At 72.7% G+C, this 55,802-nt stretch carries 52 protein-coding genes and 2 pseudogenes (2 of these 54 cut by a window edge); 24 read left to right on the forward strand and 30 right to left on the reverse strand.

The window, feature by feature from the left end:
• A protein-coding gene (locus ACRWND_RS05095; protein WP_431946336.1) for an alpha/beta hydrolase crosses the window boundary here: on the forward strand, nt 1-520 show its final stretch. Its footprint begins 767 nt before the window's first position; only the last 520 of its 1,287 coding nucleotides appear in the window; the start codon falls outside the window, past its left edge; the stop codon is at nt 518-520.
• 322 nt (nt 521-842) lie between these two features.
• On the opposite strand, the gene ACRWND_RS05100 is transcribed toward ACRWND_RS05095, so the two are convergent.
• Complete coding sequence (locus tag ACRWND_RS05100; protein WP_431946338.1) at nt 843-2,816, reverse strand: hypothetical protein; 1,974 nt, start codon at nt 2,814-2,816, stop codon at nt 843-845.
• 141 nt (nt 2,817-2,957) lie between these two features.
• Nucleotides 2,958-3,977 carry a glutamine synthetase gene (gene glnII / locus ACRWND_RS05105; protein ID WP_431946340.1) on the reverse strand — a complete coding sequence of 340 codons (1,020 nt, stop codon included), beginning with the start codon at nt 3,975-3,977 and terminating at the stop codon, nt 2,958-2,960.
• A 299-nt stretch (nt 3,978-4,276) separates the two neighbouring features.
• Between glnII and ACRWND_RS05110 the strand changes: the two genes are divergently transcribed.
• A complete protein-coding gene (locus ACRWND_RS05110) occupies nt 4,277-4,651 on the forward strand; it encodes a 5-carboxymethyl-2-hydroxymuconate Delta-isomerase (RefSeq protein ID WP_431946342.1) in 375 nt (124 codons plus the stop codon).
• Between the two features lie 2 nt (nt 4,652-4,653).
• Nucleotides 4,654-5,523: a Gfo/Idh/MocA family protein gene (locus tag ACRWND_RS05115; RefSeq protein WP_431946344.1), complete on the forward strand. Its 870-nt coding sequence runs from the start codon at nt 4,654-4,656 to the stop codon at nt 5,521-5,523.
• Between the two features lie 447 nt (nt 5,524-5,970).
• On the opposite strand, the pseudogene tnpA reads toward ACRWND_RS05115, so the two are convergent.
• Together tnpA and ACRWND_RS05125 are read right to left on the reverse strand one after the other, a co-directional pair.
• Nucleotides 5,971-6,196 (reverse strand): annotated as a pseudogene (tnpA, locus tag ACRWND_RS05120) (IS200/IS605 family transposase); the annotation flags it as partial.
• A gap of 129 nt (nt 6,197-6,325) precedes the next feature.
• Nucleotides 6,326-7,162 (reverse strand): undecaprenyl-diphosphate phosphatase, encoded by an 837-nt coding sequence (locus ACRWND_RS05125; protein ID WP_431946346.1) that lies wholly within the window; start codon nt 7,160-7,162, stop codon nt 6,326-6,328.
• Between the two features lie 405 nt (nt 7,163-7,567).
• Between ACRWND_RS05125 and ACRWND_RS05130 the strand changes: the two genes are divergently transcribed.
• From ACRWND_RS05130 to ACRWND_RS05140, 3 genes are all read left to right on the forward strand, one after another.
• Complete coding sequence (locus ACRWND_RS05130) at nt 7,568-8,656, forward strand: magnesium and cobalt transport protein CorA (RefSeq protein WP_431946348.1); 1,089 nt, start codon at nt 7,568-7,570, stop codon at nt 8,654-8,656.
• A gap of 104 nt (nt 8,657-8,760) precedes the next feature.
• On the forward strand, nt 8,761-9,462 hold the full coding sequence (locus ACRWND_RS05135; RefSeq protein WP_431946350.1) for a (2Fe-2S)-binding protein: 702 nt from the start codon (nt 8,761-8,763) through the stop codon (nt 9,460-9,462).
• Between the two features lie 138 nt (nt 9,463-9,600).
• Nucleotides 9,601-10,392 carry an SAM-dependent methyltransferase gene (locus ACRWND_RS05140; RefSeq protein WP_431946463.1) on the forward strand — a complete coding sequence of 264 codons (792 nt, stop codon included), beginning with the start codon at nt 9,601-9,603 and terminating at the stop codon, nt 10,390-10,392.
• A 13-nt stretch (nt 10,393-10,405) separates the two neighbouring features.
• On the opposite strand, the gene ACRWND_RS05145 is transcribed toward ACRWND_RS05140, so the two are convergent.
• Nucleotides 10,406-10,864: an SRPBCC family protein gene (locus ACRWND_RS05145; RefSeq protein WP_431946352.1), complete on the reverse strand. Its 459-nt coding sequence runs from the start codon at nt 10,862-10,864 to the stop codon at nt 10,406-10,408.
• Between the two features lie 210 nt (nt 10,865-11,074).
• Entirely contained in the window at nt 11,075-12,487 is a 1,413-nt protein-coding gene (gene glnA, locus ACRWND_RS05150; protein WP_431946354.1) for a type I glutamate--ammonia ligase, read from the reverse strand.
• 199 nt (nt 12,488-12,686) lie between these two features.
• On the opposite strand from glnA, the gene ACRWND_RS05155 reads away from it, so the two are divergent.
• Nucleotides 12,687-13,154 (forward strand): RDD family protein, encoded by a 468-nt coding sequence (locus ACRWND_RS05155; RefSeq protein ID WP_431946356.1) that lies wholly within the window; start codon nt 12,687-12,689, stop codon nt 13,152-13,154.
• 105 nt (nt 13,155-13,259) lie between these two features.
• Here ACRWND_RS05155 and ACRWND_RS05160 read toward each other — a convergent pair whose 3' ends face one another.
• The 4 genes from ACRWND_RS05160 to lipB form a co-directional block, all read right to left on the reverse strand.
• Nucleotides 13,260-13,940, reverse strand: a complete 681-nt coding sequence (locus ACRWND_RS05160) for a DUF4191 domain-containing protein (RefSeq protein WP_431946358.1) — start codon at nt 13,938-13,940, stop codon at nt 13,260-13,262.
• A 124-nt stretch (nt 13,941-14,064) separates the two neighbouring features.
• On the reverse strand, nt 14,065-14,289 hold the full coding sequence (locus ACRWND_RS05165) for an SCO2195 family GlnR-regulated protein (protein WP_431946360.1): 225 nt from the start codon (nt 14,287-14,289) through the stop codon (nt 14,065-14,067).
• A gap of 237 nt (nt 14,290-14,526) precedes the next feature.
• Nucleotides 14,527-15,501 carry a lipoyl synthase gene (gene lipA, locus ACRWND_RS05170; protein ID WP_431946362.1) on the reverse strand — a complete coding sequence of 325 codons (975 nt, stop codon included), beginning with the start codon at nt 15,499-15,501 and terminating at the stop codon, nt 14,527-14,529.
• Between the two features lie 39 nt (nt 15,502-15,540).
• Nucleotides 15,541-16,347: a lipoyl(octanoyl) transferase LipB gene (lipB, locus tag ACRWND_RS05175; protein ID WP_431946364.1), complete on the reverse strand. Its 807-nt coding sequence runs from the start codon at nt 16,345-16,347 to the stop codon at nt 15,541-15,543.
• A 341-nt stretch (nt 16,348-16,688) separates the two neighbouring features.
• Here lipB and ACRWND_RS05180 point away from each other — a divergent pair, with 341 nt between their 5' ends.
• A complete protein-coding gene (locus ACRWND_RS05180) occupies nt 16,689-18,224 on the forward strand; it encodes a regulator (RefSeq protein WP_431946366.1) in 1,536 nt (511 codons plus the stop codon).
• A 380-nt stretch (nt 18,225-18,604) separates the two neighbouring features.
• Here the strand turns inward: ACRWND_RS05180 and ACRWND_RS05185 are convergent, their stop codons facing one another.
• Together ACRWND_RS05185 and ACRWND_RS05190 are read right to left on the reverse strand one after the other, a co-directional pair.
• Nucleotides 18,605-19,846, reverse strand: a complete 1,242-nt coding sequence (locus ACRWND_RS05185) for an NAD(P)/FAD-dependent oxidoreductase (RefSeq protein WP_431946368.1) — start codon at nt 19,844-19,846, stop codon at nt 18,605-18,607.
• Nucleotides 19,847-20,000: 154 nt separating this feature from the next.
• Nucleotides 20,001-20,903, reverse strand: a complete 903-nt coding sequence (locus ACRWND_RS05190) for a TIGR01777 family oxidoreductase (RefSeq protein ID WP_431946370.1) — start codon at nt 20,901-20,903, stop codon at nt 20,001-20,003.
• Nucleotides 20,904-20,953: 50 nt separating this feature from the next.
• On the opposite strand from ACRWND_RS05190, the gene ACRWND_RS05195 reads away from it, so the two are divergent.
• Nucleotides 20,954-21,439 (forward strand): N-acetyltransferase family protein, encoded by a 486-nt coding sequence (locus ACRWND_RS05195; protein ID WP_431946372.1) that lies wholly within the window; start codon nt 20,954-20,956, stop codon nt 21,437-21,439.
• A 72-nt stretch (nt 21,440-21,511) separates the two neighbouring features.
• Here the strand turns inward: ACRWND_RS05195 and ACRWND_RS05200 are convergent, their stop codons facing one another.
• The 6 genes from ACRWND_RS05200 to ACRWND_RS05225 form a co-directional block, all read right to left on the reverse strand.
• The gene (locus ACRWND_RS05200) at nt 21,512-22,027 is read right to left on the reverse strand and encodes a DUF4240 domain-containing protein (RefSeq protein WP_431946374.1); all 516 of its coding nucleotides are present in this window, start codon (nt 22,025-22,027) and stop codon (nt 21,512-21,514) included.
• 61 nt (nt 22,028-22,088) lie between these two features.
• Entirely contained in the window at nt 22,089-23,054 is a 966-nt protein-coding gene (locus ACRWND_RS05205; protein ID WP_431946376.1) for a helix-turn-helix transcriptional regulator, read from the reverse strand.
• 136 nt (nt 23,055-23,190) lie between these two features.
• Nucleotides 23,191-24,924 carry a 2-oxoglutarate dehydrogenase, E2 component, dihydrolipoamide succinyltransferase gene (sucB, locus tag ACRWND_RS05210; protein ID WP_431946378.1) on the reverse strand — a complete coding sequence of 578 codons (1,734 nt, stop codon included), beginning with the start codon at nt 24,922-24,924 and terminating at the stop codon, nt 23,191-23,193.
• 51 nt (nt 24,925-24,975) lie between these two features.
• Nucleotides 24,976-26,364 (reverse strand): dihydrolipoyl dehydrogenase, encoded by a 1,389-nt coding sequence (gene lpdA, locus ACRWND_RS05215; protein WP_431946380.1) that lies wholly within the window; start codon nt 26,362-26,364, stop codon nt 24,976-24,978.
• 301 nt (nt 26,365-26,665) lie between these two features.
• On the reverse strand, nt 26,666-28,177 hold the full coding sequence (locus ACRWND_RS05220) for a leucyl aminopeptidase (protein WP_431946382.1): 1,512 nt from the start codon (nt 28,175-28,177) through the stop codon (nt 26,666-26,668).
• Nucleotides 28,178-28,463: 286 nt separating this feature from the next.
• Nucleotides 28,464-29,327: an adenosylcobinamide-GDP ribazoletransferase gene (locus ACRWND_RS05225; protein ID WP_431946384.1), complete on the reverse strand. Its 864-nt coding sequence runs from the start codon at nt 29,325-29,327 to the stop codon at nt 28,464-28,466.
• A 69-nt stretch (nt 29,328-29,396) separates the two neighbouring features.
• Between ACRWND_RS05225 and ACRWND_RS05230 the strand changes: the two genes are divergently transcribed.
• Complete coding sequence (locus ACRWND_RS05230; protein ID WP_431946386.1) at nt 29,397-30,134, forward strand: hypothetical protein; 738 nt, start codon at nt 29,397-29,399, stop codon at nt 30,132-30,134.
• A gap of 45 nt (nt 30,135-30,179) precedes the next feature.
• Here ACRWND_RS05230 and cobT read toward each other — a convergent pair whose 3' ends face one another.
• Nucleotides 30,180-31,223 (reverse strand): nicotinate-nucleotide--dimethylbenzimidazole phosphoribosyltransferase, encoded by a 1,044-nt coding sequence (gene cobT / locus ACRWND_RS05235; protein ID WP_431946388.1) that lies wholly within the window; start codon nt 31,221-31,223, stop codon nt 30,180-30,182.
• Between the two features lie 159 nt (nt 31,224-31,382).
• Nucleotides 31,383-32,585 carry a bifunctional adenosylcobinamide kinase/adenosylcobinamide-phosphate guanylyltransferase gene (locus ACRWND_RS05240; protein WP_431946390.1) on the reverse strand — a complete coding sequence of 401 codons (1,203 nt, stop codon included), beginning with the start codon at nt 32,583-32,585 and terminating at the stop codon, nt 31,383-31,385.
• Between the two features lie 69 nt (nt 32,586-32,654).
• On the opposite strand from ACRWND_RS05240, the gene ACRWND_RS05245 reads away from it, so the two are divergent.
• Complete coding sequence (locus ACRWND_RS05245) at nt 32,655-32,861, forward strand: hypothetical protein (protein ID WP_431946392.1); 207 nt, start codon at nt 32,655-32,657, stop codon at nt 32,859-32,861.
• 112 nt (nt 32,862-32,973) lie between these two features.
• Here the strand turns inward: ACRWND_RS05245 and ACRWND_RS05250 are convergent, their stop codons facing one another.
• The 3 genes from ACRWND_RS05250 to ACRWND_RS05260 form a co-directional block, all read right to left on the reverse strand.
• Entirely contained in the window at nt 32,974-34,068 is a 1,095-nt protein-coding gene (locus ACRWND_RS05250; protein ID WP_431946394.1) for a S1C family serine protease, read from the reverse strand.
• Nucleotides 34,069-34,117: 49 nt separating this feature from the next.
• Nucleotides 34,118-34,831: a class I SAM-dependent methyltransferase gene (locus ACRWND_RS05255; RefSeq protein WP_431946396.1), complete on the reverse strand. Its 714-nt coding sequence runs from the start codon at nt 34,829-34,831 to the stop codon at nt 34,118-34,120.
• Nucleotides 34,832-34,899: 68 nt separating this feature from the next.
• The gene (locus ACRWND_RS05260; protein WP_431946398.1) at nt 34,900-35,535 is read right to left on the reverse strand and encodes a DUF3043 domain-containing protein; all 636 of its coding nucleotides are present in this window, start codon (nt 35,533-35,535) and stop codon (nt 34,900-34,902) included.
• 150 nt (nt 35,536-35,685) lie between these two features.
• On the opposite strand from ACRWND_RS05260, the gene ACRWND_RS05265 reads away from it, so the two are divergent.
• From ACRWND_RS05265 to ACRWND_RS05285, 5 genes are all read left to right on the forward strand, one after another.
• Nucleotides 35,686-36,474 carry a PspA/IM30 family protein gene (locus ACRWND_RS05265; protein ID WP_361801667.1) on the forward strand — a complete coding sequence of 263 codons (789 nt, stop codon included), beginning with the start codon at nt 35,686-35,688 and terminating at the stop codon, nt 36,472-36,474.
• A gap of 20 nt (nt 36,475-36,494) precedes the next feature.
• The gene (gene pspAA / locus ACRWND_RS05270; RefSeq protein WP_431946400.1) at nt 36,495-36,800 is read left to right on the forward strand and encodes a PspA-associated protein PspAA; all 306 of its coding nucleotides are present in this window, start codon (nt 36,495-36,497) and stop codon (nt 36,798-36,800) included.
• Between the two features lie 293 nt (nt 36,801-37,093).
• Nucleotides 37,094-38,314 (forward strand): sensor histidine kinase, encoded by a 1,221-nt coding sequence (locus tag ACRWND_RS05275; RefSeq protein WP_431946465.1) that lies wholly within the window; start codon nt 37,094-37,096, stop codon nt 38,312-38,314.
• Nucleotides 38,311-39,099, forward strand: coding sequence for a response regulator transcription factor (locus ACRWND_RS05280; protein WP_431946402.1), 789 nt, complete (start codon nt 38,311-38,313; stop codon nt 39,097-39,099). The genes ACRWND_RS05275 and ACRWND_RS05280 overlap by 4 nt, the downstream gene beginning before the upstream one ends.
• 228 nt (nt 39,100-39,327) lie before the next feature.
• Nucleotides 39,328-42,471: an efflux RND transporter permease subunit gene (locus ACRWND_RS05285; protein ID WP_431946404.1), complete on the forward strand. Its 3,144-nt coding sequence runs from the start codon at nt 39,328-39,330 to the stop codon at nt 42,469-42,471.
• Between the two features lie 37 nt (nt 42,472-42,508).
• Here ACRWND_RS05285 and ACRWND_RS05290 read toward each other — a convergent pair whose 3' ends face one another.
• The 3 genes from ACRWND_RS05290 to nadA form a co-directional block, all read right to left on the reverse strand.
• Entirely contained in the window at nt 42,509-42,667 is a 159-nt protein-coding gene (locus ACRWND_RS05290) for a hypothetical protein (protein WP_431946406.1), read from the reverse strand.
• Nucleotides 42,664-42,987 carry a hypothetical protein gene (locus ACRWND_RS05295; RefSeq protein ID WP_431946408.1) on the reverse strand — a complete coding sequence of 108 codons (324 nt, stop codon included), beginning with the start codon at nt 42,985-42,987 and terminating at the stop codon, nt 42,664-42,666. The genes ACRWND_RS05290 and ACRWND_RS05295 overlap by 4 nt, the downstream gene beginning before the upstream one ends.
• A 348-nt stretch (nt 42,988-43,335) precedes the next feature.
• Nucleotides 43,336-44,511, reverse strand: coding sequence for a quinolinate synthase NadA (gene nadA / locus ACRWND_RS05300; RefSeq protein ID WP_431946410.1), 1,176 nt, complete (start codon nt 44,509-44,511; stop codon nt 43,336-43,338).
• Between the two features lie 242 nt (nt 44,512-44,753).
• On the opposite strand from nadA, the gene ACRWND_RS05305 reads away from it, so the two are divergent.
• Nucleotides 44,754-45,107 carry a HesB/IscA family protein gene (locus ACRWND_RS05305; protein ID WP_431946412.1) on the forward strand — a complete coding sequence of 118 codons (354 nt, stop codon included), beginning with the start codon at nt 44,754-44,756 and terminating at the stop codon, nt 45,105-45,107.
• Between the two features lie 75 nt (nt 45,108-45,182).
• Here the strand turns inward: ACRWND_RS05305 and ACRWND_RS05310 are convergent, their stop codons facing one another.
• Nucleotides 45,183-46,538, reverse strand: a complete 1,356-nt coding sequence (locus ACRWND_RS05310) for a hypothetical protein (RefSeq protein WP_431946414.1) — start codon at nt 46,536-46,538, stop codon at nt 45,183-45,185.
• Between the two features lie 102 nt (nt 46,539-46,640).
• Complete coding sequence (locus ACRWND_RS05315) at nt 46,641-46,847, reverse strand: hypothetical protein (RefSeq protein ID WP_431946416.1); 207 nt, start codon at nt 46,845-46,847, stop codon at nt 46,641-46,643.
• A gap of 137 nt (nt 46,848-46,984) precedes the next feature.
• Here ACRWND_RS05315 and ACRWND_RS05320 point away from each other — a divergent pair, with 137 nt between their 5' ends.
• Nucleotides 46,985-47,959: a carbohydrate kinase family protein gene (locus ACRWND_RS05320; RefSeq protein WP_431946417.1), complete on the forward strand. Its 975-nt coding sequence runs from the start codon at nt 46,985-46,987 to the stop codon at nt 47,957-47,959.
• A 367-nt stretch (nt 47,960-48,326) separates the two neighbouring features.
• Here ACRWND_RS05320 and ACRWND_RS05325 read toward each other — a convergent pair.
• Nucleotides 48,327-49,706: pseudogene (locus ACRWND_RS05325) on the reverse strand (cysteine desulfurase/sulfurtransferase TusA family protein); the annotation flags it as partial.
• 268 nt (nt 49,707-49,974) lie between these two features.
• On the opposite strand from ACRWND_RS05325, the gene ctaC reads away from it, so the two are divergent.
• The 4 genes from ctaC (at nt 49,975) to ACRWND_RS05345 (ending at nt 54,459) form a co-directional block, all read left to right on the forward strand.
• On the forward strand, nt 49,975-50,940 hold the full coding sequence (gene ctaC, locus ACRWND_RS05330; protein WP_431946419.1) for an aa3-type cytochrome oxidase subunit II: 966 nt from the start codon (nt 49,975-49,977) through the stop codon (nt 50,938-50,940).
• On the forward strand, nt 50,937-52,679 hold the full coding sequence (gene ctaD, locus ACRWND_RS05335; RefSeq protein WP_431946421.1) for an aa3-type cytochrome oxidase subunit I: 1,743 nt from the start codon (nt 50,937-50,939) through the stop codon (nt 52,677-52,679). Before ctaC ends, ctaD begins: the two co-directional genes overlap by 4 nt.
• Nucleotides 52,676-53,074, forward strand: a complete 399-nt coding sequence (locus tag ACRWND_RS05340) for a cytochrome c oxidase subunit 4 (protein ID WP_431946423.1) — start codon at nt 52,676-52,678, stop codon at nt 53,072-53,074. Before ctaD ends, ACRWND_RS05340 begins: the two co-directional genes overlap by 4 nt.
• Nucleotides 53,075-53,193: 119 nt before the next feature.
• The gene (locus tag ACRWND_RS05345) at nt 53,194-54,459 is read left to right on the forward strand and encodes an Ig-like domain-containing protein (protein WP_431946425.1); all 1,266 of its coding nucleotides are present in this window, start codon (nt 53,194-53,196) and stop codon (nt 54,457-54,459) included.
• Between the two features lie 2 nt (nt 54,460-54,461).
• Here ACRWND_RS05345 and ACRWND_RS05350 read toward each other — a convergent pair whose 3' ends face one another.
• Nucleotides 54,462-54,863 (reverse strand): hypothetical protein, encoded by a 402-nt coding sequence (locus ACRWND_RS05350; protein ID WP_431946427.1) that lies wholly within the window; start codon nt 54,861-54,863, stop codon nt 54,462-54,464.
• Nucleotides 54,864-55,032: 169 nt separating this feature from the next.
• Here ACRWND_RS05350 and ctaE point away from each other — a divergent pair, with 169 nt between their 5' ends.
• On the forward strand, nt 55,033-55,653 hold the full coding sequence (ctaE, locus tag ACRWND_RS05355) for an aa3-type cytochrome oxidase subunit III (protein WP_431946429.1): 621 nt from the start codon (nt 55,033-55,035) through the stop codon (nt 55,651-55,653).
• Nucleotides 55,654-55,733: 80 nt separating this feature from the next.
• Nucleotides 55,734-55,802 carry the 5' end (the start) of a cytochrome bc1 complex diheme cytochrome c subunit gene (qcrC, locus tag ACRWND_RS05360; protein WP_431946431.1) on the forward strand. Its footprint extends 741 nt past the window's final position, so 69 of the gene's 810 nt are visible here — the first part of the coding sequence; its start codon is at nt 55,734-55,736; its stop codon lies off the right edge, out of view.

The raw sequence follows: 55,802 nt of genomic DNA on the forward strand, positions 1-55,802 counted from the left end.
GATCGACGACAGCAACCGGGCGTCCTGGCCGCAGGGCGTCTCCATCCGCGCGGCGTTCGCCCTGGCCCCGGCACAGACCTGGGATCCCGTCACCGTGACCAAGACGCCGTTCGCGGTGATGTGGGGGACGTGCGACGTGACCAACGGCGGCACATACGTCGAGCAGAACGAGGGCGCCAACACCGTGCCCCTCCACAAGTTCACGGTCACCGGCGGGGTCCACAACTTCTACAACAGGCAGTGGTCGCCGGCCGGCGGGCAGGTCATGGCGGAGGACGACTCCGTACCCGGCAGCCGGCCCGGCACCTGCCAAGCGCAGTTCCAGGACGCGCCCCTGCCGCAGCCGGACCAGGACGAGCTGTCCGAGGCACAGCAGCGCCGCATCACCCAGGCATACGCCGGGGCGTTCTTCGCGCGGCACCTGCTGGGCGACAAGCGGTACGACCGCGTCCTGCGCGGCCAGGCGCGGTTCCCCGGCATACCCGACGTGATCGACGTGCGGTTCGACGCGGGCCGGTGACCGGCGTCCGAGGGGCGCGGCGCGTTCCGTGCCCCTCGGACGGGCTCGGGCGGGTCGGCGCTCGCGGTGGCGGCCCTCGCCGTCCCCACCCCGGCCCCCGCCGCCCTCCGACGCGGCGTTCGCCGCGCAGCCCGCGCGGCACGACCTCACACGGGGGCAGTTCTACTGCGTACTGCCGGATCGTTTCGCCGACGGCGACGGCTCCAACAACCGGGGCGGTCTGACCGGCACTCGGCTGAGCACGTGCTACGACCCCACCGACAGGCGGCCCGTCGTCGGCCCGTCACCTCACCCGCGCCCACCCGGCCCGTCCCCTCAGGGCTCAGCGCAGCGTCGTGAGCTCGGCGCCCGAGTCGAGTACCGCCGACAGTTCGGCCCGGGAGTCCTGTGCGGCCCGTACCGCCATCGTCGGGCCCTTCGAGGAGCCCGTCACGCCGCCCGTGGCCTTGATCCGCGCCACATCCCGGCTGCCCGCCGCCAGCAGATACCAGTGGCCGGCCGCCGACTTCCACAGCACTCCGGCGAGTACCCGCGGCACCGCCCGGCCGCACGCCCCGCCGTCCCGGTCGCTCTGGCCCACCGGCGCGCCCTGGGCGCCCGGTTCGGACACCGGGGGCAGGAACAGCGCCAGCGTCCGCCCGTCCGTGCCGCGCCAGGTGTCGGCGCGGGCGCAGACCCACGAGGCCTGCCCGTTGTCCTCCGGCAGGCGTTGCGTGGCGTACCGCCAGACATTGACCGAGCGCGTGCCCAGGCCGCTCATGGAGGAGAGGGTGCAGGCCGTCCGCGCCACGTGCGCCAGTGCCGCGGGGCCGGTCGCCTCCAGCGGTGTGCCGCCCTTCGGCGGCTGGTACGTCAGATGGGCCGGCACCAGGTCGCCGAGGTCGCTCAGGAGGAACGGCCGGTCCAACCCGAGCCCGTCCGCGGCCCGGAACTCCAGTGCGGGCCAGGTGTCCCCGCACACCCCGGGACGGCTGTCCGCACCCGGCATCCGCACCGGCTCGGTCACCCCGTCCGCCGTGCGGTCCAGCTTCGCCGGGGCGCGGCCCGGGTCCCGCAGGTCGCGCGAGGCCGCACCGGCCACCCAGGGGGCGGTCAGGAACCGGGTGTTGCCGTTCGTCCGCCCGAGGACGACGGCGGCCGTGGTCACCCCCGCGCCGTCCACCCGGGCGAAGTCCAGGGCGGCCGTGCCGCCGCCTCCACGCGGCTCGGCGTAGCGCACCAGCCGCAGACCGTCGTACATCAGCACCACGGTGGCCTCGTCCACGTCCCCCGCGTACAGCAACTGCGGCTGCTGCGCGGGCAGTCCCCCGGAGGTGCCCTTGGTGGCCGACACGGCGACCGCGGAGGAGGGCCGGGCCCATACCGCCATCGCCCGGACCAGCAGTGCCCGGTCGCCGGCCCGGCTGCCGCGGGTCGGCCAGGCCGTGAAGTCCACCCGGGAGGCGCGGGTCCAGGCGGTGTTCTCCACCCGTACCAGCTTCGCCGGATCCAGCAGCCCCGCGGCCCCGTACGGGCCCGGGGACCCGCCCGCCGCGTCCGGGCCCAGCCCGCCGGCCAGCACCGCGACCAGGGCCGCGGCCGCGGCCACGACGACCGCGCCGGCCGCGGCGAGGCCCACCCGCACGCGCTGCCGTCTGCGCAGCAGATCCGTCGGCCGGGCCCGCACGGTGCACGGGTCGAGTCCGCTGCCGCCCAGCAGCAGTCCCTCGGGCACCGCCTTGGCGGCCTTCAACGCGCCCCGCGGGTCGGCCACCCCGGCGGCCAGCAGCAGCCTGCGCACCTCGCGGCCGTCCGCGTGCCGGGGCCGCTCGAGTTCCAGCAGCGCATACGCCGCCCGCCCGGCCGCGTTCAGCCCGGCCAGCGCCCGGTCGAGCTCCGCCTCGTCCGTCCCGGTCGCCTTGGTGTGCAGCCGCAGGCCGAGGACGTGCGGCGCCAGGCCGGCCATCAGCGCCCTGCGCAGCCGCCCGCGCCAGCCCCGCTCGCGTCCGAACACCAGCGCCGTGTCCAGCACTTCATGACGCATGAGGGCGTACGCCGGGTCGATGGTCCCGCGCGGCCCGGCCACGTCCACCACGGCGGGGTCCGGTTCGCACGGCGAGCGCGGCAGCGCGCCCTGCGTGAGGGTGTGGGCGGTCAGCACCCTGCGGTGCCGGCCGAGCGACGGCGGCAGCGTCAGGTAGGCGAGCCGGACCAGGTGCGGGTAGTTCTCGACGAGTGCGGCCTCCGCCTCCTCGACGTCCACGATCACGGGTGCGCCGTGCCGGGGGCGGGTGGCGGTCGCGTGCTGGGCGTTCACGGTCCGTGCAACGAGTGGACCCCGGGGATGGTCACCGGGCGGCCGGGCGGGCGCCCGCGCCTTCGGCATCGGGCGGCGCACCCCGGACACGCCGAAGGCGCCCGACATGTGGACGGGCGCCTTCGGGGACGGTGCGGAGGGTCAGACGAGGTCGGCCTTCTCCAGGGCGGTGCAGCAGGTGTCGACGATGAGGCGGGTCACGACGTAGGGGTCGACGTTGGCGTTGGGCCGGCGGTCCTCGATGTAGCCCTTCTTGTCGACCTCGACCTGCCACGGGATGCGGACGGAGGCGCCGCGGTTGGAGACGCCGTAGCTGTACTCGCTCCACGGGGCGGTCTCGTGGGCGCCGGTGAGGCGGGCCTCGACTCCGGCACCGTAGTTCTTGATGTGCTCGGCCGGCTTGCCGTCGCGGCCGAGGGCCTCGCAGGCCTCGATGATCGCGTCGTAGCCCTCGCGCATGGCCTTGGTGGAGAAGTTGGTGTGCGCGCCCGCGCCGTTCCAGTCGCCCTTGGCCGGCTTGGGGTCGAGGGTGGCGGAGACGCCGAACTCCTCGGCGGTGCGGTAGAGCAGCCAGCGCGCGACCCACAGCTGGTCGGCGACCTCGAGCGGGCTGAGCGGGCCGACCTGGAACTCCCACTGGCCGGGCATGACCTCGGCGTTGATGCCGGAGATGCCCAGACCCGCGGCGAGGCAGTTGTCGAGGTGCTTCTCGACGATCTCGCGGCCGAAGATCTCGTCGGCGCCGACGCCGCAGTAGTAGCCGCCCTGCGGGGCCGGGTAGCCGGCCTCGGGGAAGCCCAGCGGGCGCGAGCCCTGGAAGAAGGTGTACTCCTGCTCGATGCCGAACAGGGACTCCTGGCCCTCGAAGCGCTCGGCGACCGGGCGCAGCAGGGCGCGGGTGTTGGACTCGTGCGGGGTGCCGTCGATGTTGAAGACCTCGCACAGGACCAGCAGGTTGTCGCCGCCGCGGATCGGGTCCGGGTAGCTGGCGACCGGCTTGAGCACGCGGTCCGAGCTGTGGCCCTCGGCCTGGTTGGTGCTGGAGCCGTCGAAGCCCCACACGCCGGGCTCCGCGCCGTCAGCAATGATCTTGGTCTTCGAGCGCAGTTTCGCGGTCGGCTCGGTACCGTCGATCCAGATGTACTCGGCTTTGTAGCTCACGGGATTCGTCCTTGTCGGCGCGTGCCTTGCGGGGCGTGATGTTGTGCTGTTGCAGCGTCACAATCCGTGATTTCGCATCGATTGCCCCAGTGTTAACCCGATGTGAACGCGCCGCTGTCCCGTGTGTCGCGCACCACGTCCACGGGAACCGGCCGACCGCGCGCGGACATCCGGTAGGGGTGCCGCGGAGGCCGGTGCGGCCGTGGGCGCGGGCGCTCCGGCGCCGTCGCACCGCCTCGGGGCGGGCGCCCGTGAAGCCGCCCGCGGGTGTGCGCGACCCGGGACGTAGGGTGTGTGCCATGCCTCACATCACCGTGGACTACACCGGCAACCTCGCGGACGCGTTCGACCGGCGCGGCTTCGCGACCGCGCTGCACCCGCTCGTCGCCGAGCTCATCGACACCAAGGTGGAGGCGTGCACGACCCGCTTCCGCCGGTCCGACGAGTACGTCCTCGCCGACGGCGCCCCCGAGCGCGCGCTGGTCCTCGTCCGGGCCGCCATCCTGTCCGGGCGGACCTGCGAGGCCAAGGCACGGCTGAGCGAGGCCGTCCTGGAACTGCTGCCCAAGCACCTCGCACCGTCCCCGGGGCTCGTCGTGCAGACCGCGGTCGACGTCGTCGACCTCGACCGCGCCTCGTACCGCAGCCGCACCGAGCCGGCGGGGGAGCGGTGACCATGCGCATCGGACTCCTCGGCACCGGCCCCTGGGCGGAGATCGCCCACGGTCCCGCCCTCGCCGCCCACCCCGACGTCGAGTTCACCGGGCTCTGGGGCCGCCGCCCCGAGGCGGCGGCCGCGCTCGCCGCCACCCTCGGCACCCGCGCCTACGCCGACGCGGACGAGCTCATCGCCGACGTGGACGCCGTCGCCATCGCCCTGCCCCCGGACGTACAGGCCCCGCTGGCCGTACGCGCCGCCGAGGCCGGACGGCACCTGCTGCTCGACAAGCCGGTCGCGACGACCGTGGCGGACGCCCGGCGCGTCGCCGACGCCGCCGAGGCCGCCGGGGTCGCGTCGGTGGTCTTCTTCACCCTCCGCTTCGACGCCGCCAGCTCCGCCTGGGTCGAGGAACAGGCCGCCGTCGACGGCTGGTTCACCGCCCGGGTGGAGTGGCTCGGCGCGGTGTTCACCTCCGGGGACAGCCCTTTCGCGGCGTCGCCCTGGCGGCGCGAGAAGGGCGCGCTGTGGGACGTCGGTCCGCACGCCCTGTCCGTGCTGCTCCCGGTCCTCGGGGACGTCACCGCGCTCACCGCAGTCCAGGGCCCGGGCGACACCGTCCATCTGGTGCTGCGGCACGACACCGGCGCCTCCAGCACGGCGGCGCTGAGCCTCACCACCCCTCCGGCCGCCGCGGGCATGACCGTCGAGCTGCGCGGCACCTCCGGCGTCGCCTCGCTCCCCGGCCGCGCCGACGGGCCCGGGCCGGCCTTCGGCAATGCCATAGACGCCCTGCTCACGGCCGTGCGCACCGGTGACCCCCACCCCTGCGACGCCCGCTTCGCGGCGCGCGTGACCGAGCTGCTGGCCTCGGCCGACGTCATGTGACGCGCCGTCAGGGCTCTGCGCCCGGTGGGCGACTTGCGCAGTGCCCGTCGTTTCGGGCTCGGCAGCGGACGGGTGGTCCATCGAGGTCCTCAACGCCGGCACCACCGTGCCCCCGCCGCGGCATGGCCTGGCGCGGACGCGCCGACGCTCGTGGAATCCGCGGTGACCGAGCGGGCACTGGCGTGGGAATGGCATACGCGACGGCGGGGCGTCGTCTTCGTGCGGCGCGACGGTGGAGGGTCCGTGGCTGCTGCACATCAGAGCCTCGAAGCCGTCGAGAACGGATGGCCGATAGCTCCCGCCCGGGCGTCCTGACCCGCGCTGCCGGGCGGTGAGAGCAGCCCCGTCCTCCCGGCGGGGACCGAAGCGCGGGAGCGGAAGCAGGGCGGTGACGGCGCGTACGTCGGCGCCGAGCGCCGCGGGGAACGCGGCCTCCAGGGGCGGCCGCTTGAGGCTGTTGATCAGGCTGGCGAGCGCGACCTTCGGCGGGTAGTGCACGAGCAGGTGGACGTGGTCAGCCTCGCCGTTGAACTCCTTCAGTTCCGCTCCGAAGTCCTCGCAGACCTTGCGCATGACCTCTTCGCAGCTCGTCAGCATCTCGTCGTCGAGGACGCCGCGCCGGTACTTGGTGACAAAGACCAAGTGCGTAAACGACCGTTCGACCCCTGCGAATATCGGGAACCGGCGGGTAACCGAGCGGGGCGGGCGGGCGGCCCGGCTGCCGCTTTCCTCCGGAACCGGCCGCCGTACCGTCCGCCCCTCGGGACGGGCGCGCGGCCGGGCCTGCCCGGCTGACCGGCGACTACGCGCTGATGACGTTCGTGCCGAGCAGGCCGAAGAGGAGCACGCCGATCACCAGCCGGTAGACGATGAAGGCGTTGAACGAGTGCTTGGCGACGAACTTCAGCAACCAGGCGATCGACGCGTAGGCGACGACGAAGGAGACGGCCGTCCCGACGACGAGCGGCGCCGTGTCCACCCCGGCGCCCAGCGCGTCCTTGAGCTCGTACAGGCCGGCGCCGGTCAGCGCGGGGATGCCCAGGAAGAAGGAGAGCCGCGTGGCGGCGACCCGGTCCAGGTCGAGGATGAGCGCGGTAGACATCGTCGCGCCGGAACGGGAGAAGCCGGGGAAGAGGAGGGCGAGGATCTGCGAGGAGCCGACGAGCATCGCGTCCTTGAACGTCGTGTCGTCCTCCCCGCGCTTGTGGCGGCCCATCTGGTCGGCCGCCCACATCACGCCGCTGCCGACGATCAGCGAGCCCGCGACCACCCACAGCGAGGCCAGCGGCCCCTCGATGAGCGGCTTGGCCGCAAGACCCACGATCACGATCGGGATCGTCGCGAAGATCACCCACCAGCCGAACTTGTAGTCGTGGTGGTAGCGCTCCTCGCGGTTGACGAGGCCGGTGAACCACGCCTTGCAGATCCGGACGATGTCCTTGAAGAAGTAGACCAGCACGGCGGCGATCGCGCCGGACTGGATGACCGCGGAGAAGGCGACGACCGCCTTGTCGTCCACCGGGATGCCCATCAGGCCCTCGGTGATCTTCAGGTGGCCGGTGGACGAGATCGGGAGGAACTCGGTGACCCCCTCCACAACGCCGAGCACAGCTGCCTGACCGATACTGATGGCGCTCATGTGACCCATCTCTGCGGAGTACGTGGCATGCCCGGGCCTGCACCGGCCGGAGCCCTACGGAGTGTAAGAGAAGTTCCGCGCGCCCGGCGAACCAGGTCCCGTCCCGGCCGCATGCCCCGGCGGGCGGCGCCCCCCTGAACGGCGCGGTGGGGCGGTGGCATGCTCCAACGCCGTGTCGCGTATGTCACATTCCTGGCATTACACGGTAATCGGACGTGGTGGACGCCTTTGGGAAGGCACGGCACGCCACTCGGCGGGCGGTGGCGCGGCCGTGTGCGAGCGCCTCCGCGGGCGGACGGCGGAGGCGTCGCACGTCCCTTGTGCGCACGGGCGGGAGGGCCGCCCGACCCGGCGGTCGTAGGCGATACTGGCGGCCGCACGCCGGTGGAGGAGCCTTCCTTGTCCATGATCAGCAATCTCCGCAAAGCCGTCCGCCTCACCCACATACGCCGACCGCGTGTGGACCTCAGCCATCCGGCGCGTTCCCCGCTGGGCAGCGCGGTGGTGAACTGCGTGCTCTACGCGGACGGAGTGCGGCAGGACGACTGCGCCGCCCACGAGGCGATCGCCCGGGTCCGCAAGTCCGGCCGGGGCTTCGTGTGGATCGGGCTGCACGAGCCGTCCGAGGCGGAGTTCGCCGGTGTCGCGGAGCTCTTCGGGCTCCACCCGCTCGCCGTCGAGGACGCCGTGCACGCGCATCAGCGGCCCAAGCTGGAGCTCTACGGCGACACCCTGTTCACCGTGTTCAAGACCGCCCGCTACGTCGAGCACGACCGGCTCACCGCCACCAGCGAGGTCGTGGACACCGGCGACCTCATGGTCTTCACCGGGCACGACTTCGTCATCACGGTACGGCACGGCGGCCACGGTTCCCTCGGCCCGCTCCGGGAGGGCCTGGAGACCGTTCCCGATCAGCTGGCCAAGGGGCCGGCCGCCGTCCTGCACGCCATCGCCGACCACGTCGTCGACGAGTACCTCGCCGTCACCTCCGCGGTGCAAGCCGACATCGAGCAGGTCGAGACGGACGTCTTCGCCGACCACGGCGGCCGCGGTTCCGACGTCGGCCGGATCTACCAGCTCAAGCGCGAACTGCTGGAGCTCAAGCGGGCCGTGGCCCCGCTCGGCCGCCCCCTCCAGCGGCTGGCCGAGGACCGGCTGCCCGGCGTCGACGCCGACCTGCGGACCTACTTCCGCGACGCCGCCGACCACCTCGCCCGCGCCACCGAGCAGGTCAACGCCTTCGACGAGCTGCTCAACTCGATACTCCAGGCCAACATCGCGCAGGTGACCATGGCCCAGAACGAGGACATGCGCAAGATCAGCGCGTGGGTCGCCGTCCTCGCCGTCCCCACCATGATCTGCGGCCTGTACGGCATGAACTTCGAGCACATGCCGGAACTGCGCTGGACCTACGGCTATCCGCTCGCGCTGGGCGTCATGGCCGTCATCTGCTTCGCCATCCACCGCGGATTCCGGCGCAACGGCTGGTTGTGAGCGGCGCCGTATGGCACAGTGCCCGGCGTGAGCACTCCGACCAGCCGCGATGCCGCCGTCGAGCGGGCCGACGCGAGCCGCTTCCGCCGGCTCGTCAGGGGCTGGTGGGCGCGCTGACCGGCGCAGGCGGCCCGGGACCGTTCTTCGCCGTACGCACCGGGCCGGGGCAGCCGCACGCGGAGGGCTTCGTGCCGCTCGCGGAGGTCTACGCGCAGCGGCCCTCGCCCGCCCTCACCGGACGGGTGGCGGCGGTGGGGCGACGGCTCGGCACCCCGGAGCCCCGCGTCGCCGCCTCGCTGGCCCAGCAGGGCCTGGCCGCGCGGCTGTGGTCGGTCGCGCTCGGCCCGGCGGCGCTGACCGGCCGCATGCCGGACCTGTCCGGCGGCCGCCTGTGGTGGCATCCCGGCCGCTCCACCCCGGACGAGCTCTGGCTGCCGGACGACGCCCCGGAGGTGCCCGCCGGCCGGCTGCGCGAGGACGTGCTCCTGGGACACCTGCTGCCCCTGTGCGAGGCCGTGCACGCGGTGTCGGGCGTCGCACCGGGATTGCTGTGGGGCAACGCCGCTTCGGCTCTCGCCGGTACCTTGCGTGTGCTGCACGCGTGGTGTCTGGGGGAGGGCGAGCGGCCCGGGGAGGCCGGCCGTGCCGTCGCGCTGGTCGGGGAGCTGATGGCGGACCCGCTGCTGCGGGACGCGGGCGGCCTCCGGGTCGGCGGGCCTGGCGCGCCCGCCTACACGCGGCGAAGCTGCTGCCTGTACTACCGGGTGCCCGGCGGCGGGTTGTGCGGGGACTGCGCGCTGCGCTGACCGCGGGGCCGGCCCGCGCCCCCGCACTCCCCCCGGACCAGGAACTATCCCCTTCGCCACCGCAGTTGACGATATGAAAGGCTGGCGTCAGCGGTGCCGGGCCGAGCCCCGGACGGCCGCCGAGAGGAGCGCAGCGTGATGGAGAACGGCTTCAGCGCCGAGGAGATCGACACCGGCAGGCCGCACCCCGCGCGGATCTACGACTACCTGCTGGGCGGCAAGGACAACTACGCGGTGGACCGCAAGGCCGCCGACGCGCTCGCCGTCGCGGCGCCCGAGGTGAGGATCGGCGTCCGCGCCAACCGGGCCTTCCTGCGCCGCGCCGTCCGCCACGTGGTCGGCAGCGGCGTCCGCCAGATCCTCGACGTCGGCACCGGCCTGCCCACGTCGCCCAACGTGCACGAGACCGCACAGGAAGTGGCGCCGGACGTCCGGATCGCGTACGTCGACAACGACCCGATCGTGAACGCCCACGCCAACGCCCTGCTCGGCCGCTCGGGCGCCACCAGCGTCGTGCTCGCCGATCTGCGCGATCCGCGGGCCGTCCTGGACCACCCCGACGTCCGCCGGGTCATCGACTTCGGCGAACCGGTCGCCCTGCTCCTCGTCGCGGTCCTCCACTTCCTCACCGACGAGGAGAAGCCCGCGGAGGTGATCGCCACCCTGCGCGACGCGCTCCCGGCCGGCAGCTACCTGGTGCTCTCGCACGCCACAGGCGACTTCGCCGACCGCAGCGACGCGCAGGCCGTCTACAACAACGCCACCGCCACCCTGAACCTGCGCACCCGAGCCGAGGTCGAGCGGTTCTTCGACGGCTTCGCACTCGAGGAGCCGGGACTCGTCCAGGTCCCCTTCTGGCGCCCCGAAGCCCCGCTTCCGCCGCGCTCCGGTGACATCGGCTTCTACGGCGGCGTGGCCCGTCTGGCCTGACGGGCGGCGCCCCTCAGGGGGGCCGCTCCAGCCGGCCCCTGAGGACCCGGGCCCTGGCCTGCTGGACGGCCCCGGCCTGGGCGGCGGCGAAGCGCAGCAGGCCGGGGGGTGTGCGCAGGCGCAGGGTGTCGGTGACGAGGCTGCCGGCGCCGTCGCGGTCGATGGCGAAGCGGTAGCCCATGCGCACCCGGGCGGGGCTGCGCACCTCGCCGCAGATCTCCGCGGCGTCCGGCAGCCGGTCCGGAACGACGACGAGCGTGACGTCGATGACGTTGTCGTGGCGCAGCAGGCCCAGGAACCTGAACCGCTCCACGGCGGTGTAGCGCACTCCACCGGCCTCTGGCCGCACATCGCGTACGTCGACCAGGAGCGGCGACAGCCCGATGTAGTGCGCGGGCTCGGCCAGGTGCGTGAAGACCTCCTCCGGCGGCGCGGCTATCCGGAAGGTGTGCTCCAGTACGGCGGACGGCATCGCGGATCCTCCTCGGCACGGCACAGGGCGCGGCGGGCACGGGCAGGGGCACGGACGGCACAGCACCGCGATCCTCCCACCCCCCGCGCCGTACGCGCCCCGGACGGCGGAAAGCCGTCGGCCGCGCCCTTCCCGGGAGGAAGGACACGGCCGACGGCCCACGCACAGCCCGGCCCGGGGGAGCGGAAGTCCACGTCCCCGGGGGCGGTATCACACGTCGAAGTAGAGCTCGAACTCGTGCGGGTGCGGGCGCAGCGCGATCGGGGCGATCTCGTTGGTCCGCTTGTAGTCGATCCAGGTCTCGATCAGGTCGGAGGTGAAGACACCGCCCTGGAGGAGGAACTCGTGGTCGGCCTCGAGGGACTCCAGGACCGCCGACAGCGAGGTCGGGACCTGCGGGACGCCCGCGTGCTCCTCGGGGGCGAGCTCGTAGAGGTCCTTGTCGACGGGCTCGGCCGGCTCGATCTTGTTCTTGATGCCGTCGAGGCCGGCCAGCAGCAGCGCCGAGAAGGCCAGGTACGGGTTGCCGGAGGAGTCCGGGGCGCGGAACTCGATGCGCTTGGCCTTGGGGTTCGCACCCGTGATCGGGATGCGGATGGCGGCGGAGCGGTTGCGCTGCGAGTAGACCAGGTTGACCGGGGCCTCGAAGCCGGGGACCAGGCGGTGGTAGGAGTTCACCGTCGGGTTGGTGAAGGCCAGCAGCGCCGGGGCGTGCTTGAGGATGCCGCCGATGTAGTAGCGGGCGGTGTCGGACAGGCCCGCGTAGCCCTGCTCGTCGTAGAAGAGCGGGTCACCGGCGGACCACAGGGACTGGTGGACGTGCATGCCGGAGCCGTTGTCGCCGAAGATCGGCTTGGGCATGAAGGTCGCGGTCTTGCCGGCGCGCCAGGCGACGTTCTTCACGATGTACTTGAAGAGCATCAGGTCGTCGGCCGCGGCGAGCAGCGTGTTGAACTTGTAGTTGATCTCGGCCTGGCCGGCGGTGCCCACCTCGTGGTGCTGGCGCTCGACCTGCAGGCCGGACTTGATCAGCTCCAGGGTGATCTCGGCGCGCAGGTCGGCGAAGTGGTCGACCGGCGGGACGGGGAAGTAGCCGCCCTTGTACTTGACCTTGTAGCCGCGGTTGTCCTGCTCCGCACCGCTGTTCCAGGCGCCGGCCTCGGAGTCGATGTGGTAGAAGGACTGGTTCGCGCTGGTCTCGAAGCGGGCGCTGTCGAAGACGTAGAACTCGGCCTCGGGGCCGAAGTACGCGGTGTCGGCGATGCCGGAGGAGGCGAGGTAGGCCTCGGCCTTCTTCGCCACGTTCCGCGGGTCACGGCTGTACTGCTCGCCGGTGATCGGGTCGTGGATGAAGAAGTTGACGTTGAGCGTGGAGTCCTTGCGGAACGGGTCCAGCTTGGCCGTGGAGAGGTCCGGCACCAGGGCCATGTCGGACTCGTGGATGGCCTGGAAGCCGCGGATCGAGGACCCGTCGAACATCAGCTGCTCGTCCGGGTCGAAGGACTCGACGGGGACGGTGAAGTGCTGCATCACACCGGGCAGGTCGCAGAACCGGACGTCCACGAACTTGACGTCGTTGTCCGAGATGAACTTCTTCACCTCGTCGGCGTTTTGGAACGACATCCAACTCCTCCTTGGCCCGGCCCCGGGAGGCCGGATTGCAGCTCATGGGTGCGACCAGTGCGGTGGCGCACGTTCTACCGACCCTACGGATCGGGCATTTCCCTCTCGTGACCCGACTGTTTCCTGCAGGTTAACCGAGCCGGTGCGCGGGTGACGGGTCGGACGCGGGCGTCCCGGCGCGGCGGGTTACGGTGGTGCCGTGGACAACAGGGATGTCATCGGATCGTGGATCGAGGGCCCGAAGGCCGCCGCGGAGCGGATGGGCGTCGACTTCGGCTACCGCGGGAAGCGCCTCGGACTGCCGGAGCACGGCCCCGGTTCGATCGCCCCGGTCGGGCGGCGCGTCGGCGCCCTCTTCATCGACTGGGGCCTGTGCGCGCTGATCGCATACGGGCTGATCGCGCACCGTGACGCCGCCGCGGCCAACCCGTGGACCACGGTGGTCTTCGGCGTCATGAGCGTGCTGCTGCTGGGCACCGTCGGCACCACCCCCGGCAAGCGCCTGCTGGGGCTGCGGGTGGTGCGGCAGGACGGCGGGCGGCTCGGCCTCGGCGCGGCGGTGCTGCGGACGCTGCTGCTCCTGCTGGTCGTCCCCGCGGTGGTCTGGGACCGCGACACCCGCGGCATGCACGACCGGGCCGTGAAGGCGGTCCAGGTCCGGATGTGACCGCGCCGCGACGCGTCGCCCAGAAGACGGGAGTGCCCCGGACGAGTCGGTCGTCCGGGGCACTTCGTGTTCCGTTCGTATGTGATCAGCGACAGCGATCAGCGATCAGCGGCCCTTCGGCATGCGCATGCCCTTGGGGAGCGGGCCCTTCGGCACCGGCATGTTGCTCATCAGGTCGCCGAGCGCCCGGAGCCGGTCGTTGACCTCGGTGACCTTGGGGCCGGGCAGGACCCGGGGCAGCTTCATCAGTGTGGTGCGGATCTTCTTCAGGGGCACTTCGCCCTCGCCGTTGCCCACGATGAAGTCGGTGACCGGGACGTCGACGACGATGCGCGCCATCTTCTTCTTCTCCGAGGCCAGCAGGCCCCTCAAGCGGTTCGGGTTGCCCTCGCCCACCAGGACGATGCCGGCCTTGCCGACCGCGCGGTGCACGACGTCCTGGCTCCGGGTCATCGCGACCGCCGGGGTCACCGACCAGCCGCGGCCGACGTTGTCCAGCACCGCGGCTGCGGCGCCGGGCTGTCCGTCGAGCTGGCCGAACGCGGCCTTCTCGGCACGCCGTCCGAAGACCACCGCCATCGCCAGCAGGGCCAGCAGAAAGCCCAGGATGCCCGCGTAGATCTCGTGACCGATCAAGAAGCCGATGGCGAGGATGACACCGAAGGTGACGATTCCCACAGCCGCAAGGACGAGACCGACCTTGGAGTCGACCCGCTTGGTCATCTTGTAGGTCTGGGCGATCTGCTTCAGGCGCCCAGGGTTGCTCTCGGATGTATCCCTCGCCATGCCGCACAGGATACGTGCCCCAGGCTCCCAGGGCCCCACCGGAGGGGGTCCGCTCCGCGCCCGGGGGTGGCGCCGCGGTACTTCGCGGACGTCCGGGGCGTCGGGGACGTCCCCGGAAGGCTCTCTACAAGACGTCGCCGCGCGGGGTCCTCGAGGCCACCAGGGCGTCCATCACGTGCTGGGCCTCGCGGCGGTCCTTGGCGCGCTTGCGGTCCTCCAGCACCGCGGACCAGGCGTTGCGGCGGGCCGTCTCCTCGGCGCGGCGGAACAGCAGGTGCTCCACGGCGCGCAGCGCGCCGGCGGCGGCGCCGGGAAGGGTGCTCTGGCGGTGGAGGTGTGCGGCCTGCATGGTGGTGTCCCCCTCAGGACGGCTCAGACGCGGTCGGATGGTCCGCTTATCCAGAGTCACCACATTGTGTTACCAGCCAGTGACCGGTCGGTCAAACCGTCGTGAAGCCCCGGCGGTGGCTGCGGGCGGTCGCCGGGCGAGCGCCGCACGTCAGAAACACGTCGAGGGCCTTGAGAAGGCCCCCGACGTGACGAACCGCACGTTGCCGGCGGCGAGTTGGAGATCAGCGCAGCGTGATCAGACCGCCTGCGCGGCGACGATCTCGCCGCGCTCGCCGCGGCGCTCGACGGCCTGCTGGAAGAGCCGGCCGGCCCGGTACGAGGAGCGCACGAGCGGGCCCGACATGACGCCGGCGAAGCCGATCTCCTCGGCCTCCTCCTTCAGCTCCACGAACTCCTGGGGCTTCACCCAGCGCTCCACCGGGTGGTGCCGCAGGCTCGGGCGCAGGTACTGGGTGATGGTGATGAGCTCGCAGCCCGCGTCGTGCAGGTCCTGCAGCGCCTGGCTGATCTCCGCGCGCTCCTCGCCCATCCCGAGGATGAGGTTGGACTTGGTCACCAGACCCGCCTCGCGCGCCTTGGTGATGACCTCCAGGGAGCGCTCGTAGCGGAAGCCCGGTCGGATCCGCCGGAAGATCCGCGGCACGGTCTCCACGTTGTGGGCCAGCACCTCGGGACGGGCGCCGAAGACCTCGGCGAGCTGCTCGGGGACCGCGTTGAAGTCGGGGATCAGCAGCTCGACCTTGGTGCGGCCGGCGGCCCGGTCGGCGGTCATGGCGTGGATCTGCCGCACGGTCTCGGCGTACAGCCAGGCGCCGCCGTCCTCGAGGTCGTCGCGGGCGACGCCGGTGATGGTGGCGTAGTTCAGGTCCATGGTGACGACGGACTCGCCCACGCGGCGCGGCTCGTCACGGTCGAGGGCCTGCGGCTTGCCGGTGTCGATCTGGCAGAAGTCGCAGCGCCGGGTGCACTGGTCGCCGCCGATGAGGAAGGTGGCCTCTCGGTCCTCCCAGCACTCGAAGATGTTGGGGCAGCCCGCCTCCTGGCAGACCGTGTGCAGGCCCTCGCGCTTCACCAGGCCGTGCAGCTCGGTGTACTCCGGACCCATCTTGGCCCGGGTCTTGATCCACTCGGGCTTGCGCTCGATGGGGGTCTGGCTGTTGCGGACCTCCAGACGCAGCATCTTGCGGCCTTCAGGCGCGACAGCGGACACGTCCGACTCCCTCTCGAGGCTTCGTTTCCTTGGTGAACATCAGCGTACGCCTGTGGATTCCTGGACGACCCTCGGGAGCGGCTTGGCCGACTCCAGGACCAGCCGCAGGTGCTTCTCCACCACCGGGACCACCTCGGCGACGGAGACCTCGCGGCCGAGCTCGTTGCTGAGCGAGGCCACGCCGGCGTCCCGGATGCCGCACGGCACGATCCGGTCGAACCAGGTGTTGTCGGGGTTCACGTTCAGCGCGAAGCCGTGCATCGTCACGCCCTTCGCGACGCGGATGCCGATCGCGGCGAGCTTGCGGTCCTCGCGGCGCTGGCCGGCGTTGGACGGGGCGTACTCGGGGCCCGAGAGGCGGGGGTCGAACTCCGGGTCCTGCAGCCGCGGGTCGAAGTCCAGCGTCAGCCCCGGGATCACCGGCGGCCGGTCCTCGACCGGGTCGCCCAGCACCCACACGCCGCTGCGGCCCTCCACCCGCGTGGTCTCCAGGCCGAACTCGGCGCACGCGTTGATCAGCGCCTCCTCCAGCCGGCGCACATGGGCCACCACGTCCACCGGTCGCGGCAGCTTCAGGATCGGGTAGCCGACCAGCTGGCCCGGCCCGTGCCAGGTGATCTTCCCGCCGCGGTCCACGTCCACCACAGGGGTGCCGTCCAGCGGGCGCTCGCTGTCCTCGGTGCGGCGGCCCGCGGTGTAGACGGGCGGGTGTTCCAGCAGCAGGCACGTGTCGGGGATCTCGTCGGCGAAGCGCGCGGCGTGCACGCGGCGCTGCTCCTCCCACGCCTCCCGGTACTCCACCGCGTCCTCGCCGAAGCCCAGGTGGACGAAGCGCAGGTCACTCACGGCCGCTCCCTTTGTGGTCCTTTGCGGCGCCCCACCACGCGTCTAGGGCGCCTCAGCAACTGTACGTCGGGCGGGGTGGCGTCCTGCACGCGGCCGGGTGACCTAGCAGCAGGGCGGAGGAGAGGGGAAGCGTTCCGCCGATATACGGGTGCAGGTTCACCCGATGCGGGGAATGCGGAGCGCTCGTGCGGGGAGCGAGTCGATACAGAACGTTACATTCACGCCGTTCTGCGGACGGGCCGCGAGCTGCGGGCGGCGCACGCCCGGATGTCCGCGACGCCGCGCCTGAACGCGACCGCCCGCACACCCGCACGCCCGGAAGGCAGGGGACCGCACCACTGATGTCCGACCGTTCCTCGCAGCGCCCCCCGAACCGCCGACTTGCCACCCTGATCGCCGAAGCCGGGTTCTCCAACGCCGGGCTCGCCCGCCGGGTGGACCAGCTCGGCGTCGAGCACGGCCTGGACCTGCGGTACGACAAGACCTCCGTCACCCGGTGGCTGCGCGGCCAGCAGCCCCGCGGCACGACGCCCGCCCTCATCGCCGAGGTCTTCACCCGGCGGCTCGGCCGGCGGCTGTCCGCCCACGACCTCGGCCTCGACGCGGTCGCGCCCGTCTACGCGGGTCTGGAGTACGCCTCCACGCCCGAGGAGGCCGTGGAGATCGCCTCCGGGCTGTGGCGCAAGGACACGGGCAACCAGGCCGACCTGCGCAAGATCGCGTTCACCCCCGCGGGACTGGTCGTGCCCAGCCGCGACTGGCTGATCGGTCGGGCGGACGACCGGGTGGGGCGCGGGCCCGAGCCGGGGGCCGTGCCGGCCGGCGGGCCGGGCCCGGGGAACGGATGCGGTCCGGGGGCGGCGCGGCTGCCGGCGCAGCGCGCGGGCGGCGCCTTACACGGGGCGCCCGCGCAGGCCGCGGCCGCCGCGCCTGTGGCGTCCGCGGGGCCAGGGGGCGGCGGACAGCGGGTGGGCACGGGGGACATCGCCGCCCTGCGGACCGTCGGCGAGCTCTTCCGCACCCTGGACAACGCCTATGGCGGCGGCCACGCGAGGCAGGCCCTCGTCCGCTACCTGGAGCACGAGGCCGAACCCATGCTGCGCGGCAGCTACGGCGAGACCACCGGCCGCCGCCTCTTCGCAGCGGTCGCCGACCTCACCCGGCTCGCGGGATGGACCTCGTACGACATCGGCGCCCACGGGCTCGCCCAGCGCTACTTCGTGCAGGCCCTGAGACTCGCGCAGGCCGCCGGGGACCGGGTCTACGGCGGGTACGTCCTGATCACCATGAGCCGCCAGGCGGTCTATCTCGGGCACGGCCGCGAGGCCGTCCAACTGGCCCGGGTCGCCCAGCAGGGCGTCGGAAGCGGTGCCTCGCCGGCCGTACAGGCGCTCTTCCACGCGGCGGAGGCGCGCGGGCACGGACTGCTCGGCGACGTCCGGGCCTGCACGGCGGCACTGGTGCGGGCCGAACGCGCCCTGGAGGCGGCCAGGAGCGGCGACGACGTCCCGTCCTGGGCGCGCTTCTTCGACGAGGCCCAACTGGCGGACGAGTTCGGCCACTGCCATCGCGATCTCGGTCAGTACCGCGCGGCCTCCCAGCACGCCGAGCGCTCGCTGCACCTGCGCGGCCACGCGTACGCCCGCAGCCGCGTCTTCTGCCGCACGGTGCTGGCCACCGCGCGGCTCGGCCTCGGCGAGGTCGACGCCGCCTGCGCCCTCGGCGCGGAGGCCATGCAGGCCGCCGTCGAGATGCGCTCGCTCCGCGCCGTCGAGTACGTCCGCGACTTCAGCCGCCGTCTCGACCACCACCGCGACGCCGTCCCGGTCCGCGCCTTCCATGAGCGCGCGGCGGCCCTGGGCGTCCCCGTGGGGTGACGTCCCGGGAGTCGCAGGCGATCAGGTGGTCGCGCTCGTGGGTGGGTGCGGATCCGTCTCGCGTCCTTCAGGGCGCGAAGACGCGGGTTGTGGACGGGGCGGTTGGGACAGCTCTCCCCCGGTGTGTGCGGACGGGTGCGTGGCGGGGGTTCAGGCTCCGGAGCGGGTGCCTTCCGGTGCCGGAACCCTTGCCGCCCACCAACCCGCGTGTCGGAGCCGACCCCCAGCAGGCACCCTCCCCGTCCGCTGCCCGCCGCTCTGCGCCCGTAGGGCGCGAGACGCAGGGAGAGCCGAAGCGCCCGGGAGGGTCGAAGCACCCAGCAGATCCGACACCACTGAGACCGGCGGAGGCCCTGCGTCCCCTACGCCCCCTGCGTCCTCTACGCCGCCAGCGGCTGCGCGCCGGGGCTCTGGCGCAGCCCCGCGTCGCGCAGGAGGCGCCGGGCGGCGCGGCGGCCGGAGAGGAGGGCGCCCTGGACGGTGCTGGTGTCGCGGTGGTCGCCGCAGACGTAGAGGCCCTGCATGATCCGCACCGGCCGGCGCAGGTCGTGCGGTGCGGTCATCGCGGGCAGCGCTTGCGCGTCGTGGTGGACGGCGAGCAGCTCCCACCCGGCCGTGGACGTGCCGTACAGCTCCGCGAGGTGGGCTCGGACGGCGATGTCGTCCGGCGCGGGGGTGGCGGCACGGCCCAGCAGCACCGACGTGACCAGGGCGCGGCCCACGGGAGCGCGGGTCGGGTCGACCAGGCTGGCCGGGAACGTGTGCGAGACGGGGCCGCGCCGGTCCCCGTCGAGTACGAGCGTGGGCTGCTTCAGCGGCGCCGACGGCGCGGCGTGGTGCAGGACGGTGACGCCGTGGAAGGCGGGCAGGCGCAGCCCGGGCAGCAGTCCGGCCGCCGCACCGGCCCCGGTGGCGACGACCACGGCGCGGCAGGGGATCTCGTCGCCGCCCTCGGTGCGGACGCCGTTCGTGGCCGCGGCGACGGCCCGCACCCCGGTGCGGACCGTGCCGGCCGGCAGCGCGGCCGCGAGTGCCTGCGGCACCGTCGCCGCGCCGCCGGCCGGCAGGCATGTGCGGCCGAGGGCGAAGCCGCGCAGGACCAGGTCGGCGACCCGGCTGGACGTCGTGAGGTCGGGGTCGCAGAGCAGTGCGGACAGCAGCGGCCGCAGGTACCCGTCCACCGTGCGGGGTGCGAAGCCGCGCGAGGCCAGGGCGGCGGCGGCCGTGGACTCCGGGCGCTCCATCAGGCGCTCCGCGGGCGCGTCGGCAAGGCGGTTGAGGGCCGTCCGCAACCGGGCCTTGTCCAGGGGCGAGCCGATCGGCGCGCGGGCCGCCGCGAGCGCGGCGCGCGGATCGCCGACGCGGTAGCCGCGTCCGGCGGACCGCACCAGGACCCCGGGCGCCAGCGGCCGCAGCTGCAGCCCCCGTAGTTCCGGGATGCGGCCAAGCTCCGGATAGGAGCTGTTGAGCAGCTGCGGCCCGCGGTCCAGGAGGAAGCCGTCGACCTTCTCGGTGGCCATCCGGCCACCGACCCGGTCCTCGGCCTCGAGCACGGTGACGGTGAGTCCCGCATCGCTGAGGTGACGTGCCGCGGAGAGACCGGCGAGGCCGGCCCCTATCACGCACACGTCCGTTCGTGAACCCGTAGAGCGTGCTGTAGAGAGCACGATGCCCCTCCCCGAGGTCGGCACGTTTCCCCGCTCGCGTCAGCTGGCGCTGGAACCGTCATGCCCACTACCGCGCCAAGTGATGCCGGAAAACGGCGGCGGGTGGCATTCAGTGCCTTTCTTCGGCCAGCGCGGCGCGGATCGCCTCGTCGATCCCGGGGTGGGCCCAGCGGAACCCGGAGTCCAGCAGCACGCGCGGCACCGCACGGGTGCTGCCGAGGATCTCGGTGGCGAACTCCCCGACCACCGCCCGCAACACGGGTCCGGGAACCGCGAAGACCGTGGGCCGGCGCAGCACCCGTCCCATCGCGCGGGTCACTTCGGCGTTGGTCAGCGCCTCGGGCGCGCACATGTTGACCGGCCCGGAGACGGAGTCGGTGTCGACGATGTGCCGCAGCGCCGCGATCTGGTCGTGCAGCGAGATGAAGCTCCAGTACTGGCGTCCGTCACCGAGCCGGCCGCCCAGACCCGCCTGGAAGAGCGGGAAGAGCCGGCCCCACGCGCCGCCCCTGCCGGAGACGACCAGGCCGGTACGGGCGAAGGCGGTGCGCACACCGGCGTCACGGGCCGGCTCGGCCGCGGCCTCCCAGTCGCGGCACACGGATGCGAGGAAGCCGGTGCCGAGCGGGGCGCCCTCGTCGACCCGGCGGTCACCGGTGTCGCCGTACGCGGTGATGCCGGAGCCGCTCACCAGCAACCGCGGCGGGGTGTCCAGGGAGGCGAGGGCCCGCGCGAGGGTGGCGGTGCCCCGCACGCGGCTGTCACGGATGGTCCGCCTGTACGCGTCCGTCCAGCGGTGGTCGCCGACTCCGGCGCCCGCGAGGTGGACGACGGCCTCCACGCCCTCGAGCGCCGCGATGTCGACGGTGCCGCCCTGCGGGTCCCAGCGCACCTCGCCCGGCCCCGACGGCTCCCGCCTGACGAGGCGTAGGACCTCGTGCCGGTCGGAGCGCAGGGAGCGGACCAGGGTGGAGCCGATGAGGCCGGACGAGCCGGTGATGGCGATGCGCATGGTGCCATCGTCGCGCGGAACGGCCCTGCAGGTGTGGGAGGGTGATGCTCATGTCCGAGATACGTGTGCGCCCGGCCCTGCTCTCCGACGACCCCGAGCTCGCCCGGCTGGACCGGGTGACCTGGTCGACCCTGCATGCGGTGCGGCCGCCGCTGGGGGAGAACGAGGACTTCTTCAGCGAGCACTCGGGGCCGGACACTTTCCTGCTGGCGGAGATCGACGGCCGGCTCGCGGGCTTCATCAAGATGGTGCCGCCCACGCCGCTGGCCTCCAACGCCCATGTGCGCCAGATCCGGGGCCTGGCGGTCGACACCTGGGCGCGGGGCCGCGGGGTGGGGCTGGAACTCGTCCTGGCCGCCGTGGCGTGGGCCCGTCGGCAGGGCGCGCTGCGCGTCACGCTGCGGGTGCTGGGCCACAACACCCCGGCCCGGCGGCTGTACGAGGCGGCCGGCTTCACTGTGGAGGGCGTCCTGCCGGGGGAGTTCTTCCTGGACGGTGCCTATGTGGACGACGTGTGCATGGGGCGCCTCGTCTGACGGCCACCGGTCCGCATACGCGGCGGCGCGGGGCGCCCGGAGTCCGGCGCCGGGCACGCGTCGCGGGCCGGCTCAGCCGAAGCGTTCCCAGAGCCGGGGGAACCGTTCCGCCACCGCGGCCTGGTTCTCGAAGTCGATGTAATCGCCCTCCGGCTCGGCGGGCTGCGGCGGCAGCTCCAGGTCCGGCATCCGGACCCCGGTGAGCTGCTCGTACGCCTCGTCCGCCGCGTAGCCGAGGTCCTCGGCGTCGCCGTCGACCTCCGGATCGAAGGAGCCGGCCAGCTCCGCGAGATGGTCCGGGTCGTGCAGGGCCCCCTCGAAGACGTGCCGGCCCTGGCCGATGAGCCAGCACCGGAAGAAGTCGAACGCGTCGTCGCCGGCGCTCCCCAGCATCAGGTCGGCGGCGCCCCACACGTCCCAGCGGTAGGCCCGGTTGAAGCGGCTCTCGAAGTGCCGCGCGAAGTCGACGACGGACTCCGGGTCGAGCCGGGTCAGCCGTTCCACCAGCAGGTCGGCGTGTTCCTCCGGGTCGCCCCCCGCTGCCTGACGCGTGCTGTCCACGATCTCCCAGAACTCCGTCTCGTCCATCACCGCTCCAGCATGGCTGGCCGCGGCCCTCCCGCGCACGCGGGACACGGCTGTGCGGCCCTCAGGCGTAGCGGGCGGCCATGGCGCGGGCGGCGGCGGCCAGGCGCTCGCGCAGGGCGTCCGGGGCGAGCACCTCGGCGTCGGGGCCGAGGGAGAGGAGTTGTTCGCAGGCGACGTCCTGGCTCTCGACGGGGAGTGTGAGGGTCACCCGCCCCCGCGGGTCCGGCGGCGCGGCCGCGGCGAGGGCCTCGCGCGCGGCGGCGCGGTCGGTTACGTACGGCAGGCGGCGGGCGCCGCGGGGCGTGAGGCGCACGACGACCTCCTCGCGCAGCATGGAGCGGGCGAATGCGGCGGCGCGGGCCTCCCAGAACGCGGGCAGGTCGAAGCCCTGGTCTCTGACGAAACGATCCTCCGTGGGCTCCGCCGCGGTGAACCGGTCCGCCCGGTAGACCCTGAGGTCCGCGCCGCAGCGCGCCACCGCGTACCAGACGCCGCCCTTGAGCACGAGGCCGTACGGGTCCAGCTCGCGCTCCACCTCCTCCTCCCCGCGCCGGTACCGGGCCCGCAGCCGCCGGTCTCCCCACACGGCCGCGGCGAGCGCGGGCAGCAGCGGTGGCGTCTGCGGTTCCTGCCACCAGCCGGGCGCGTCCAGGTGGAAGCGCTGGGCCGCCGAGTGCGGCGCGTCGCGCAGCTCGGGCATCAGGGCGGCCGAGACCTTCAGCCGGGCCGAGGAGCCCGCGTCGTGCAGCCCCATGGCTCGCAGGGCGGCGGGCACCCCCGAGAGGAAGAGCGCCTCCGCCTCCGCGCGGGCCAGCCCGGTCAGCCGGGTGCGGTAGCCGTCGACCAGGCGGTAGCCGCCGGCGCGCCCGCGCTCGGCGTAGACCGGCACCCCGGCTTCGGACAGGGCCAGCACGTCCCGGCCGACCGTGCGCTCGGACACCTCCAGGGCCGCGGCGAGCTCGGCCGCCGTCATCGACTCGCGGGACTGGAGCAGGAGGACGAGGTGGATGAGCCGGGCCGCACGCATCCTCCGAGGCTATGCGGTCGCCCCGGGGCCATGGTGCCGGGCCGTCCGGGAAGGGCGGGTCCACAAAGGCCGAGGCCCCAGCCCGGGAAGGGCTGGGGCCTCGGCCGTCGTACGGTCCCGCGAGGACTCCGGTCGGTTACAGACCGAGGTCGCCCTCGAACTCGCCAACCTCGAGACGGGCCTTGACGTCGTTCAGGTAGCGGGCGGCGTCCGCGCCGTCGACCAGCTGGTGGTCGTACGACAGGGTCAGGTACGCCACGTCGCGGATCGCGATGGTCTCACCCAGGTCCGGGTGGTTGACGACCATCGGGCGGCGCACGGTGGCGCCGATGCCGAGCTCGGCGACCTGCGGGTAGTTCACGATGATCGTGTCGAACAGCGCACCGCGCGAACCGGTGTTGCTGATCGTGAACGTGCCGCCGGACAGGTCGTCCGGGCTGATCTTCTTGTTGCGGACCTTGCCGGCCAGCTCCGCGGTCTTCTTGGCGATGCCGGCCAGGCTCAGGTCGCCGGCGCCCTTGATGACCGGGACCATCAGGCCCTGCTCGGAGTCCACCGCGATGCCCACGTTCTCGACATCGTGGTAGGTGACGGTGCCGTCGTCGTTGATCTTGGCGTTGATGACCGGGTGGGCCTTCAGCGCCTCGGCGGCGGCCTTGACGAAGAACGGCATCGGCGAGAGCTTGACGCCTTCGCGGGCCAGGAAGGACTCCTTGGCCCGGGCCCGCAGCTTCATGATCTTGGTGACGTCCACCTCGACCACGGTCGACAGCTGCGCCTGGCTGTGCAGGGCCTTCATCATGTTCTCGGCGATGACCTTGCGGATGCGGGTCATCTTCACCGTCTGCCCGCGCAGCGCGGCGGCCGCGGCCGGAACCGCGACGCCCGCGGACGGGGCCGGGGCGGCCGGCGCGACGGCGGCCTTGGCGGCCTCGGCGGCGGCCAGGACGTCCTGCTTGCGGATGCGGCCACCGACACCGGTGCCCTTGACCGCGGCGAGGTCCACGCCGTTCTCGGCGGCGAGCTTGCGCACCAGCGGGGTCACGTACGCGCCCTCGTCGGTGGGCGCCGTGGCCGCGGGAGCGGCCGGGGCAGGCGCGACGGGAGCCGGGGCCGGGGGAGCGGCCGGAGCAGCCGGCGCGGCGGCGACCGGAGCGGGCGCGGGAGCCGGGGCAGCGGCCGGGGCGGGGGCCGGAGCCGGTGCGGCCGGGGCAGGGGCAGGGGCGGCGGGAGCCGGGGCGGCCGCGGGCGCGGCACCGGCGGCGCCGATGACGGCGAGCTTGGCGCCGACCTCGGCGGTCTCGTCCTCACCGACGAGGATCTCCAGCAGGGTGCCGGCGACCGGCGACGGGATCTCGGTGTCGACCTTGTCCGTGGAGACCTCGAGCAGCGGCTCGTCGGCCTCGACGCTCTCGCCGACCGACTTCAGCCAGCGGGTGACGGTGCCCTCGGTCACCGACTCGCCCAGGGCCGGCAGCAGCACCGGGGTGCCCTCGGCACCACCGGCAGGAGCCGCGGCCGGGGCGGCAGCGGGGGCGGGGGCCTCGGCGACGGGCGCCGGAGCCTCCTGCACCGGAGCCGGCGCGGGGGCCGCGGCGGCGGCCGGGGCGGGGGCGGCAGCGGGGGCGCCCGTGCCGTCGTCGATGACGGCCAGCTCTGCGCCGACCTCCACCGTCTCGTCCTCGGCCACCTTGATGGAGGAGAGGATGCCGGAGGCGGGCGCCGGGATCTCGGTGTCGACCTTGTCGGTCGACACCTCGAGCAGCGGCTCGTCGGCCTCGACGCGTTCACCCTCGGCCTTGAGCCAGCGGGTGACGGTGCCCTCGGACACGCTCTCGCCGAGCGCCGGCAGGGTTACGGAAACCGCCATGGTTTCGGTTGCTCCTAACGATCTGTGCGGATGGTTGCGCGTGTCCGTGGGTCAGTCGTGCGAGTGCAGCGGCTTGCCGGCCAGCGCGAGGTGGGCCTCGCCGAGGGCCTCGCTCTGCGTCGGGTGCGCGTGGATGAGCTGGGCGACCTCCGCGGGCAGGGCCTCCCAGTTGTAGACCAGCTGGGCCTCGCCGACCTGCTCGCCCATGCGGTCACCGACCATGTGGACGCCGACCACCGCACCGTCGCGAACCTGGACGAGCTTGATCTCGCCCGCGGTCTTGAGGATCTTGCTCTTGCCGTTGCCGGCCAGGTTGTACTTCAGGGTGACGACCTTGTCGGCGCCGTACAGTTCCTTGGCCTTGGCCTCGGAGATGCCCACGGAGGCGACCTCCGGGTGGCAGTACGTGACGCGCGGCACGCCGTCGTAGTCGATCGGCACCGTCTTCAGGCCGGCCAGCCGCTCCGCGACGAGGATGCCCTCGGCGAAGCCGACGTGGGCCAGCTGCAGGGTCGGGACGAGGTCGCCGACGGCGGAGATGGTGGGCACGTTGGTGCGCATGTACTCGTCGACGAGGACGTAGCCGCGGTCCATGGCGACCCCGGCCTCCTCGTAGCCCAGGCCCTGGGAGACCGGGCCGCGGCCGACGGCCACGAGCAGGACCTCGGCCTCGAACTCCTTGCCGTCGGCCAGGGTGACCTTGACGCCGTCGGCGGTGTACTCGGCCTTGGAGAAGAAGGTGCCGAGGTTGAACTTGATGCCCCGCTTGCGGAAGGCGCGCTCGAGCAGCTTGGAGCTGTTCTCGTCCTCGGCCGGCACGAGGTGCGGCAGGCCCTCGACGATGGTGACGTCGGCCCCGAAGGACTTCCACGCCGAGGCGAACTCGACGCCGATGACGCCGCCGCCGAGGATGATCGCCGACCTCGGCACGCGGTCCAGGACCAGCGCGTGGTCGGAGGAGATGATGCGGTCGCCGTCGATGGCCAGGCCCGGCAGCGACTTCGGCACGGAGCCCGTCGCCAGCAGCACATGGCGGCCGGTGTAGCGCTGGCCGTTGACATCCACGGAGGTGGGGGAGGAGAGCCGGCCCTCACCGGTCACATAGGTGACCTTGCGGGAGGCCACGAGGCCCTGCAGGCCCTTGTACAGGCCCGAGATGACGTCGTCCTTGTACTTGTGGACCCCGGCGATGTCGATGCCCTCGAAAGAGGCCTTGACGCCGAACTGCTCGGCCTCGCGGGCCTGGTCCGCGATCTCACCGGCGTGCAGCAGAGCCTTCGTGGGGATGCAGCCGCGGTGCAGGCAGGTGCCGCCGAGCTTGTCCTTCTCGATCAGGGCGACGTCCAGACCGAGCTGCGCCGCACGCAGCGCCGCGGCGTAGCCGCCGCTGCCGCCACCGAGGATCACTAGGTCGAAAACGGTGCTGGCGTCGTTCGCCACGTCACGTCCTCCATGCATGGATACGCCGGAGCCGGTCCGTCGTGACCGGGCGGCGGCTTTTGTTCGGCCGCTTCTTATACGGGGCCCTGTCGTGCCGAGACAACATCTTCGCACCTGTTCGGGGCGGACGAGGCACCGGGCCGGTCTCTGGGGCGCGCGGAACGCGCCCGGCCGGGGCTACTCGCCCGTATCCCCAACGGAATACGGAGCGGTCCCACTCTTTGCTCGCTCTTGGCGAACGCGTACGGCCCCGGATGCCATACCCGGGGCCGTACGGAATGTGCCGAGGCTTACACCGCCGTCACAGGAGCTCGCCCGCGCCCGCCTTCTCGGCCACGCGCACCAGGGTGCGGATGGCGGAGCCGGTGCCGCCCTTGGGGGTGTAGCCGAAGGGGCCCGACTCGTTGAAGGCGGGGCCCGCGATGTCCAGGTGGGCCCAGGTGATGCCCTCGCCGACGAACTCCTTGAGGAACAGGCCGGCCGCCAGGCCGCCGCCCATGCGCTCGCCCATGTTCGAGATGTCCGCGGTGGCGGAGTCCAGCGGCTTGCGCAGGTGCGTCGGCAGCGGCATCGGCCAGGACTGCTCGCCGACCTCGGTCGCGATCTCGTGCAGGGAGGTGCGGAAGGCGTCGTCGTTGGCCATGACGCCGAAGATGCGGTGGCCCAGGGCCAGCACCATGGCGCCGGTCAGGGTCGCCACGTCGATGATCGCGTCGGGCTTCTCCTCCGAGGCGCGGGTGATCGCGTCGGCCATCACCAGACGGCCCTCGGCGTCGGTGTTGAGCACCTCGACGGTCTTGCCGCCGTACATCCGCAGCACGTCGCCGGGACGGGCGGCGCTGCCCGAGGGCATGTTCTCGGCGAGCGCCAGCCAGCCGGTGACGTTGACGGGAAGACCCAGGCGCGCGGCGGCGACCACGGTGGACAGCACGGCCGCGGCGCCGCTCATGTCGCACTTCATCGTCTCGTTGTGGCCGGCCGGCTTCAGGGAGATGCCGCCCGAGTCGTAGGTGATGCCCTTGCCGACCAGCGCCAGGTGCTTGGCGTTCCGGCCCTTGGCGCCCGTGTAGGCGATCTTCACCAGGCGGGGCGGGTTCGCCGAGCCCTGGCCGACGCCCATGATGCCGCCGTAGCCGCCCTTGACCAGCGCCTTCTCGTCCAGGACCTCGATCTTGAGGCCGTGCTCCTTGGCGGCCTCCTGCGCGACGGCGGCGAAGGACTTCGGGTGGAGGTCGTTCGGCGGCATGTTGATCAGGTCGCGGGCGCGGTTGACCTCGGCCGCGATGACGGTGGCCCGCTCGACGGCGGCCTTGTGCGCCTTGTCCCGCGGCTTCGCGCCGACCAGCGCGACCTCGGCGACCGGCGCCTTGCCGTTGGACGACTGGTACGCGGTGTACGCGTACGCGCCGAGCAGGGCGCCCTCGGCGAGCGCCTGCACGGCGTCCGCGTCCTGCACCGGAAGGGCGTAGGCGGCCTTCTTCGACCCGGCCAGCGCGCGGGCGGCGGCGCCGGCGGCCTTGCGCAGCGCCTCGGTGTCGTAGGCGGCGCCGTCGGCGGGGCCCTCGCCGAGTCCGACGGCCAGCACGACCGAGGACTTCAGGCCGTTCGGAGCGGGGAGCTTGGTCACCTCACCCTCAGCGCCGGAGGCACCCAGCGTCTCGAGCGTCGCGGCGAGCCGGCCGGAGAAGGCCTTGTCCACCGCCTCCGCCCCGGCGGCGACCTCGGGGCCCTTGGCTCCCTTGGTCACACCGACGACGACGGCGTCAGCGCGCAGCGCTGCCGCGGAGGAGGTGCTGAGAGTCAGTGCAGTCACGGTGATGCGGATCCTGTTCCTTCGGGGTCCAATACTTGACGCCGGACTCCGTCCGGCTCCCCATGGTGTCCCGCTGCCGGGCGTCTTTCGCGGCGACGGGACGGGGGTACAGCATCGACCTTACGCTCACTGCTGTCACTTGCGCCCACGGCCTGCGCCGATGGCGGCGAAGGCTGGGGTTTTCCCTTGGCGGCGCGCCCGCGCGGCCTCCCCCACCGGACGCCGCCGCCCGGTGCTGCGGCGGGAGTTGGGGTACGCCGGCGCCGCGCAGGGTCGCCGCCGGCTCTCAGCCCACGGTCAGCACCAGCAGCGCGGTCGTCGCCGCGGTCTCGCACAACGCGCCGAAGACGTCACCGGTGACGCCGCCCAGGCGCCGGCGGCACCGCCGCAGGAGCACTTCCGCGGACGCCAGCGCCAGCACCGCCGCCGCCGAGCAGCGCACCGCGTCCGGCAGGCCGAAGGCGGCCCCGCAGGCGGCGCAGAGGGCCACTGTCAGCGCTGCGACCGCCCAGGCGGCACGGGCGGGCACGGCGCCGGCCACGGCCGCGCCGAGGCCGCCCGGCCGGGCCGGGGGCACAGCGCTGCGGCAGGCCAGCGTCATCGCGGCGCGGGCGGTGAACCCGGCCAAGGCGGCGGCCACCGCGCCCCTGGTCCAGGAGTGGCCGTACAGCTCGGCGAGCGCCGCGACCTGGGCCAGCAGGACGAGGACGAGGGTGAGCACGCCGAAGGGCCCGATGTCGGACTGCTTCATGACGCGCAGCGCGTCCTCGGCGGGCTTGCCGCTGCCCAGGCCGTCGGCGGTGTCGGCGAGCCCGTCCAGGTGCAGTCCGCGGGTCAGGGCGGCCGGAACGGCGGCGCTCGCGACCGCGGCGAGCAGCGGCCCCGCACCCAGGAGCAGCAGCAGGCCGCCGGCCGCCGCCGCGCACGCTCCGACGACCAGTCCGGCCAGCGGCGCCCAGAGCATCCCGGCACGGGCCGCCGGGCGGTCCCAGCGGCCCACCCGGACCCGCAGCACCGTCAGCGTGCCGAAGGCGAAGCGCAGTCCGTCTGCCGCCGTCACCGCCGTTGTCGCGGCGGGAGCGGGCAGGGGCGGGGAGCCGGGGACCGGGTCGGGTCCGAGAGCAGGGCCGGAGCCGGGGTCGGCGGTCATGGTCCGCAGGGTAACCGCCGAGCCGGAACCGTATAGTGCCGCGTACGGGGCGAATACGGAGCAATCGGCATGAGTGACTGGTGGTACCGCAACATCATCGAGCCGGGAAAGCTGCCGCTGCTCCTCGCCCTGGGCGCGTTCGTGCTGACCTTCCTGGTCACCCGGGTGATCACGCGTCTCATCCGGGCCGGCAGGGGCCCCTTCCGCAACCTCTCCTCCGGCGGCACCCACATCCACCACGTGGTGCCCGGGATCATCCTCATGACGATCGGTGGCTTCGGGGGCGTGGCCAGCGCCTCACGGGGATTCGGCGCCTACCTCTCGGCGGTCCTGTTCGGCGCCGGAGCGGGCCTCGTGCTCGACGAGTTCGCGCTCGTGCTCTACCTCGACGACGTGTACTGGAGTGATCGCGGCCGCAAGAGCGTCGAGGCCGTCGTCGTCACTTTCTCCGTCGTCCTGATGATGCTCTGCGGCCTGGTCCCCTTCGGCGTCGACGCGATCACCCCGGACGAGCAGCAGAACCGCGTCTCGGTGATCCTCACGATCGCCGTCAACTTCCTGTTCGTCCTCGTCGCCCTCGTCAAGGGCAAGCTGCGTTCGGCTGTTCTCGGTGTCTTCGTGCCGTTCGTCGCCTTGTACGCCGCTCTGCGGTTGGCGCGTCCCGATTCGTTGTGGGCCGAGCGGGTCTATGCGCGCAGGCCGCGGACGGCTCGGCGGGCCGAGGCGCGTGCGGCGCGACATGACGCGCGGTGGGCGGTGCCGTTGCGGCGCGTGCAGGACTGGATCGGTGGTTTCCGTGAGCATTGAGCGGGAGCCGGGCGCGGCGCGCCGCCCGGCCCGGCGGGCGGCGCGTCAGTGACGTTCGGGGAGCTCCGCCGACAGGGCGGCCGCCGCCTTCAGCAGGGGAAGCGCCAGCAGCGCCCCGGTGCCCTCACCCACCGTCACCTTCTGATCCAGCAGCGGCTCGATGGAGAGCCGGTCCAGCGCTTTGGTCTGCGCCGGCTCACCGCTGGCCTGCCCGGCCAGCCACCAGTCCGGAGCCCGGAAGGCGATCCGCTGCGCGACCAGCGCGCACGCCGCCGACACCACGCCGTCCAGCACCACCGGAAGCTTCCGCACCGAGGCCTGCAGCAGGAAACCGGTGATCGCCGCCATGTCGGCGCCGCCGACCGCCGCCAGCAGCTCCAACTGGTCGCCCAGCACGGGCCTGGCCCGGCGCAACGCGTCACGGATCGCCGCGCACTTGCGCATCCAGGCGATGTCGTCGATGCCCGAACCGCGGCCGGTCACCACCGAGGCGTCCGTGCCGCACAGCGCCGCGATCAGCACCCCGGCCACCGTGGTGCCGCCGACGCTGAGATCACCGAGAAGCACCAGATCCGTGCCGGAGTCCGCCTCCTCGTCCGCGACGGCCATGCCGGCCCGGAACGCCGCCTCGGCCTCCTCGGCCGTCAGCGCGTCCTCCAGGTCGATCCGGCCGGAGCCGCGCCGCACCCGGTGCGCCGTCACGTCGGCGGGCAGCTCGTCGGCCTGGACGTCCACGCCCATGTCCACCACCCGGACCACGGCACCGTGCTGACGGGCGAGCACATTGACCGGTGAGGCCCCGTCCAGGACCCGCCGCACCAACTCCACAGCGGTGCCCTCCGCGCGGGCCGACACCTTCAGCGCCGCCACCCCGTGATCCGCGGCGAAGAGCACCACCTTGGGGCGCTCGATGGGGCGTACGGTCGCCGTGCCCTGGGCCGCCGCCAGCCAGTCGGCCAGCTCCGCCAGCCCGCCCAGCGCGCTCGCCGGGCGAACCAGCCGCTGCCAACGGTCGTGTGCGTCGCGGCGCACACCGGCGTCCGGGCGCTCCACCAGGGTCGCGAAGTCATCGAGGTTCAGACCGCTCACGGGGTCGAACACTACCGGGGCACGGCACTCGCGGCCGCCCCAGAACGCCGTCCCGCCCCACGGGCCGTCGGCCACGGGGCGGTACGCGGGCGGTGGGCGGCCGGGGGCGCCCGCAGGCCGGGCGCTCGGGCGGGAGGGCGGGGGCACCGCCGGCCGAGGTCAGCCGCGCAGCGCCAGCACCTGTCCCGCGACCACCAGCACCACGTGCTCGGACTCCTCGGCCAGCGCGACGTTCAGCCGCCCCAGCTCGTCCCGGAACCTGCGCCCGCTGGCCGTGGCCGGCACGACCCCGGAGCCGACCTCGTTGCTGACCGCCACGACCGTGCGGCGGGTCGCCCGCCAGGCCGCCGCCAGCTCCGTGACGCGGCGGCGCAGTTCTCGCTCGGCGCCCTGCGCCCACCGTTCGTCGTCCCACGCGCCCAGTTCGTCCATGGTGTGCGTCAGCCACAGCGACAGGCAGTCGATCAGCAGCGCCCGCCCGTCCCCCTCGGCCAGCAGCGGCACCAGGTCGCAGGTCTCCACCGTCTGCCAGGACGGCGGACGCCGCTCCTGGTGCAGCGCCACCCGCTCCGCCCACTCGGCGTCACCGCCCCGGGTCCCGCCGGTGGCCGCGTACACCACACCGGGGAAGCCCATGAGCCGCCGCTCGGCCTCCACCGACTTTCCCGAACGCGCTCCGCCCAGCACCAGGGTGCGCCGCGGCACGTCGGGCACCTCGTGGAGGTCGCCCACCGTCAGTGTCGTGCCGTCCGGCACCGCCCGTACGCCGAGCGGGGCCAGGCGCCGCCGCAGTTGCGGGCCGGGGTGGACACGGTGGTCGAGGTGGAGGGCGACGACGTCGGTGGTGTGCCCGACCGCCCCGGCCGCGCGCAGCCGCGCCAGCGCCTCCGGCCGGCCCACGGCGTCCAGCAGCACCAGGTCATACGGCTCCATGGCCTCGGGCAGCCCTGCGGGCGCGCACTGCGGCGGCAGGTACAGCAGGCGCTCGCCGTCCGGGCCCGTCACCTCGTACCCGGAGCCGGGCGCGTCGAGCGGCACCGACCGCACCCGGTGCCCGGTCAGCAGGGTGATCTCCTGCCCCGGCGCGAGCCGGCCCGGCGCGGGCAGACCCGCCGGGATCTCCACGGCAGGCCCGTCGTGCGGGTGCGACAGCAGCACCTGGCGGACCGCGGCGAGGGAGTGGCCGGAGCGCGCCGCCGTGAACGCGAGACCCGGCGTCAGGTCGAGCAGCAGGACCCCGTCCACCAGCAGCGAGGTCGCAGCCCGTGCGTGGGCGCCCACCGCCGTCGCGCACGCGGCGCACGGGCAGCCGGGGAGGGGCAGGCCGTCGGGGCCCCCGGTGCCGAGCAGAGTCAGTTCCACGTGCAGATCCTCTCGCGTCCGCGCACGCTACGCTGCCGGGCAGGCACCCCCAGGGACGAGGAGACGGACATGGCGTGGACGTGGCGTTTCGAGAAGGCCGACGGCACGGAGGTCACCCCCGCGGTCGAGCCCGAGGAGTTCACGACGCAAGGTGACGCCGAGTCATGGATCGGCGAGGTCTGGAAGGACCTCCTCCAGGGCGGCGCCGACCAGGTCCACCTCTTCGACGACGGCACGAAGGTCTACGGCCCGATGAGCCTGCACGCCGACGAGTAGAGCCCGTGCCGCCTGCGGCCGCGAGAGCCGGCGGCCGCACCGTACCGGAAGCCGGGCCGCGAGGGACGCGAACGTCCCACGCGGCCCGGCCCCGGTCGTACGAGCGGGCCCCCTACGAGAGTTGCCCCAGGGTGACCTTGACGGTCTTCTGACCGCTGCCGCGCTGGAAGGTGACGTCCACGGTGTCCCCGGGGGCGTGCTGCACCAGGGCCTCGGACAGGGACTGCAAGGTGGTGATGTCGTCGTTGCCGACCCGGACGATGACGTCCCCCGGCCTGATGCCGGCCTTCTCCGCCGCGCCGCCCCTGGTGACCTCGACGACGCCCACCCCGGCGGGCTGGAAGTCCTCGTCGAGGACGGTGCGCGCGACGATGTCCAGTGCCGCGCGGCCGGAGTCGACGACCTTGCCGTGCTCGATGATCTGGTCCGCGATGCGGGTGACGGTCGCCGAGGGGATGGCGAAGCCGATGCCCGGCGCTGAGGAGTCGCCCATGGTGGGGTTGACCGCGGCGAGCGTCGGGATCCCGATGACCTGGCCGGAGAGGTTGACCAGCGCACCGCCGCTGTTGCCCGGGTTGATGGGCGCCGAGGTCTGCACGAGGTCGGCCAGGGTGGCGCCCGCGGCGCCCCCGGGCCCGCTCTCGCTGACCGTGCGGTCGACGGCCGAGACGATGCCCTGTGTGACGCTGCTGTTCAGGCCGAGCGGGCTGCCCATGGCGAGCACGATCTGCCCGACCTCGACGTCGTGGGAGCTGCCGAAGGTCGCCGCACGCAGCCCGCTCGGCGGGTCGTCGAGTTCGATGACGGCGAGGTCCATCTCGGGGTAGGAGGCCACGAGCCGCCCCTTGTGCGGGGTGTCGCTGTTGGCGAGGGTGACCTCGAAGGTGTCCGCGTCGCCGACGACATGGGCGTTGGTGACGATGTGGCCCTTGGTGTCGTAGACGATGCCGGAGCCGAGCCCCTCGGACGTGTTGATCTGGACGACGGACGGCAGCACCGCCTTGACCACCTGCTGGTAGGCGCGCTCCAGATCGCGGGCGCCGGCCGCCTCGGTGGCGGGTGCGGGCGCCGAGGACGCCGCGCTGGGGGCGGGGGAGTCCCCCGTGCATCCGGCGGTCAGGCCTCCGCAGCACGCGACGGCCAGCAGCAGGGCCGCCGCCCGGGGCGCCGCCGTCGGCCGCCATGGGTTCCGCTTCGTATCGCGCATGACCGAAGTGTCGCGTTCGCAGCACCCCGTCCCCGGTATCCCGCCCCGGTCAGTCCCGTACGCCGCACAGATGCAGCAGTGCCGCGACTGCCCGGTAGGGGTCGGTGCGCCCGGCCAGCTCCTCCGCGGCCAGCAGTTCGTCCGGGACGCCGTCCACGGCGTCGTCCGGGGCCGTGTCGGTGAAGACGCGCACCCCGTACCAGGCGTGCAGCGGCGCGCCGATGGCACTGAGGGTCGTCGTCAGGTCCGCGCGCCGGTCGGCGCGGGCGGGCAGCCCCAGCCGGTTGGTGTACGTGTCGCCCGCGAAGGCGGCCAGCGCCGCGGCCCAGTCGCCCTGCAGCGCGGGCCGCATCGCCAGGGCGTCGGCGTTGCGCACCAGCAGCGACAGCAGCCCGCCGGGGGCCAGTACCCGGGCGAGCCCGGCGACCATGGCGTCCGGCTCGGGCAGGTACATCAGCACGCCGTGGCAGAGCACCACGTCGAAGGTTCCGGGCCCGAAGTGCCGGCCTGCCTCCCGGCCGTCGCCCTCGATGAGGGTGATCCGCTCGCGTATGCCCTCGGGCTCGGCGGCGACGGCCTCACACAGGACGCCCGCCATCTCGGGATCGGCCTCCAGGCCGGTGATCAGGTGACCGGCGCGGGCGAGCCGCAGGGCCTGGGTGCCCTGGCCGGGGCCGACGTCGAGGATCCTGAGCCGGCGCCCGACGGGGAAGCGCGCGGTGATCTGCTCGTCGAGCTGGCGCGCGACCAGCTCCTGGCGCACGGTGTTCCGGAGTCCGCCCAGCAGGTCCAGCCACGAGCCGGCGGCGCCGGCGAAGGCGCCGTTCCCGTTCAGGGCTTGGTACCGCGCTTGACCTGCGGCTTCGGCAGGCGCAGTCGGCGCATCTGGAGGGTCCGCATGAGGGCGTAGGCCACCGCGCCCTTGGTGGGCTTGTCCGGGAAGCGCTTCGCCAGCTCGCGGCGGAGCAGGAAACCGGTGACGACGGAGTCGATGACGATCAGCACGATCACCACCAGCCACAGCAGCAGCGAGAGGTTCTGCAGGGCGGGGTTGCGGAGCATGCTGAGCACGAGGATGACCACGGCGAGCGGCAGGAAGAACTCCGCCACCCGGAACCGCGAGTCCACGTAGTCGCGGGCGAACTTGCGCACCGGGCCCCTGTCGCGGGCGGGCAGGTAGCGCTCGTCGCCGTTCATCAGCGCCTCGCGCTGCTTGGCGAGGTCGGCGCGCCGGGCCTCACGGGCCTGCTTCGCGGCGGCCTTGGGGTCGGCGGGCGTGGCCACCGCCCTGCGGCGCTGCGTCTGGGCCTCGCTGCGCTTGGGGGTGGGGCGGCCCTTGGGCGCCTGCGGATCGCGGGGCCGCTGGTCCTCCACCATGGTGGTGGACGCGGCCTGCTCGTTTTGAGAACGACGTCGGAACACGCCTCCAAGGTTACGTGCTCGCCGACTCGACCCCCAGCCCCTCACCTACTCCCTGGGCCGGAGGTCATCGAACTGTGATCGTTCCTGAGGAGGAGCGTATCCGGGGCAGAACAGTGGGGTAATGGAACCAGGCCCCGTACTGTGGGGTCTGTAGAGGTGTGCCGGCGAGCTGAATGAAGGGGGCGCGCGAGGCCCATGAGCGGTGTCATGAAGCGGATGGGGATGATCTTCCGCGCGAAGGCCAACAAGGCCCTTGACCGGGCCGAGGATCCGCGCGAGACCCTCGACTACTCGTACCAGAAACAGCTGGAGCTGCTGCAGAAGGTGCGGCGTGGTGTCGCGGACGTAGCCACCTCGCGCAAGCGCCTGGAGCTGCAGCTGAACCAGCTGCAGCAGCAGTCCGCGAAGTACGAGGACCAGGGCCGCAAGGCGCTCGCCCTGGGACGGGAGGACCTGGCCCGTGAGGCGCTGTCGCGCCGGGCCGCCCTCCAGCAGCAGGTGACGGATCTGGAGACGCAGCACCAGACGCTCCAGGGCGAGGAGGAGAAGCTCACCCTCGCCGCCCAGCGCCTGCAGGCCAAGGTGGACGCCTTCCGCACGAAGAAGGAGACCATCAAGGCCACCTACAGCGCGGCCAAGGCCCAGACCCAGATCGGCGAGGCCTTCTCCGGCATCTCCGAGGAGATGGGCGACGTCGGCCTCGCGATCCAGCGGGCCGAGGACAAGACCGAGCAGCTGCGCGCCCGGGCCGGGGCCCTGGACGAGCTGCTGGCCTCCGGCGCCCTCGACGACCCGACCGGGATCGCCAAGGACGACATCCAGGCCGAGCTCGACCGCCTCTCCGGCGGCAGCGACGTGGAGCTGGAGCTGCAGCGCATGAAGGCCGAGCTGGCCGGCGGCTCCCCGCAGCAGGCCATCGAGGGCGGGCAGCAGGGCCAGACCCAGTCCCAGACCCAGGACCAGCCCCGGTTCGACAAGCAGTAGCGACCCTGGAGGAGGGCGTCGTGATCGTTCGGATCATGGGCGAGGGCCAGGTGACGGTGGACGAGAGCCACCTTCCCGAGCTCAACAAGCTCGACGACGAGCTCCTGGCGGAGACGGAGAGCGGTGACGAGGCCGGGTTCCGGCGTACGCTCACCGCTCTTCTCGACGCCGTCCGCCGGCTCGGCACACCCCTGCCGGACGACTCCCTGGAGCCGTCCGAGCTGATCCTGCCGGCCCCGGACGCCACGGTTGAGGACGTCCGGGAGATGCTGGGGTGGGGGCCGTCCTCCCGGACGGAGCCCGGGGAAGGGCTGATCCCCGGCTGAGGCTTCACCGCGTCGGCACACTCTCGGTCGTGCCCCGGCCCGGTACCGCGCCGGGCCGGGGCACGGGCGTGCGCGGGCGTCGTGCGGGCGGTTGGGTGCCCCCTGATGTGAGGGGCGGCTGATCCAGGGGACGGCTGATGTGTCGCGGCGTGCGCTCCACCGCGCTCCCGTACGCCGGCCGGCGGAACCTGCGTGGGTGAGGGCCGGTCCCCGGCCGGCACGTCACCGGCCGGGCACAAGGGGCAGGGGCGTGCGCGGGGGCCGTACCGTTGGTGGGCGTGCAGCATCGATCCATGCGGGACCGCGCCCGGCTGTGGCCGCAGGCCCACCCCATCGCCCTTGACGCCGGGCTGGCGCTCGCCGTCCTCGCGGTGATCCTCGGCAACATGCTCATCGGGCCGCACGCCGAGCGGTACGACGCCTCGCCCCTGAGCGTCGCGCTCACCGTCCTCGGCTCCGCGGCGCTGCTGCTGCGCCGGCGCAGTCCACTGGGCGTCCTCGCCTTCACCTGCGCGGTCACCGTGGTCTACCTGCTCACCGCGACCGGCGCGGGCCGCGCCCCGGTGGCGGCCACCGTCGTCGTCGCGCTGTTCTCCGCCTCCACCCGCACGGACCGCACCACCACCTTCCGGATCGGCCTGGCCACCTGCCTGCTGCTGCCCGCGATCGCCATGCTCTTCGGGGCCCGGCCCTGGTACTCCGCCGAGAACATCGCCCTGTTCGCGTGGAGCGGTATGGCCGCGGCCGCCGGCGAGGCCACCCGCAACCGCCGCGCCTACGTCGCCGCCGTCGAGGAGCGCGCCGAGCGGGCCGAGCGCACTCGGGAGGAGGAGGCCAAGCGCCGCGTCGCCGAGGAGCGGATGCGGATCGCCCGGGAGCTGCACGACGTGGTCGCCCACCACATCGCCCTGGTCAACGTGCAGGCCGGAGTCGCCGCCCACGTCATGGACAGCCGCCCCGACCAGGCCAAGCAGGCCCTCGCGCACGTCCGCGAGGCGAGCCGCTCCGCGCTGTCCGAGCTGCGCGCGACCGTCGGCCTGCTGCGGCAGACCGGGGACCCGGCCGCCCCCATGGAGCCGGCGCCCGGCCTCGGCGTGCTGGACCAGCTCGTCGACGGCTTCCGCAGGGCCGGGCTGCCGGTGCGGGTCGTCGAGGAGGACCCCGGCACGCTCCCCGCGAGCGTGGACCTCACCGCGTACCGGGTCATCCAGGAGTCGCTCACCAACGTCCACAAGCACGCCGGCCCGGGCGCCCGTGCGGAGGTCCGTATCGCGCGCGGCGCCGAGGCGCTGGAGGTCACCGTGGTCGACAGCGGCGGCAGCCCGCAGGGGCCGGACAGCGCGGGCGGCGGCCACGGCCTGATCGGCATGCGCGAGCGGGCCGCGGCGCTCGGCGGCACCTGTGAGGCCGGCCCCGGCGCGCAGGGCGGCTTCCGCGTCCACGCCCGCCTGCCGCTCGCGGTGCAGGGCCGCCAGTCCGCCGGTCCGACCGGGGATGGGAGAATCCCGGCATGATCAGGGTGCTGCTCGCGGACGACCAGGCGCTGCTCCGGGGCGCGTTCCGCGTCCTCGTGGAGTCCGAGCCGGACATGGAGGTCGTGGGAGAGGCCTCGGACGGCGACGAGGCCGTGGCGCTGGCCCGCAGCACCCGCGCGGACGTCGTCCTGATGGACATCCGGATGCCCGGTACGGACGGCATCGCCGCCACCCGTGCGATCACCGAGGCCGAGGACCTGACCGGCGTGGCGGTCCTCGTCCTGACGACCTTCGAGGCCGACGAGTACGTCGCCCAGGCGATCCGCGCCGGCGCCGCCGGCTTCCTCGGCAAGGGCGCCGAGCCCGACGAGCTGCTCGCCGCGATCCGCACCGTCGCCTCGGGCGACGCCCTGCTCTCCCCGTCCGCCACCAAGAGCCTGATCGCCACGTTCCTGGCGCAGGGCGGTGGGCAGCGCCCCCCTCAGAGCGAGGGAGCGGCGGCCGCCCCCGGCCTCGACGCGCTGACGGCGCGCGAGCGCGAGGTGCTGGTCGAGGTGGCGCTGGGGCTGCCGAACGACGAGATCGCCGAACGCCTCGGGGTGAGCCCGCTCACCGTCAAGACACATGTGAACCGCACCATGGCGAAGCTCGGCGCCCGCGACCGCGCACAGCTGGTCGTCGCCGCCTATGAGTCAGGTCTGGTGCGCCCAGCGCACGCGGCGTACGACCGGCGTGTACCGCATCCGCAGTACGCCCCGGGGGCCAACCGGGACCTCGGGCTGAGAAAACCACCGTCCGCGGCAGGAGAAGGTGGCATGGGCTGATAAGAGGCCGCGCGGACAGGCGGGGCGGCGTCGCGGGTCGACGGCTCTCGCCTGGCGGCGTTGTCGTCGGTCGCCGCAGCTCCGCTGCGTCTTGCTTCTCCGCCTTGCCGGACTCGGCCCTCGACCCGCTCCTTGCTCCACCCCACCTGTCCGCGCGGCCTCCAAGTCCGCAAACCCGCAGCCCCGCAACCGTCCGCACCGCGAGCACAGAGAAGAGACCGCACCACGATGTCCTGGCTGTCCCGATTCAGCCTCACCCAGCGCAGTCTGGTGGCGCTGATGGCCGTGGTCGCCATCGCCTTCGGCGCCATCGCGATACCGTCCCTCAAGCAGCAGAAGCTGCCCCCCTTCGACCTGCCCCTGGTGTCGGTGATCACGACCTACCCGGGTGCCTCCCCCGACGTCGTCGAGAAGCAGGTCGTCGAGCCGATCGAGAACGGCGTCCGGGGCGTCGACGGCATCACCGGGATCACCTCCACGGCGAGCGAGGGCGCCGCCGTGATCATGGCCCGATTCGACTACGGCAACGACAGCGACAAGCTGGTCGCCAACGTCCAGCAGGCCGTGAACCGGGTCTCCGCGCGGCTGCCGAAGGACGCCGACCCGCAGGTCGTGGCCGGCTCGACGGACGACATCCCGGCCGTCGTCCTCGCCGCCACCTCCACCGGCATGGACCAGCAGGCGCTCGCCGACGCCCTCGACCGCTCGGTCGTCCCGGTGCTGCAGGACATCGACGGCGTCGGCCAGGTGAGCGTCACCGGCGTCCAGAACCAGATCGTCACCGTCACCCCCGACGACAAGAAGCTCGCCGCCCGCCGGCTCGGCGCCGCCGCCCTCGTGCAGGCGCTGCAGGCCGGCGGACACGCCGTGCCGGCCGGGTCCTTCGAGGACGGCGGCAAGAGCCGCACCGTGCAGGTCGGCGGCGAGTACGCCTCGGTGCGCGAGATCGAGGAGCTGCGGATCCCCGCGGCCCCGCGGCCCGTGCGCCTCGGCGACGTCGCCACCGTCGCGGAGCGTCCCGACGCCGCCGCGTCCATCACCCGGACCGACGGCGAGCCCAGCCTCGGGATCGCCCTCACCATGGACCAGGACGGCAGCGCCGTCGCGGTCTCCTCGGCCGTCAAGGACAAGCTGGCCGACCTCGAGCGCGACCTCGGGAAGGGCTCCAAGCTCACCGTCGTGAGCGACCAGGGCCCGGCCGTCTCCAAGTCCATCCACGGGCTGACCACCGAGGGCCTGCTCGGCCTGCTCTTCGCGGTCGTGGTCATCCTCGTCTTCCTGGCGTCGCTGCGCTCGACGCTGGTGACCGCGGTGTCCATCCCGATCTCCGTCGTGCTGACGCTGATCGTGCTGTGGACGCGCGGCCTGTCGCTCAACATGCTCACGCTGGGCGCGCTGACCATCGCCATCGGCCGTGTCGTCGACGACTCGATCGTGGTGCTGGAGAACATCAAGCGGCACCTCGCCTACGGTGAGGAGAAGCAGACCGCGATCATCGCCGCGGTGCGCGAGGTGGCCGGCGCGGTCACCGCCTCGACTCTCACCACGGTCGCCGTCTTCCTGCCGATCGGCCTGGTCGGCGGCATGGTCGGCGCCCTGTTCGGCGGCTTCTCGCTCACCGTCGCGGCGGCGCTGCTGGCCTCGCTGCTGGTGTCCCTGACCATCGTCCCGGTGCTGTCGTACTGGTTCCTGAGGCCCCCGGCCGACGCGGGCAGCGCTGATCCCGCGGAGATCCGCCGCAGGGCCGAGGAGGAGGAGTCCCGCGGCGCGCTGCAGCGGCTGTACGTGCCGGTGCTGCGCTTCGCCACCCGCCGCCGGCTGACCAGCGTCCTCATCGCCGTCGCGGTCCTGGTGGTCACCGTCGGCCTCACCCCGCTGCTGAAGACGAACCTCTTCGAGCCGGGCGACCAGGACACGCTGACCGTCAAGCAGGAACTCCCGCCGGGCACCGGCCTGTCGGCCTCCGACGCGGCCGCCCGCAAGGTCGAGACGCTCCTCGAGGGCATCGACCAGGTGCAGGACTACCAGGTCACCGTGGGCTCCTCCGGCTTCCTGGCGGCCTTCGGCGGCGGCACCGGCGCCAACCAGGCCAGCTTCCAGGTGAAGCTGAAGGACGCCGACGACAGCGCCGCCGTCCTCGACGAGATCCAGAAGGGTCTGAAGAAGCTCGACGGCGTCGGGACGACCTCGGTCTCCGCCGGCGGCGGCGGCTTCGGCAACCAGGACCTGTCGGTGGTGGTCAAGGCCGCCGACGCCGACACCCTGGCCAAGGCCAGCGCCAAGGTCCGCGACGCCGTCGCCGAGCTGGACGGCGTCACCGACGTCAGCAGCGACCTGGCGCAGAGCGTGCCCCGGGTCGAGATCCGCGCCAAGCAGGCCGAGGCCGCCACGTACGGCCTCACCGACGCCACCATCGGCGCCGCCGTCACCCAGGCCGTGCGCGGTACGACCGTCGGCACCGCGGTGCTCGACGACACCGAGCGCGACGTGCGGGTGGTCTCCGCGCAGAAGGCCGGGACGGTCGCCGAGCTCAAGGCCCTCACCATCCCGACCCCCGCGGGACCGGTGAAGCTGGGCAAGGTCGCCGAGGTCGTCGAGGCCCCCGGACCGGTGCAGAAGACCCGGATCGACGGTGCCCGCGCCGCGACGATCACGGCGAAGCCCACCGCTGACGACACGGGCGCGGTGAGCAAGGCCCTGAAGGACAAGATCGAGAAGCTCGAGCTGCCCAAGGGCGCCACCGCCGAGATCAGCGGCGTCTCCTCCGACCAGGACGAGGCCAACAGGTCGCTCGCGCTCGCCATGCTCGCCGCGATCGCCATCGTCTTCCTGCTGCTGGTCGGCACCTTCCGCAGCCTGATCCAGCCGCTGGTGCTGCTGGTGTCCGTCCCGTTCGCCGCGACCGGCGCCATCGGCCTGCTGCTGATCACCGGCACCCCGATGGGCGTCCCGGCCATGATCGGCATGCTGATGCTCATCGGCATCGTGGTGACCAACGCGATCGTGCTGATGGACCTCGTCAACCAGTACCGGGCACGGGGCTACGGCGTGGTGGAGGCCGTCATCGAAGGCGGCCGGCACCGTCTGCGGCCGATCCTGATGACCGCGCTCGCGACCATCTTCGCCCTGCTCCCGATGGCCCTCGGGATCACCGGAGAGGGAGGGTTCATCGCCCAGCCGCTGGCCATCGTCGTCATCGGCGGTCTGCTCACCTCGACGCTGCTGACCCTGCTGCTCGTCCCGACCCTCTACACGGCGGTCGAGATCCGCAAGGAGCGCCGGGCCAAGCGCAAGGCGCTCAAGCGGGCGGCCCAGGCCGGCGGCCCGGGCGGCGCGGAGCCGCAGAAGGAGGCGGAGCTGGCCGGGGTCTGAGACCGCGAAGGCCAACCTGCGGCAGGGCCCCGGGCGTTCAACGACGCCCGGGGCCCTGCCGCGTCTGCAGGATGAACCCGGACGGGATGTACGGCTCGGGCGGACGCGTCCCGCGCAGGCGGAACCAGCCGGACGTGCCGATCCGCAGCCCGGCGGCCGACCCCGCGTCCACCGCCCCCTGCTGCTCGGCCGTCACATGGGCTGCCTGTGCCGGGTGCCCTCGGGCAGGCTCAGCAGCGCGGCGGTGAGCAGGCGGGTCGCCGGCCGGCGGGAGGTGGCGGCGAGCAGCCGTACGCTCCCGTGCCGGTCGATGCGGCAGTAGCCGCTCCCGGTGAGGTCGTCCACAACCGACAGCGGGCACTCGGTGAGGAGTTGGTCGCGGTCGGGGCCGTGGGCGCCGCCGCGGGTGCGCCGGTCCACGGAGTCAGTGAGGTCGCGGTGCTCGGCGGAGTTCTCGTGCACCGCCCCGTCCGGCGCGGGCAGGTCGCCCGTGCGGACGGCACCCTCCAGGCGCATGGCCGGATGCAGCGCGAAGCCCGACCCGCGGTAGGCCCGCCGCCTCCCGCGGGTCGGGGGAGCCGCAGATGATGCCGCGCAGGCAGCCGCGCCCGTAGGCCGGGGCGGCGGCCGGCAGTTCGCGGCCGACCCCCTGCCGCTGCGCGGAGGGCGGCACGGCGAGAAGCGACAGCCCCCATGTCCCTCGCGGTGCGTCGCAGGGCGGCCGCCTCGGGAGGCGTCCGCTCGGGCGGGCTGCCGCCGGCAGGGCGTCGGCGGCGCCGACGCGGCGGCGGCCACGACCGCCACCGTGTCGGCGTCCTCGTCGGTGCCGCGCGGCGGGCGCAGGATCATGCGCCCGTCCTGCCCCTACGGCAGGGCGAGCATCTGCTCCAGCGCGAGCTTCGCGAAGTGCTCGGTCTCCCGGTCGACCTGGATGCGGTTGACGACCTTGCCGTCGGCCAGCGACTCCAGCGCCCACACCAGGTGCGGCAGGTCGATCCGGTTCATGGTCGAGCAGAAGCACACGGTCTTGTCGAGGAAGACGATCTGCTTGTCCGGGTGCGCCTTGGCCAGCCGGCGCACCAGGTTGAGCTCGGTGCCGATCGCCCACGACGAGCCGGCCGGGGCCGCCTCCAGGGCCTTGATGATGTACTCGGTCGAACCGACGTGGTCGGCGGCGGCGACGACCTCGTGCTTGCACTCGGGGTGCACCAGCACGTTGACGCCGGGGATGCGGGCGCGCACGTCCTCGACCGAGTCCAGCGAGAAGCGACCGTGCACCGAGCAGTGGCCGCGCCACAGGATCATCTTCGCGTCGCGCAGCTGCTCGGCGGTCACTCCGCCGTTCGGCTTGTGCGGGTTGTAGACGACGCAGTCCTCCAGCGAGAAGCCCATCTCCCGGACCGCGGTGTTGCGGCCGAGGTGCTGGTCGGGGAGGAAGAGCACCTTCTCGCCCTGCTGGAACGCCCACTCCAGGGCCCGCTGGGCGTTGCTGGAGGTGCAGATGGTGCCGCCGTGCCGGCCGGTGAAGGCCTTGATGTCGGCGGAGGAGTTCATATAGGAGACGGGCACGGTGACGTCGGCGACGCCGGCCTCGGTGAGCACGTCCCAGCACTCGGCGACCTGCTCGGCGGTGGCCATGTCGGCCATGGAGCAGCCGGCCGCCAGGTCGGGGAGGATCACCTGCTGGGCGTCGGAGGTCAGGATGTCCGCCGACTCGGCCATGAAGTGCACGCCGCAGAAGACGATGTACTCGGCCTCGGGCCGGGCGGCCGCGTCCCGCGCCAGCTTGAAGGAGTCGCCGGTGACGTCGGCGAACTGGATGACCTCGTCGCGCTGGTAGTGGTGGCCCAGGACGAAGACCTTCTCGCCGAGCTTGGCCTTGGCGGCACGGGCGCGCTCCACCAGGTCCGGGTCAGAGGGGGCGGGCAGGTCGCCGGGACAGTCGACGCCGCGTTCGCTGCGCGGGTCGGACTCGCGGCCCAGGAGGAGCAGGGCGAGCGGGGTCGGCTGGACGTCCAGCGGTTCGGATGTGATGGTCACGGGCCCGAAGCCCTTTCTCTGCGGAACTGCGGCTCAACCTTTTCGTCTATTTGACGCTATCTATCATAACCCGTTCGCGTCAGAATGACGATGGCCCCTCGCGTCAGTGTGACGCATTACCCGAAGCGGGTCCGGTGTGCGAGCATGGAGGGCGCGAACACCCATCGGACCCGGAGGAATGAATCCGGGACGCCACCGGTTCACTGTTGTGGCAGCATCCGTACAACCCGGGAGTGGATCAGATGACGGTTCAGGACGAGACCAGCCAGAGCGAGGGCATCATCCTGTCCGACGCGGCGGCCTCCAAGGTCAAGAGCCTGCTCGAGCAGGAAGGCCGCGACGACCTCGCGCTGCGCGTCGCCGTCCAGCCGGGCGGTTGCTCCGGCCTGCGCTACCAGCTGTTCTTCGACGAGCGTTCTCTCGACGGCGACGTCGTCAAGGACTTCGGCGGTGTGAAGGTGGTCACCGACCGTATGAGCGCCCCCTACCTCGGCGGCGCCTCCATCGACTTCGTCGACACGATCGAGAAGCAGGGCTTCACGATCGACAACCCGAACGCCACCGGCTCCTGCGCCTGCGGCGACTCGTTCCACTGAGCCCCGCGCAAGGACGGCGGGCACCCACGGTGCTCGCCGTCCTCGGCGTGTCCTGACGCCTCGGGCCGGGCGCCGTCACTTCCCCGGCACCGTGCTGCCGTCGGAGAGATCGACGACCTTGCGGCCGCCCAGCGGCGCATCGAGGCGGACCGTGCGCGTGAAGCGTTCGGCGACCATGACGCAGGCCTTCCCCGGGTCCTCCTGCACCCCTGTCACCCGCACCGTCACCACCGCGCCCGACTCGTCGGCCGAAGCCGTGTAGCGACTGCACACCCCGCCCCAGAAGCGCAGTGTCAGCTCCGTGCCCTCGGCGCTGTACGACTCCACCTTCACCGGCGAGACGACCGGCGCCACCGGCCTCGTCGGCGCGGGAGAGGCGCCGCCGCCGCGCACATGGGCCGGGTCCACGGCGGGCTGGGCCAGCACCGAGGTGCGCGTCTCGCCCTTTCGCGCCACCTCGAAGAGCCAGGACGGCACCAGGGCGAGCCGCCCGGCCACCTGCTGCGCCGACAGGCCGAACTCGGCACGGCGCACCTCCAGCTGCCGGTGCGCCGTCGGCAGGCAGGGGAGCACCTCCGGCAGCCTCGGCCCGTCGCCGGACCCGCGGGGGTGCTTCGGCACCACGGTCGGGCAGGAGCCGATTCCCGGGTCACCGCCCGCGCCGGGGCGCTCGAGCAGCTTCAAGGCCTCCTTCGCCGACACCACCGGATAGGTGTCGCCCCTGGTGAGCGGCGCCATCATGCCGTGCCCGGCGACCAGCAGCCCGTCGGAGGCGACCAGGACCGCCGACCGCCAGCCGTGCGTCGGCAGCCCCGCCGGCCGCGGGTCCGCGGTGACCGTGCGCAGCACCCCCGAGACCTCGCGCGCGTCCGTTCGCGCGTCCTGCAGCCCGAGCGCCGCGAAGACCGGTGCCGCCACGCGCAGCGCCTGCGCCGCCGGTACCGCGAGATCCTCCCGAACCGGGGCGCGGCCCTCGCGGGGTGCGCCGCCGTAGTAGGCGTACGACCAGGCGCCCGGCGCTTCCTTGCCGACCCGGAGCACCGGCCCGCCGCCGTCCGGCGTGCCGCCGGCCTTCCAGACGCCGTGGTCGGACGTCACCGTCCCCGGCACATCAAGGGCGCGCGCCAGCCGTACCACCGCGGCACGCGACACGTCACCCGGGAGCCGCACGGCCGCGGAGGACGGGCCGTCGGGCAGGTCGCCCCGGACGGTGAGGTCGACACCCGCATCGCGGCCGGCGCCATCGAGCTCCAGCGGCCGAGGGGAAGCGCCCCCGCTGCCGCCCGAGCCGCGCGGCACGGCGCCGTCCGCCGCCGACGAGGCCCAGTAGGCTCCGCCGCCCCCGGCGGCCAGCACGGCGGCCGCCACCGCCGTCACCGCCCACGATGACCTGCTCCGGCGGCGGTGCGGTCGCGTCGGCTCGCTCTCCACGATGGCTCCTTCGGCTCCGCTCAGCCGGCACAGCCGGCGACGTCCCGGCCGGGCGGCCGGAGGGACGTCGCTTGGACGGGCAGGAGCGCCTCGCGGTTCCGATCAGTCGGCGTACTCCGCCATGCCCTCGACGACATGCGACGACGCGGCCGGCACCGTGATCCCGCGCAGACTGGCCGGGCTGACCGGAGCGGACGCGTCCTGCGCGGAGACCTCCCAGTGCGCGGCCATCTTGCGGCAGTCGCCGACCAGCTCCGCGAGCGACTCGGGGTCGTCGAGGAGGGGAGCGGCGCGAAGAGGAGTGGTCATAGACACGACCATAGGGACCCGAGGTGAGGGGAGAAAGCCCTACTATCGGGTAGTTTTCCCTAGTCGGCGCCCCCCGGCCCAGCCGGTAGCGTGGACAGGTACCGTCCGCCGCCCGCCTCCGCAGGAGCATCCCAGCCGTGCGTATCGCAGTCACCGGCTCCATCGCCACCGACCACCTGATGACCTTCCCCGGCCGATTCGCCGACCAGCTCGTCGCCGATCAGCTGCACACGGTCTCCCTCTCCTTCCTGGTCGACACGCTCGACGTACGCCGCGGTGGCGTCGGTGCGAACATCTGCTTCGGGATGGGCCAGCTGGGTGTCCGGCCCATCCTCGTCGGCGCCGCCGGCTCCGACTTCGACGAGTACCGCGCCTGGCTCGACCGGCACGGCGTGGACACCGCGTCCGTCCGCATCTCCGAGGTGCTGCACACCGCGCGCTTCGTCTGCACCACGGACGCCGACCACAACCAGATCGGCTCCTTCTACACCGGCGCCATGAGCGAGGCCCGCCTCATCGAGCTGCACTCCGTCGCCGCCCGCGTGGGCGGCCTCGACCTCGTGCTCATCGGCGCCGACGACCCCGAGGCGATGCTGCGCCACACCGAGGAGTGCCGCTCCCGCGGCATCCCGTGGGCGGCGGACTTCTCGCAGCAGATCGCCCGTATGAACGGCGACGAGATCCGGATACTGCTCGACGGCGCGGCCTACCTCTTCTCCAACGAGTACGAGAAGGGCCTGATCGAGTCCAAGACCGGCTGGACGGACGCCGAGATCCTCGGCCGGGTCGGCACCCGCGTCACCACGCTCGGCTCGCGCGGCGTCCGCATCGAGCGGGCCGGCGAGGAGCCGATCGTCGTGAGCTGCCCGGAGGAGGAGGCCAAGGTCGACCCCACCGGCGTCGGCGACGCCTTCCGGGCGGGTTTCCTCTCGGGTCTGGCGTGGGGCGTGGGTGCGGAGCGGGCGGCCCAGGTGGGCTGCATGCTGGCGACGCTGGTGATCGAGACGGTCGGCACGCAGGAGTACCAGTTGCGGCGGGCTCACTTCATGGACCGCTTCACCAAGGCCTACGGCGAGGACGCGGCCGAGGAGGTCCGCGCGCACCTTCACTGAGGCGCTGCGAGGTCGGCCGCCTGGTCGCCTCCCACCGCGGCCGCCCGGGAGGGGCGGCACGGCGGCGGACATGGCGGTCGGGGCGGGCGCCGGAAAAGCGATCGGGGTGCGTGCGCGCCGCACCTCGGATGCGATGGCGTACGCGTCCTCCCGCGCCGACGGCCGAGCGGCAGGGGACCCGGGGCGGTGGCGTCGGGGCGGGCGCCTCGCGTCCCGGTCGCACCGCCCCCCCGCGGCGGCGCGCGCCCCGGGGCGAGGGCCTCGGTGAGGACGCGGGGGACCGGCTGCGCACAGCCGCGCCCACCCGTGGGCCCCCGCACCAGGCCGGAGGCCGAGCGTGCCATACAGCTGTGCGCGCCCACCCGGCGCCCAGGTACTCCTGCTCGCGCATGTCGCACCACGCCGGGATGTCGAGCCGGGCGGCCTCGTCGTCGGAGAGCACCGACACGATCCCGCCCACCGGCACGTCCCCGATGACCTTCGCCAGCTCGATGACCGGAATCGGGCACCGCTTGCCGAGGGAGTCCACGACGAGATCCGGCCCGCCCTCCTCCTCGACCGCCTCCTTCGCGGACGGGCGCGCCGCCGGCCCTGACCCCGGCGTCGGCGCGCCGAGCCGCTCGCGCACCGCACGCACCACGCCGGGCAGCACCTCGAGGAAGCGGTCGACGTCCCCCGCCTCCGTCCCCGCCGGCAGCGAGACCCGCACGTTCCCCTCGGAGAGCACGCCCATCGCCTTGAGCACATGGCTCGGAGTCAGTGTGCTGGCCGTGCACGAGGACCCCGAGGACACGGAGAAGCCCTCCCGGTCCAGTTCGTGCAGCAGGGCCTCGCCGTCCACGTAGAGGCAGGAGAAGGTCACCACGTTCGGCAGCCGCAGTTCGGGGTGCCCCACCACCTCGACGTCCGGGACGAGTTCGGGCACCGCGGCACGGATGCGGCCGACAAGGGCGGACAGCCGCGCCGCTTCCGCCGCGGCCTCGGCGCGCACCGCCCGCAGGGAGGCGGCCGCGGCGACGATCGCGGGGAGGTTCTCGAAGCCGGGCGCGCGGCCCGACTCCCGTTCGTCCGCGGGTCCCTGGGACGCGAAGCGGGTTCCCTTGCGGACCGCCAGCAGACCCACCCCGGACGGCCCGCCCCACTTGTGGGCGCTCGCCGCCAGCAGCGACCAGCTCCCCGGCACCGCTCCCCAGCCCAGCGACTGGGCGGCGTCGACCAGCAGCGGCACACCCGCCGCCTGGCACAGCTCCGCGACCTCCTCGACCGGCTGCACCGTGCCGACTTCGTGGTTGGCGGACTGCAGGCAGGCCAGCGCGGTGTCCTCGCGCAGCGCCGCGCCGAAGGCGCCCGCGTCGACCAGTCCGGTGCGGTCGGTGCCGACCTGCGTGACGTCGGCGTCCTCTCCGCCCTGCGCGTGGTTCACCGTGTACGACGCCGCGTGCAGCACGCAGGAGTGCTCGACGGCGGAGACGACCACATGCCGGCCCACCCGGCGCCGGCCGGCGAGCGCCCCGGCCACTCCCGCGTGGACGGCACGTGTACCCGAAGGAGTGAAAACGAGTTCGTCCGGACGGCACCCGACGGCGTCCGCGGCGGCCTCCCGGGCGGCGTCGAGCAGCAGCCGCGCGCGGCGCCCCTCGCGGTAGAGCCGGGAGGGGTCGGCCCACCCTTCGTCGAGGGCGGCGAGGAGGGCCTGCCTGGCGACGGGATGCAGCGGTGCGGCGGACGCGGCGTCGAAGTAGGGCACGTGGTGAACGCTACGCCCCGGTGCCCCGGCGAGCGTCTGGGGACCAGTCAAAAGCCCCCGAAACGGGGCCCTCCGCAGGTGCGGAGCGGTGCCCGACACCCCTTCGGGGGCCGCCCCGGCGCGTTGGCCCCCCTCCCCGCGCGCCCCAAAATCGAGTCCAGTAGGGTTTGGTCCGCATAAACATCCACACCACTGCCCGCGCCAGGGCGACCGACCAGCACAGGCCGGGCATCCGGACGCGTGGGCGAGACTCTCGGGAAGGCGCTACGTGAGTCCCTACGGCTCCGACCGCTCGTCGCGGCGCCCGATGCGGCGGATTCTGCCGCAGGCGCTGGCCGCGGGCCTGGTCCTTGCGACCGCCACCGGTTGCACATACGAGGACTTCCCCCGCCTCGGCATGCCCAGCCCCGTCACGGAGCAGGCACCGCGAATCCTGTCCCTCTGGCAGGGCTCCTGGGCCGCCGCGTTGGCGGTCGGCGTGCTCGTGTGGGGTCTGATCATCTGGAGCATCTTCTTCCACCGGCGCAGCCGCACGAAGGTGGAGGTCCCGCCCCAGGTCCGCTACAACATGCCGATCGAGGCGCTCTTCACCACGGTCCCGCTCGTCATCATCTCGGTGCTCTTCTACTTCACCGCCCGGGACGAGTCCAAGCTGCTGGAGACCTCGGCGCGCCCCGACCACGTCGTCAACGTGGTCGGCTTCCAGTGGAGCTGGGCCTTCAACTACGTCGAGGACGTGGACGGCAACCCGTCGACGCCGGCGGCCGGCACGGTGCCCGCGGAGCTGTCCTCGATCCCCGCGAAGAAGCTGGACGCCCCCGCGGGCGCCGACGGCGTCTACGACTACGGCACGCCGGCGACGCGGAACCCGGACACCGGCAACCCGGGCCCCACGCTGTGGCTCCCCAAGGGCGAGTCGGTCAGGTTCGTCCTCACCTCGCGTGACGTCATCCACTCCTTCTGGGTGGTCCCCTTCCTGATGAAGATGGACGTCATCCCCGGCCACACCAACGTCTTCCAGGTGACCCCCAGCAAGGAGGGCACCTTCGTCGGCAAGTGCGCCGAGCTGTGCGGCGTGGACCACTCCCGGATGCTCTTCAACGTCAAGGTCGTCTCCCCCGAGGAGTACAGGCAGCACCTGAAGGACCTGGCGGACAAGGGCCAGACCGGTTACGTCCCGGCAGGCATTGCCACCACGGGCAACGCCAAGAACGCGGAGACCAAGACCCAGTGAGCATTCTCAACGAACCCCACGGTGCGGCCGCCGCGCACGGCGACGTGTACGCGGACGAGCTGCCGGTCCGCACCAAGCAGCCCGGCAACGTCGTCGTCAAGTGGCTGACCACCACCGACCACAAGACGATCGGCACGCTCTACCTGGCGACGTCGTTCTTCTTCTTCCTCATCGGTGGCGTGATGGCGCTCGTCATGCGCGCCGAACTCGCCCGCCCCGGCACGCAGGTGGTGTCGAACGAGCAGTTCAACCAGCTCTTCACGATGCACGGCACCGTGATGCTGCTGATGTTCGCGACCCCGCTCTTCGCCGGCTTCGCGAACTGGATCATGCCGCTCCAGATCGGCGCGCCCGACGTCGCCTTCCCGCGGCTGAACATGTTCGCCTACTGGCTCTACCTGTTCGGCTCGCTGATCGCCGTCGCCGGCTTCCTCACCCCGCAGGGCGCCGCCGACTTCGGCTGGTTCGCCTACTCCCCGCTGACCGACGCGGTCCGCTCCCCGGGCATCGGCGGCGACCTGTGGATCATGGGTCTGGCGTTCTCCGGTTTCGGTACGATCCTCGGCTCGGTCAACTTCATCACCACGATCATCTGCATGCGCGCTCCCGGCATGACGATGTTCCGTATGCCGATCTTCACCTGGAACGTGCTGCTCACCGGTGTGCTGGTGCTCTTCGCCTTCCCGGTGCTGGCCGCCGCGCTGCTGGCCCTGGAGGCCGACCGCAAGTTCGGCGCGCATGTGTTCGACGCCGCCAACGGCGGCGCCTTGCTCTGGCAACACCTCTTCTGGTTCTTCGGGCACCCAGAGGTGTACATCATCGCGCTGCCGTTCTTCGGCATCATCAGTGAGGTCATCCCGGTCTTCTCCCGGAAGCCGATGTTCGGCTACGTCAGCCTCATCGCGGCGACGATCTCCATCGCCGGCCTCTCGGCGACGGTGTGGGCCCACCACATGTACGTCACCGGTGGTGTGCTGCTGCCGTTCTTCTCCTTCATGACCTTCCTGATCGCGGTGCCGACCGGTGTGAAGTTCTTCAACTGGATCGGCACGATGTGGAAGGGCTCACTGAGCTTCGAGACACCGATGCTCTGGGCGATCGGCTTCCTGATCACCTTCACCTTCGGTGGTCTGACCGGTGTCATCCTGGCCTCGCCGCCGCTGGACTTCCACGTCTCGGACTCCTACTTCGTGGTGGCGCACTTCCACTACGTCGTCTTCGGAACGGTCGTCTTCGCGATGTTCTCCGGCTTCCACTTCTGGTGGCCGAAGTTCACCGGCAAGATGCTCGACGAGCGCCTCGGCAAGATCACCTTCTGGACGCTGTTCATCGGCTTCCACGGCACCTTCCTCGTCCAGCACTGGCTGGGCGCCGAGGGCATGCCCCGCCGCTACGCGGACTACCTGAACGCGGACGGCTTCACCACGCTGAACACCATCTCGACCATCAGCTCCTTCCTGCTGGGCCTGTCGATCCTGCCGTTCATCTACAACGTGTGGAAGACGGCGAAGTACGGCAAGCAGGTCGAGGTCGACGACCCGTGGGGCTACGGCCGCTCGTTGGAGTGGGCGACCTCCTGCCCGCCGCCGCGGCACAACTTCCTCACGCTGCCGCGCATCCGGTCCGAATCCCCGGCGTTCGACCTCCACCACCCGGAGATCGCCGCCCTGGACCAGCTGGAGAACGTCGGCGCGGCCCCGGCCGTCTCCGGCGGCGACGAGAAGGAGAGCGGCAAGTGAAGTTCCAGGGCAAGCTCTTCCTGTGGCTGTCCGTCTTCTTCCTGGGCATGGCCATCGTGTACGGCCTGTGGTCCAGGGAGCCGGTCGGCACCACGGCGCTCTTCCTCTCCTTCGGCCTCGCCGTGATGGTCGGCTTCTACCTGGCCTTCACCGCCCGGCGCGCCGACACCGGCGCCCAGGACCGCGAGGACGCGGACGTCGCGGACGACTCCGGCGAGCTGGGCTTCTTCAGCCCGCACAGCTGGCAGCCGCTGCTGCTGGCCTTCGGTGGCGCCCTGGCCTTCCTGGGCATCATCTTCGGCTGGTGGCTGATCTACTTCTCGTCCCCCTTCATCCTCGTCGGCCTGTGGGGCTGGGTCTTCGAGTACTACAGGGGTGAGAACCGCACCCAGTGAGCGCCCCGCGTCCACGTACCGCACGGCGACGGCCCGGAACCCCGGCAGGGGTCCGGGCCGTCGCCCGTTCGTACGCGCTCGACGGGCGCCGGAGATCGCCGGTGCTTAGCGTGGTGACCATGGGTCACTTTTCTCCGCGCCGCATGGCGACCGCGATCGTCGCAGTGACACTCTCCGCGCCGCTGGCCTCCTGTACGGGCAGCGGCGACCCCCTCGCCAACGCCCCCTACGACGCGGTCGGCCAGGTCGTGTGGACCGGGGGAGTCACCGGGTCGAAGAAGGCCGACCCCAAGAAGCCGCTGGAGATCACCGTCAAGGGTGAAGGCAACCGCATCACCGATGTGACGGCCTCCGACGGCTCGGGACGCTATGTGGGCGGGCGGCTGTCCGCGGACGGCAAGCGCTGGCGCAGCACGTCGAAGCTCTCCGGCGCGACCCACTACGTCGTGAAGGTGACCACCGAGGACGCGAAGGGCCGTCAGGGACGCAAGACGCTCACCGTCGACACCACCGGGACCAAACGCCACCTGAAGGTCACCTTCGGCCCGGAAAGCGGCACCTACGGCGTCGGCCAGCCCATCACGGCCGAGCTGAGCACCGCCGTCAAGGACACCCTCAGCCGGAGCGTGGTCGAGCGCAACCTGCACGTCAACGCCTCGCCGGCGGCCGACGAGGGCGCCTGGTACTGGGTCGACGACAAGACCCTGCACTACCGCCCGCGCACCTACTGGCCCGCGAACGCCCGCATCGAGGTGCGCAGCACCCTGGACGACGTGCACATCAAGGGCTCGCTCTACGGGGCCGATGTCAAGCCGCTGACCCTGCGCACCGGCGACCGCATCGAGGCCGTCACCGACGCCGCCGCGCACACCATGACCTTCAAGCGCAACGGCAAGCTCGTCCGCACCATCCCGGTGACGACCGGCAAGCCCGGCTTCTCCACCCGCAACGGCATCAAGGTGGTGCTGGGGCAGGAGGCCAACGTGCGGATGCGCAGCGAGACCGTCGGCATCGCCTCCGGCAGCTCCGAGTCCTACGACCTGCCCGTCCAGTGGGCCACCCGCGTCACCTGGAGCGGGGAGTACGTGCACGCGGCGCCGTGGTCGGTGGGCTCGCAGGGGATCGCCAACGTCAGCCACGGCTGCGTCGGCATGAGCACCGAGAACGCCCGCTGGTTCTTCGACAACGTGCGCGTCGGCGACGTGGTGTCGGTCGTCAACAGCCTGGGCGAGGACATGCCCGCCTTCGGCAACGGCTTCGGCGACTGGAACCTGTCCTGGAGCGAGTGGCGCAAGGGAAGCGCGACGGGAACGCGCAAGGGCGCCGACCCGGCCGTGGCCGACCGTACCGACGCCCCTGAGGCCCGACTGCGGCCCGAGATGTGACGCTACGCGTCGACGGCCAGCCGCTGCCGCAGCAGCCCCGTCAGAGCCTCGCTCAGCTCGACCGGGTCGACCGGGTGGCTCACCGCCGCGTCGGCCCGGCTCCAACTGGCCAGCCAGGCGTCCTGGGGACGCCCGATGAGCACCAGCACCGGCGGGCAGCGGAAGATCTCGTCCTTGACCTGACGGCACACACCCATGCCGCCGGCGGGGACGGCCTCGCCGTCGAACACGCAGGCGTCGACGCCGCCGTGCTCCAGCGCGCTGAGGACGGCCGGGAGGGTCGCGCACTCCTGGTACTCGACCGGCGGCAGGTCGCTCGCCGGGCGGCGGCCGACGGCCAGACGGACCTGTTCCCGGGTGTTCCTGTCGTCGCTGTAGACCAGCACCGTCGCGGTCGTCTGCATCCGTGCCTCCTCGCCCTCGTGGAGTCGCCTGCCTGTGGCCGAACCTTACTCCCGAGCAAGGGGCTTCGAGGAGGGTTAGCTCCTTCGAGCGACGCCCTTCCCTACCTCAAGGGCCTTGACACACCGAATGGCACCCCCCGGAGTGAGCGCGGGATAAGCGACCGACATAATGTCGGGCGTGGCGACAGCAACAGCAGTAGAAACCGGGCACGCGCACCCGTCGGTCAACCGGCCGAACCTCACCAGCGTCGGAACCATCATCTGGCTGAGTTCCGAGCTGATGTTCTTCGCGGCCCTCTTCGCGATGTACTTCACCCTTCGCTCGGTGACGGGTGCCGAGTACTGGAAGGCGCACGCCGACTTCCTGGACATCCCGTTCTCGGCGACGAACACCACGATCCTCGTGCTCTCCTCCTTCACCTGCCAGATGGGTGTCTTCGCCGCGGAGCGCGGCGATGTGAAGAAGCTGCGCTCGTGGTTCGTCGTGACCTTCGTCATGGGCGCGGTCTTCATCGGCGGTCAGATCTTCGAGTACACCAACCTGGTCAAGGAGCACGGGCTCTCGCTCTCCTCCGACCCCTACGGTTCGGTGTTCTACCTGACCACCGGCTTCCACGGTCTGCACGTGACGGGTGGTCTCATCGCCTTCCTGCTGGTCCTGGGACGGACCTACGCGGCACGGCGGTTCACCCACGAGCAGGCCACCGCGGCCATCGTCGTGTCCTACTACTGGCACTTCGTCGATGTCGTCTGGATCGGCCTCTTCGCCACGATCTACCTGATCAAGTAGTCGGACGCACGCGCGAGACGCGCACACGGCCACGACATCCAGAACCATCGACGCAAGAGATCCTGACACCGGGGTAATCCGTGAAAAAGCTCTCCGCACGACGGCGCCACCCGCTGGCGGCGCTTGTCGTCCTACTTGTCGCGCTCACG

Origin of the sequence: Actinacidiphila sp. bgisy167, from assembly GCF_965342175.1 — a bacterium.
Classification (GTDB): domain Bacteria; phylum Actinomycetota; class Actinomycetes; order Streptomycetales; family Streptomycetaceae; genus Actinacidiphila.

What these genes read in the sequence shown, in the direction of transcription:
- ACRWND_RS05230 (WP_431946386.1), top strand. Translation starts at nt 29,397, where the DNA reads ATGAGTGACTGGTGGTACCGCAACATCATCGAGCCGGGAAAGCTGCCG.
- ACRWND_RS05315 (WP_431946416.1), bottom strand. Translation starts at nt 46,847, where the DNA reads ATGACCACTCCTCTTCGCGCCGCTCCCCTCCTCGACGACCCCGAGTCG.
- ACRWND_RS05285 (WP_431946404.1), top strand. Translation starts at nt 39,328, where the DNA reads ATGTCCTGGCTGTCCCGATTCAGCCTCACCCAGCGCAGTCTGGTGGCG.
- ACRWND_RS05350 (WP_431946427.1), bottom strand. Translation starts at nt 54,863, where the DNA reads ATGCAGACGACCGCGACGGTGCTGGTCTACAGCGACGACAGGAACACC.
- ACRWND_RS05130 (WP_431946348.1), top strand. Translation starts at nt 7,568, where the DNA reads ATGATCAGCAATCTCCGCAAAGCCGTCCGCCTCACCCACATACGCCGA.
- ACRWND_RS05195 (WP_431946372.1), top strand. Translation starts at nt 20,954, where the DNA reads ATGTCCGAGATACGTGTGCGCCCGGCCCTGCTCTCCGACGACCCCGAG.
- ACRWND_RS05345 (WP_431946425.1), top strand. Translation starts at nt 53,194, where the DNA reads ATGGGTCACTTTTCTCCGCGCCGCATGGCGACCGCGATCGTCGCAGTG.
- ACRWND_RS05275 (WP_431946465.1), top strand. Translation starts at nt 37,094, where the DNA reads ATGCGGGACCGCGCCCGGCTGTGGCCGCAGGCCCACCCCATCGCCCTT.
- ACRWND_RS05160 (WP_431946358.1), bottom strand. Translation starts at nt 13,940, where the DNA reads ATGGCGAGGGATACATCCGAGAGCAACCCTGGGCGCCTGAAGCAGATC.
- ACRWND_RS05200 (WP_431946374.1), bottom strand. Translation starts at nt 22,027, where the DNA reads ATGGACGAGACGGAGTTCTGGGAGATCGTGGACAGCACGCGTCAGGCA.
- ACRWND_RS05165 (WP_431946360.1), bottom strand. Translation starts at nt 14,289, where the DNA reads ATGCAGGCCGCACACCTCCACCGCCAGAGCACCCTTCCCGGCGCCGCC.
- sucB (WP_431946378.1), bottom strand. Translation starts at nt 24,924, where the DNA reads ATGGCGGTTTCCGTAACCCTGCCGGCGCTCGGCGAGAGCGTGTCCGAG.
- ACRWND_RS05140 (WP_431946463.1), top strand. Translation starts at nt 9,601, where the DNA reads ATGGAGAACGGCTTCAGCGCCGAGGAGATCGACACCGGCAGGCCGCAC.
- ACRWND_RS05250 (WP_431946394.1), bottom strand. Translation starts at nt 34,068, where the DNA reads ATGCGCGATACGAAGCGGAACCCATGGCGGCCGACGGCGGCGCCCCGG.
- ACRWND_RS05280 (WP_431946402.1), top strand. Translation starts at nt 38,311, where the DNA reads ATGATCAGGGTGCTGCTCGCGGACGACCAGGCGCTGCTCCGGGGCGCG.
- glnA (WP_431946354.1), bottom strand. Translation starts at nt 12,487, where the DNA reads ATGTCGTTCCAAAACGCCGACGAGGTGAAGAAGTTCATCTCGGACAAC.
- ACRWND_RS05295 (WP_431946408.1), bottom strand. Translation starts at nt 42,987, where the DNA reads ATGCGCCTGGAGGGTGCCGTCCGCACGGGCGACCTGCCCGCGCCGGAC.
- ACRWND_RS05245 (WP_431946392.1), top strand. Translation starts at nt 32,655, where the DNA reads ATGGCGTGGACGTGGCGTTTCGAGAAGGCCGACGGCACGGAGGTCACC.
- ACRWND_RS05110 (WP_431946342.1), top strand. Translation starts at nt 4,277, where the DNA reads ATGCCTCACATCACCGTGGACTACACCGGCAACCTCGCGGACGCGTTC.
- ACRWND_RS05125 (WP_431946346.1), bottom strand. Translation starts at nt 7,162, where the DNA reads ATGAGCGCCATCAGTATCGGTCAGGCAGCTGTGCTCGGCGTTGTGGAG.
- ACRWND_RS05265 (WP_361801667.1), top strand. Translation starts at nt 35,686, where the DNA reads ATGAGCGGTGTCATGAAGCGGATGGGGATGATCTTCCGCGCGAAGGCC.
- ACRWND_RS05145 (WP_431946352.1), bottom strand. Translation starts at nt 10,864, where the DNA reads ATGCCGTCCGCCGTACTGGAGCACACCTTCCGGATAGCCGCGCCGCCG.
- ACRWND_RS05205 (WP_431946376.1), bottom strand. Translation starts at nt 23,054, where the DNA reads ATGCGTGCGGCCCGGCTCATCCACCTCGTCCTCCTGCTCCAGTCCCGC.
- ACRWND_RS05305 (WP_431946412.1), top strand. Translation starts at nt 44,754, where the DNA reads ATGACGGTTCAGGACGAGACCAGCCAGAGCGAGGGCATCATCCTGTCC.
- ACRWND_RS05225 (WP_431946384.1), bottom strand. Translation starts at nt 29,327, where the DNA reads ATGACCGCCGACCCCGGCTCCGGCCCTGCTCTCGGACCCGACCCGGTC.
- ctaE (WP_431946429.1), top strand. Translation starts at nt 55,033, where the DNA reads ATGTCGGGCGTGGCGACAGCAACAGCAGTAGAAACCGGGCACGCGCAC.
- ACRWND_RS05180 (WP_431946366.1), top strand. Translation starts at nt 16,689, where the DNA reads ATGTCCGACCGTTCCTCGCAGCGCCCCCCGAACCGCCGACTTGCCACC.
- ACRWND_RS05115 (WP_431946344.1), top strand. Translation starts at nt 4,654, where the DNA reads ATGCGCATCGGACTCCTCGGCACCGGCCCCTGGGCGGAGATCGCCCAC.
- ACRWND_RS05190 (WP_431946370.1), bottom strand. Translation starts at nt 20,903, where the DNA reads ATGCGCATCGCCATCACCGGCTCGTCCGGCCTCATCGGCTCCACCCTG.